This window comes from Methylorubrum sp. POS3 (genome assembly GCF_043352485.1).
In the GTDB taxonomy this organism is placed as follows: domain Bacteria; phylum Pseudomonadota; class Alphaproteobacteria; order Rhizobiales; family Beijerinckiaceae; genus Methylobacterium; species Methylobacterium suomiense.
The window spans coordinates 111493-168190 of sequence record NZ_JAPRBT010000001.1 but is presented as its reverse complement, the minus strand read 5'-3'; the positions used below and the strand labels follow the sequence as shown (position 1 = coordinate 168190).

53 protein-coding genes (2 of these 53 running past the window's edge) are annotated in these 56698 nt (G+C 67.8%); 28 read left to right on the top strand and 25 right to left on the bottom strand.

The genetic code is table 11. From position 1 onward, the window contains the following. The 5 genes from lpdA to OWC43_RS00810 all read left to right on the top strand — a co-directional run. Positions 1-552, top strand: partial view of a dihydrolipoyl dehydrogenase gene (lpdA, locus tag OWC43_RS00830; RefSeq protein WP_393955348.1) — the end only. 888 nt of this gene lie to the left of the window's left edge; the window shows 552 of its 1440 coding nt (coding positions 889-1440); its start codon lies off the left edge, out of view; its stop codon occupies positions 550-552. A 215-nt stretch (positions 553-767) separates the two neighbouring features. Beyond that, the gene (locus OWC43_RS00825) at positions 768-1316 is read left to right on the top strand and encodes a fasciclin domain-containing protein (RefSeq protein WP_137827396.1); all 549 of its coding nucleotides are present in this window, start codon (positions 768-770) and stop codon (positions 1314-1316) included. Positions 1317-1521: 205 nt separating this feature from the next. Beyond that, on the top strand, positions 1522-1884 hold the full coding sequence (locus OWC43_RS00820) for a hypothetical protein (protein ID WP_393955347.1): 363 nt from the start codon (positions 1522-1524) through the stop codon (positions 1882-1884). 156 nt (positions 1885-2040) lie between these two features. After that, a complete protein-coding gene (locus tag OWC43_RS00815) occupies positions 2041-2250 on the top strand; it encodes a hypothetical protein (protein WP_137827429.1) in 210 nt (69 codons plus the stop codon). A gap of 80 nt (positions 2251-2330) precedes the next feature. Continuing rightward, positions 2331-2978, top strand: coding sequence for a L,D-transpeptidase (locus OWC43_RS00810; protein ID WP_393955346.1), 648 nt, complete (start codon positions 2331-2333; stop codon positions 2976-2978). 101 nt (positions 2979-3079) lie between these two features. Here OWC43_RS00810 and OWC43_RS00805 read toward each other — a convergent pair whose 3' ends face one another. Together OWC43_RS00805 and OWC43_RS00800 are read right to left on the bottom strand one after the other, a co-directional pair. Further along, a complete protein-coding gene (locus tag OWC43_RS00805; protein WP_393955345.1) occupies positions 3080-4426 on the bottom strand; it encodes a PQQ-dependent sugar dehydrogenase in 1347 nt (448 codons plus the stop codon). An 8-nt stretch (positions 4427-4434) separates the two neighbouring features. Then, positions 4435-4668 carry a hypothetical protein gene (locus OWC43_RS00800; protein WP_393955344.1) on the bottom strand — a complete coding sequence of 78 codons (234 nt, stop codon included), beginning with the start codon at positions 4666-4668 and terminating at the stop codon, positions 4435-4437. A 222-nt stretch (positions 4669-4890) separates the two neighbouring features. Between OWC43_RS00800 and OWC43_RS00795 the strand changes: the two genes are divergently transcribed. The 4 genes from OWC43_RS00795 (at position 4891) to putA (ending at position 10485) form a co-directional block, all read left to right on the top strand. Then, complete coding sequence (locus tag OWC43_RS00795; RefSeq protein WP_393955343.1) at positions 4891-5613, top strand: cell wall hydrolase; 723 nt, start codon at positions 4891-4893, stop codon at positions 5611-5613. 204 nt (positions 5614-5817) lie between these two features. Next, positions 5818-6816: a lipoyl synthase gene (lipA, locus tag OWC43_RS00790; protein ID WP_393955342.1), complete on the top strand. Its 999-nt coding sequence runs from the start codon at positions 5818-5820 to the stop codon at positions 6814-6816. Positions 6817-6822: 6 nt separating this feature from the next. Further along, positions 6823-7281: a type II toxin-antitoxin system RatA family toxin gene (locus OWC43_RS00785; protein ID WP_393955341.1), complete on the top strand. Its 459-nt coding sequence runs from the start codon at positions 6823-6825 to the stop codon at positions 7279-7281. Between the two features lie 126 nt (positions 7282-7407). Then, entirely contained in the window at positions 7408-10485 is a 3078-nt protein-coding gene (gene putA, locus OWC43_RS00780; protein WP_393955340.1) for a bifunctional proline dehydrogenase/L-glutamate gamma-semialdehyde dehydrogenase PutA, read from the top strand. Between the two features lie 13 nt (positions 10486-10498). Here the strand turns inward: putA and OWC43_RS00775 are convergent, their stop codons facing one another. Together OWC43_RS00775 and OWC43_RS00770 are read right to left on the bottom strand one after the other, a co-directional pair. Then, positions 10499-10741 carry a DUF2188 domain-containing protein gene (locus tag OWC43_RS00775; protein ID WP_137827387.1) on the bottom strand — a complete coding sequence of 81 codons (243 nt, stop codon included), beginning with the start codon at positions 10739-10741 and terminating at the stop codon, positions 10499-10501. Positions 10742-10857: 116 nt separating this feature from the next. Next, a complete protein-coding gene (locus OWC43_RS00770) occupies positions 10858-11085 on the bottom strand; it encodes a hypothetical protein (RefSeq protein ID WP_393955339.1) in 228 nt (75 codons plus the stop codon). A 114-nt stretch (positions 11086-11199) separates the two neighbouring features. Between OWC43_RS00770 and OWC43_RS00765 the strand changes: the two genes are divergently transcribed. After that, the gene (locus OWC43_RS00765) at positions 11200-11421 is read left to right on the top strand and encodes a hypothetical protein (RefSeq protein WP_393955338.1); all 222 of its coding nucleotides are present in this window, start codon (positions 11200-11202) and stop codon (positions 11419-11421) included. Here the strand turns inward: OWC43_RS00765 and OWC43_RS00760 are convergent, their stop codons facing one another. Both OWC43_RS00760 and OWC43_RS00755 read right to left on the bottom strand, forming a co-directional pair. Next, positions 11422-11973: a glutathione peroxidase gene (locus OWC43_RS00760; RefSeq protein WP_137827384.1), complete on the bottom strand. Its 552-nt coding sequence runs from the start codon at positions 11971-11973 to the stop codon at positions 11422-11424. It lies immediately after the preceding gene. Between the two features lie 89 nt (positions 11974-12062). Continuing rightward, positions 12063-12515, bottom strand: a complete 453-nt coding sequence (locus OWC43_RS00755) for a histidine kinase (protein WP_393955337.1) — start codon at positions 12513-12515, stop codon at positions 12063-12065. Positions 12516-12746: 231 nt separating this feature from the next. On the opposite strand from OWC43_RS00755, the gene argJ reads away from it, so the two are divergent. Genes argJ through OWC43_RS00735 form a run of 4 tightly spaced genes read left to right on the top strand, consistent with a single transcriptional unit; the run spans position 12747 to position 16650 of the window. Then, positions 12747-13991: a bifunctional glutamate N-acetyltransferase/amino-acid acetyltransferase ArgJ gene (gene argJ, locus OWC43_RS00750; RefSeq protein WP_393955336.1), complete on the top strand. Its 1245-nt coding sequence runs from the start codon at positions 12747-12749 to the stop codon at positions 13989-13991. Positions 13992-14014: 23 nt separating this feature from the next. Then, positions 14015-14695: an SIMPL domain-containing protein gene (locus tag OWC43_RS00745; RefSeq protein WP_393958460.1), complete on the top strand. Its 681-nt coding sequence runs from the start codon at positions 14015-14017 to the stop codon at positions 14693-14695. After that, the gene (locus OWC43_RS00740) at positions 14692-15111 is read left to right on the top strand and encodes a (deoxy)nucleoside triphosphate pyrophosphohydrolase (protein ID WP_393955335.1); all 420 of its coding nucleotides are present in this window, start codon (positions 14692-14694) and stop codon (positions 15109-15111) included. Before OWC43_RS00745 ends, OWC43_RS00740 begins: the two co-directional genes overlap by 4 nt. A 21-nt stretch (positions 15112-15132) precedes the next feature. After that, the gene (locus OWC43_RS00735) at positions 15133-16650 is read left to right on the top strand and encodes a DUF6880 family protein (protein ID WP_393955334.1); all 1518 of its coding nucleotides are present in this window, start codon (positions 15133-15135) and stop codon (positions 16648-16650) included. A 20-nt stretch (positions 16651-16670) separates the two neighbouring features. Here OWC43_RS00735 and OWC43_RS00730 read toward each other — a convergent pair whose 3' ends face one another. Together OWC43_RS00730 and OWC43_RS00725 are read right to left on the bottom strand one after the other, a co-directional pair. Further along, on the bottom strand, positions 16671-17015 hold the full coding sequence (locus OWC43_RS00730) for a DUF427 domain-containing protein (RefSeq protein ID WP_393955333.1): 345 nt from the start codon (positions 17013-17015) through the stop codon (positions 16671-16673). Continuing rightward, entirely contained in the window at positions 17012-17908 is an 897-nt protein-coding gene (locus tag OWC43_RS00725; protein ID WP_393955332.1) for a methyltransferase domain-containing protein, read from the bottom strand. Before OWC43_RS00725 ends, OWC43_RS00730 begins: the two co-directional genes overlap by 4 nt. 152 nt (positions 17909-18060) lie before the next feature. On the opposite strand from OWC43_RS00725, the gene OWC43_RS00720 reads away from it, so the two are divergent. After that, positions 18061-18291: a hypothetical protein gene (locus OWC43_RS00720; RefSeq protein ID WP_393955331.1), complete on the top strand. Its 231-nt coding sequence runs from the start codon at positions 18061-18063 to the stop codon at positions 18289-18291. Positions 18292-18308: 17 nt separating this feature from the next. Next, positions 18309-19076 carry a ComF family protein gene (locus OWC43_RS00715; protein WP_393955330.1) on the top strand — a complete coding sequence of 256 codons (768 nt, stop codon included), beginning with the start codon at positions 18309-18311 and terminating at the stop codon, positions 19074-19076. Between the two features lie 54 nt (positions 19077-19130). Here OWC43_RS00715 and OWC43_RS00710 read toward each other — a convergent pair whose 3' ends face one another. The 4 genes from OWC43_RS00710 to OWC43_RS00695 form a co-directional block, all read right to left on the bottom strand. Next, the gene (locus OWC43_RS00710; protein WP_393955329.1) at positions 19131-20390 is read right to left on the bottom strand and encodes a nitrate/nitrite transporter; all 1260 of its coding nucleotides are present in this window, start codon (positions 20388-20390) and stop codon (positions 19131-19133) included. A gap of 264 nt (positions 20391-20654) precedes the next feature. Then, positions 20655-24401, bottom strand: coding sequence for an AAA family ATPase (locus OWC43_RS00705; RefSeq protein WP_393955328.1), 3747 nt, complete (start codon positions 24399-24401; stop codon positions 20655-20657). Between the two features lie 10 nt (positions 24402-24411). Further along, positions 24412-25656 (bottom strand): exonuclease SbcCD subunit D, encoded by a 1245-nt coding sequence (locus OWC43_RS00700; RefSeq protein ID WP_393955327.1) that lies wholly within the window; start codon positions 25654-25656, stop codon positions 24412-24414. Positions 25657-25794: 138 nt separating this feature from the next. Next, positions 25795-26049 carry a hypothetical protein gene (locus OWC43_RS00695; RefSeq protein WP_137827373.1) on the bottom strand — a complete coding sequence of 85 codons (255 nt, stop codon included), beginning with the start codon at positions 26047-26049 and terminating at the stop codon, positions 25795-25797. Between the two features lie 355 nt (positions 26050-26404). On the opposite strand from OWC43_RS00695, the gene OWC43_RS00690 reads away from it, so the two are divergent. Both OWC43_RS00690 and OWC43_RS00685 read left to right on the top strand, forming a co-directional pair. Then, complete coding sequence (locus OWC43_RS00690) at positions 26405-27364, top strand: L,D-transpeptidase (protein ID WP_393955326.1); 960 nt, start codon at positions 26405-26407, stop codon at positions 27362-27364. Between the two features lie 51 nt (positions 27365-27415). Beyond that, on the top strand, positions 27416-29296 hold the full coding sequence (locus tag OWC43_RS00685) for a S9 family peptidase (RefSeq protein WP_393955325.1): 1881 nt from the start codon (positions 27416-27418) through the stop codon (positions 29294-29296). A 73-nt stretch (positions 29297-29369) separates the two neighbouring features. Here OWC43_RS00685 and OWC43_RS00680 read toward each other — a convergent pair whose 3' ends face one another. The 3 genes from OWC43_RS00680 to argH form a co-directional block, all read right to left on the bottom strand. Beyond that, on the bottom strand, positions 29370-30095 hold the full coding sequence (locus OWC43_RS00680) for an invasion associated locus b family protein (protein ID WP_393955324.1): 726 nt from the start codon (positions 30093-30095) through the stop codon (positions 29370-29372). Positions 30096-30222: 127 nt separating this feature from the next. Next, positions 30223-30510, bottom strand: a complete 288-nt coding sequence (locus OWC43_RS00675) for a hypothetical protein (protein WP_137827370.1) — start codon at positions 30508-30510, stop codon at positions 30223-30225. A gap of 97 nt (positions 30511-30607) precedes the next feature. Next, positions 30608-31999: an argininosuccinate lyase gene (gene argH, locus OWC43_RS00670; RefSeq protein ID WP_393955323.1), complete on the bottom strand. Its 1392-nt coding sequence runs from the start codon at positions 31997-31999 to the stop codon at positions 30608-30610. A gap of 42 nt (positions 32000-32041) precedes the next feature. On the opposite strand from argH, the gene OWC43_RS00665 reads away from it, so the two are divergent. The 3 genes from OWC43_RS00665 (at position 32042) to OWC43_RS00655 (ending at position 35803) form a co-directional block, all read left to right on the top strand. After that, the gene (locus tag OWC43_RS00665; RefSeq protein WP_393955322.1) at positions 32042-32689 is read left to right on the top strand and encodes a TlpA family protein disulfide reductase; all 648 of its coding nucleotides are present in this window, start codon (positions 32042-32044) and stop codon (positions 32687-32689) included. 52 nt (positions 32690-32741) lie between these two features. Then, a complete protein-coding gene (nhaA, locus tag OWC43_RS00660; protein WP_137827367.1) occupies positions 32742-33938 on the top strand; it encodes a Na+/H+ antiporter NhaA in 1197 nt (398 codons plus the stop codon). Between the two features lie 95 nt (positions 33939-34033). Next, a complete protein-coding gene (locus tag OWC43_RS00655; RefSeq protein ID WP_393955321.1) occupies positions 34034-35803 on the top strand; it encodes a carbamoyltransferase in 1770 nt (589 codons plus the stop codon). 60 nt (positions 35804-35863) lie between these two features. Here OWC43_RS00655 and OWC43_RS00650 read toward each other — a convergent pair whose 3' ends face one another. The 4 genes from OWC43_RS00650 to OWC43_RS00635 form a co-directional block, all read right to left on the bottom strand. Further along, positions 35864-36208, bottom strand: coding sequence for a hypothetical protein (locus tag OWC43_RS00650; RefSeq protein ID WP_137827365.1), 345 nt, complete (start codon positions 36206-36208; stop codon positions 35864-35866). An 81-nt stretch (positions 36209-36289) separates the two neighbouring features. Then, a complete protein-coding gene (locus tag OWC43_RS00645; RefSeq protein WP_393955320.1) occupies positions 36290-36964 on the bottom strand; it encodes a haloacid dehalogenase type II in 675 nt (224 codons plus the stop codon). Positions 36965-36995: 31 nt separating this feature from the next. Then, positions 36996-38525, bottom strand: coding sequence for a murein biosynthesis integral membrane protein MurJ (gene murJ, locus OWC43_RS00640; protein WP_393955319.1), 1530 nt, complete (start codon positions 38523-38525; stop codon positions 36996-36998). A gap of 353 nt (positions 38526-38878) precedes the next feature. After that, the gene (locus tag OWC43_RS00635) at positions 38879-39478 is read right to left on the bottom strand and encodes a superoxide dismutase (RefSeq protein ID WP_137827362.1); all 600 of its coding nucleotides are present in this window, start codon (positions 39476-39478) and stop codon (positions 38879-38881) included. 274 nt (positions 39479-39752) lie between these two features. Here OWC43_RS00635 and OWC43_RS00630 point away from each other — a divergent pair, with 274 nt between their 5' ends. Then, complete coding sequence (locus OWC43_RS00630; RefSeq protein WP_393955318.1) at positions 39753-40649, top strand: hypothetical protein; 897 nt, start codon at positions 39753-39755, stop codon at positions 40647-40649. A 132-nt stretch (positions 40650-40781) separates the two neighbouring features. On the opposite strand, the gene OWC43_RS00625 is transcribed toward OWC43_RS00630, so the two are convergent. From OWC43_RS00625 to OWC43_RS00615, 3 genes are all read right to left on the bottom strand, one after another. Beyond that, the gene (locus OWC43_RS00625) at positions 40782-42515 is read right to left on the bottom strand and encodes an HWE histidine kinase domain-containing protein (RefSeq protein WP_393955317.1); all 1734 of its coding nucleotides are present in this window, start codon (positions 42513-42515) and stop codon (positions 40782-40784) included. An 85-nt stretch (positions 42516-42600) separates the two neighbouring features. Then, on the bottom strand, positions 42601-43545 hold the full coding sequence (locus OWC43_RS00620; RefSeq protein WP_393955316.1) for a glycosyltransferase family 2 protein: 945 nt from the start codon (positions 43543-43545) through the stop codon (positions 42601-42603). Further along, positions 43542-44459 carry a rhamnosyltransferase gene (locus OWC43_RS00615; RefSeq protein WP_393955315.1) on the bottom strand — a complete coding sequence of 306 codons (918 nt, stop codon included), beginning with the start codon at positions 44457-44459 and terminating at the stop codon, positions 43542-43544. The genes OWC43_RS00620 and OWC43_RS00615 overlap by 4 nt, the downstream gene beginning before the upstream one ends. A 327-nt stretch (positions 44460-44786) precedes the next feature. On the opposite strand from OWC43_RS00615, the gene OWC43_RS00610 reads away from it, so the two are divergent. Then, on the top strand, positions 44787-46265 hold the full coding sequence (locus tag OWC43_RS00610; RefSeq protein WP_393955314.1) for a PAS domain S-box protein: 1479 nt from the start codon (positions 44787-44789) through the stop codon (positions 46263-46265). A 298-nt stretch (positions 46266-46563) separates the two neighbouring features. On the opposite strand, the gene OWC43_RS00605 is transcribed toward OWC43_RS00610, so the two are convergent. Together OWC43_RS00605 and OWC43_RS00600 are read right to left on the bottom strand one after the other, a co-directional pair. Beyond that, entirely contained in the window at positions 46564-47988 is a 1425-nt protein-coding gene (locus tag OWC43_RS00605) for a M48 family metalloprotease (RefSeq protein ID WP_393958459.1), read from the bottom strand. 92 nt (positions 47989-48080) lie between these two features. Then, entirely contained in the window at positions 48081-48896 is an 816-nt protein-coding gene (locus OWC43_RS00600) for a DNA-binding protein (protein ID WP_393955313.1), read from the bottom strand. A gap of 318 nt (positions 48897-49214) precedes the next feature. Between OWC43_RS00600 and OWC43_RS00595 the strand changes: the two genes are divergently transcribed. Further along, on the top strand, positions 49215-49781 hold the full coding sequence (locus OWC43_RS00595) for an AprI/Inh family metalloprotease inhibitor (RefSeq protein WP_393955312.1): 567 nt from the start codon (positions 49215-49217) through the stop codon (positions 49779-49781). Positions 49782-49915: 134 nt separating this feature from the next. On the opposite strand, the gene OWC43_RS00590 is transcribed toward OWC43_RS00595, so the two are convergent. Next, positions 49916-51817, bottom strand: a complete 1902-nt coding sequence (locus tag OWC43_RS00590; protein WP_393955311.1) for an outer membrane beta-barrel protein — start codon at positions 51815-51817, stop codon at positions 49916-49918. 245 nt (positions 51818-52062) lie between these two features. On the opposite strand from OWC43_RS00590, the gene OWC43_RS00585 reads away from it, so the two are divergent. The 4 genes from OWC43_RS00585 to OWC43_RS00570 all read left to right on the top strand — a co-directional run. Beyond that, positions 52063-53082 carry an SIS domain-containing protein gene (locus OWC43_RS00585; protein ID WP_393955310.1) on the top strand — a complete coding sequence of 340 codons (1020 nt, stop codon included), beginning with the start codon at positions 52063-52065 and terminating at the stop codon, positions 53080-53082. A gap of 350 nt (positions 53083-53432) precedes the next feature. After that, positions 53433-55706: a catalase/peroxidase HPI gene (gene katG / locus OWC43_RS00580; RefSeq protein ID WP_393955309.1), complete on the top strand. Its 2274-nt coding sequence runs from the start codon at positions 53433-53435 to the stop codon at positions 55704-55706. A gap of 133 nt (positions 55707-55839) precedes the next feature. After that, entirely contained in the window at positions 55840-56601 is a 762-nt protein-coding gene (locus tag OWC43_RS00575) for an enoyl-CoA hydratase-related protein (protein WP_393955308.1), read from the top strand. Beyond that, positions 56598-56698 carry the 5' end (the start) of an SDR family NAD(P)-dependent oxidoreductase gene (locus tag OWC43_RS00570; protein WP_393955307.1) on the top strand. 745 nt of this gene lie beyond the right edge of the window, so only the first 101 of its 846 coding nucleotides appear in the window; its start codon is at positions 56598-56600; the stop codon falls past the right edge of the window. The genes OWC43_RS00575 and OWC43_RS00570 overlap by 4 nt, the downstream gene beginning before the upstream one ends.

The following is a 56698-nucleotide window of genomic DNA, read 5'->3' as shown; positions in this document are numbered from 1 at the left end:
AAGCTCGGGGTGAAGATCGAGCGCGGCATCGTCGTCACCGACGGGCTCGGGCGCACCAACGTGCCCGGCGTCTACGCCATCGGTGATGTCGCCGGCCCGCCGATGCTCGCCCACAAGGCCGAGCACGAAGGCGTCCTCTGCATCGAGACCATCAAGGGGCTTCACACGCACCCGATGGACAAGGGCAAGATCCCCGGCTGCACCTATTGCCAGCCGCAGATCGCCAGCGTGGGCCTCACCGAGGCGAAGGCGAAGGATCTCGGCTTCCAGATCAAGGTCGGCCGCTTCCCCTTCGCGGGCAATGGCAAGGCCATCGCCCTCGGCGAGCCCGACGGCCTGATCAAGACGATCTTCGATGCCAAAACCGGCCAGTTGCTCGGCGCCCACATGGTCGGGGCCGAGGTGACCGAGCTGATCCAGGGATATGTCGTGGCGATGACGCTGGAGACGACCGAGGAGGAGCTGATGCACACGGTGTTCCCGCATCCGACACTCTCCGAGATGATGCACGAGAGCGTGCTCGACGCGTATGGTCGGGTGATCCACACCTGAGCCGGTGACGCCGGGGTCGATCGCCAATCGCCGCTGTTCGGAACGTCAGATCGAACAGCGGACGCGGCCCGGCTCGCTCCGGGAACACCCTCGCCGTTTGTCACGATTTCGGTGTTTCGGCGCGTGAACAGCACAAGTGCCTGAAACTTTTCGACCTCCCATCTCCGTAGAGACCGCGACGCCCCTTCGAAGGGGTGCGTATCCAGGGAGATAGCATGTCGAAGAACCTCATCCGCCTCACGCTCGGCCTCGCGCTCGTCGCGGCCTCGGCTCCGGCGCTCGCCAAGAACCCGATGGTCGGCGGTGCGCCGATGTATGCCAGCAAGACGATCGTCGAGAACGCGGTCAATTCGAAGGATCACACCACGCTGGTCGCCGCCGTGAAGGCTGCCGGTCTCGTCGATACCCTGTCGGGCCCCGGTCCCTTCACCGTGTTCGCTCCGACCAACGCCGCCTTCGCGAAGCTGCCGCCGGGCACGGTCGAGTCGCTGGTGCAGCCGCAGAACAAGGCGACCCTCACCGGCATTCTCACCTATCACGTCGTCCCCGGCACCTACACGGCCAAGGACCTCGCGGCCCTCGCCAAGCAGGGCGGCGGGCAGGCGATCCTGAAGACCGTCAATGGCGGCGCGCTCTCGGTGGAGACAAAGGGGAAGAAGGTCTACGTCACCGATGCCAAGGGCAACACGGCCACCGTCACCATCGCCAACGTGATGCAGTCGAATGGCGTGATCCACGTCATCAACGGCGTGCTGATGCCCTGATACCCTCGACGCATTCCGACATACGCGGAATGCATCTCGCGGCACCTTGAGCAGTTTGCCAGAACCGCAAGAGGGGTGCAGTTCTATGGGCCGTGAACGTCTCGGCTTCACGGCCCATTTTCGCAGACTGAAGCCTCAAAAACAACGCGGGCTCCGGGCGCCTGGGCCCGTTCGACGTGACGCCCGTATCGCCGATCCCGGCGGATTGGGCTCTGCCATTAGCGGTGCAGTGGGCGCAGCATTTGCCGATGAAACCACACGGACCGATGGGCTGACCAATCCCGGCGGCCTCAGTTTCGGCGGGGGCGGCGGCTCATTCGGCCTCGTCACCATTCCCGGCACCAGCCTCACGACCGATGTCGAGACCGGTCTCACGACAGGGGCGATCGGCTTCACGGGAGCGGGGATCGGCACGGGCAGCAACGCTCCGGGTCTATCCCGCCTTGAATCACCGGGCATCGGGATAACCGGAGGCGGAGGCGGCGCACCGACGGGAGCCGGGATAGCGGGAGCGCCGGGGTTGATCGATGCAGACACCGATCCGTTCGACGGGCGCGGGATGCGTTGAGGTCAGCCGCAAGGATCATCCACAAGCCCGACGGATCGCGGTAAGGTCTCGTTAACCGTTCTCGGATGTTCTATCTTCGTTCTCAATTCGAGTCGGAGATTGACTATGCCCGAGCCCGTGAGACCGAATGCCGAGCGTCACCCCACCGAGCGCATGATGCTGGAGGAGCCCATCGCTGCCGGGGCTGCATGTCCGGTCGAGACGATCGCGCAGGCCTATCTCGATACATCCCATGGGGACGCGGACATCGCGCTGCGCTGCGCCATCACCGATGCGTTGTCCGACCTGCTGGAGGCGGAGCGCCGGGCCCGTGAGAACAGCCGTCTGATCTCCCGTGGCTATGTCCGCAGCGCCGCCGAGAGGTGAGGATTACCGACGGGTGGTTGAAGCGGAGAAACGGTGCTGCATCTTTCTCCAAAGTCTTATCAAACGGGAGTTTTCGAGCGATGCGCCTGCGCCCGGCCACCCTTTTCGCAGGTCTCGCCCTGCTCGCCTCCGCCTCGGCGGCTCGCGCCGAACTGCTCATCAGTGTCGATAAGGACGCGCAACGGATGAGCGTGGCGGTGGACGGACAGACCCGCCACACATGGCCCGTTTCGACCGGGCTCGCAGCGTACGACACGCCCAACGGAAGCTACCGGCCATTCCGAATGGAGGCGAAGCATTTCTCGCGGGAGTGGGACAACGCGCCCATGCCGCACGCGATCTTCTTCACCGAGGTCGGCCACGCCATCCACGGAACCACCCATACGCGGCGCTTGGGGCGTGCCGCCTCGCATGGCTGCGTGCGCCTGTCCCAGCGCAACGCCGCGACGTTGTTCACGCTCGTGAAGCAGCAGAAGATGGCCAACACCCGTGTGGTGATCGAGGGCAGTGTCGGCGACCGGCTGGTTGCCGAGTTGGACCGACCCTCGCCTCGTCCCTCGGTTCGACGCATGTCCGCGCGCGGTTACGGCCCGCGGGAGGGCGTCCCGCTGCGCTACCGTGGCAGCCTGTCGAACGAGGACCTCTATGCACCGGTCGCGCGTCCGTCCCGCGATCCGTTCGGCGATCCCTACCGGGCGGCACCGGTCGGTTACGGCTACTTGTACTGAGGCCGATGGCGATCCCACCCTGTTCGACCCGGTATCGAGGGGATCGCCAATTGCGCATCGGCACGGCGACGTTCTGTTGATGCGCAGGAGGGGAGTCGGCCTCAATTCGAGGCCGTCGCCCCGCTGACCCGCCAGACCGCGTTCCCGACATCGTCGGTGATCAGCAGAGCCCCGGATTTGTCGAGGGCGACGCCGACGGGCCGGCCTTGAGCCTTCTCATCGTCATTCAAGAAGCCGGTGAGAACGTCGACCGGCGCACCGGCCGGTTTCCCGTCCTTGAATGGTATATAGATCACCTTGTAACCGCTCTTGGGTCGCCGGTTCCACGAACCGTGCTGGGCGACGAACAATCCGTTCTTCCAGGCTTCCGGCAGCGTCGAATCGAACGAGAAGGCGATGCCGAGCGAAGCGGTGTGGGTGCCGACCGCGTAATCTGGCGTGATCGCCTTGGCCACGAGATCCGGTCGCGGAGGCTGAACCCGCGCATCGGCATGCTGCCCCCAGTAGCTCCAGGGCCAGCCGTAGAAGCCCCCGTCCTGCACATGGGTCACGTAATCGGGCACGAGATCGCTGCCGATCTCGTCGCGCTCATTCACGGCCGTCCAGAGGGCACCGGTCTTCGGCTCGAAGGCGAGACCGTTGGGGTTGCGCAGGCCGGTCGCGTATTCGCGCATCGCCTTCGTGGCGATGGTGTATTCCCAGATCGCTGCCCGACCCTTCTCGATATCGAGACCATTCTCGCCGACATTGCTGTTCGACCCGACCGTGACGAACAGCTTCTGGCGGTCCGGACTCGCGATGACGTTCTTGGTCCAGTGATGGTTGATACCGGACGGCAGGTCCGCGACCTTTTCCGGTGTCGCATCGATCGTCGTCTGTCCCTCCCGGTAGGGCACCCGGACCAGAGCGTCGGCATTGGCGATGTAGAGGTCGGATCCGACCAGCGCCATGCCGAAGGGCGAGGTAAGGCCACCCAGCAGGATGTGGCGCTCCTCGGCGATCCCATCGCCGTCCTTGTCGCGCAAAAGGACGATACGATTCGGGCTGTCGACACCCGCACCCGCGAAGCTCTTAACCCTGTCGGCGACCCAGTCCGTGACTCCGGTGCTCTTATCGCCGGATTTCGGTGCGTTGCTCTCAGCCACCAACACATCGCCATTGGGCAGAGTATAGGGCCAGCGCGGATGGTTGAGGCCGGTGGCGAAGGCCGCGACGGTGAGGCCCTGCGCGGCTTTGGGTGTCGCGCCCTGCATCCACGGAGCGATGCGGGCAATGTTCACCGTGGGCATCAAAGTGAGATTCGGTGCAGGCAGCGTCGGATTCGGTCCGGTGCCTGCGGCGAAATCGAGTGTCGCGCTCTCGGGATACAGCACGAAGCGGGTGAACGCCGCTCCGCCCGCGAGAGCGAGGACGAGGGCGGCGAGGCCGACCTTGGCAGCTTTGCGCATCGAGAGCCTCAGAGCGCCGCAGTAACGGTGGCGGCATCGTTCGCGCCGGGATGCCTGCGTGTGGAGTAGTAGAGGCCGATCGCGTTCCAGAAGGCATCGCGCTGCTCGGTCGTGAACCGTTGGAGCGCCGTATCGAGGGCTGCCCGCCCGGCCGCAGCGGCTTCTTCGCGCATCCGCTCGTCGAATGCCCCTGCATGCGCGCTGGTGACGTTCGATTTGTCCGTATTCGCGGCCCTGTCCATGGCTGATCCTTCCCGAACGAGCTCAATCGAGCATAACGCTCAAGCTGGCTGACCGTTCATTTGAGGTCGTTCCGCGGACCGTTCCGCTCCGTGTGCCAAAAGACACACTGATCCGCATTCTGTGCGGAGGCTTAACCGTTCCTTTGCACCTTCCCGTCATTTCGATCAGCTTGAGCGTACGAGCCGTCCTCCATGCCCTCTGCCCAGCCCTGGGAAGTCTGAATGCGAAACGACCGTCACCTTCGCCTCGCCTGCCTCGCGACCCTGGCGGTCGCCGGTTCGAGCCTTGGAGGGTGCGGCTTGTTCCGCCCGCAGCAGGAATTGACCACCGGCTCGATCGTGGCGAATGCCAAGATCGTCCAGACGCCGACCGCCGCCGACAAGGAATGCCTCGCCCGAGCGATGTATTTCGAGTCCAACCGCTCGGACGAGGATGGCCTGCTCGCCGTCGGCACGGTGGTGATGAACCGTCTTGACGCACCGGCCTATCCTGGCCGCATCTGCGAGGTGGTCGGACAGAAGCGCCAATTCGCCAACGGCGTGCTGACGAAGCCCGTTCGCGAGCAGGATCGTCCCCGGCTGGAAAAGGTCGCCGACCTGCTGCTCTCCGGCAAACGCCATGACGGGGTAGGCCAAGCGCTGCATTTCCACACCGCCGGCTACAGCTTCCCGTACAAGAACATGCACTACGTCGTCGCGGCGGGCGGCAACGTGTTCTACGAGAAGAGCGACCGCGAAGGGTATCTGCCCGCGCTTCGCCCCCACGCCGTGGTACAGGTGGCCTCGGGTCGCGTGTTGCCGCTCCAGGTCGCCGCCGCCCAATCCGGCATGATCGGCCTTCCGATCACCGGTCAGATCCAGCCGACGCTGACCGCCGAGTACACCGTGCCGGATCTGCGCCTGGCCGGACCGGCGCGCTACGCTTCGATGCCCAACCGTCCCTGATGTGATCGGCCCCCGATCAGGAAGCGTAAGGACCGCGCCGGCTGTCCGCGCGTCAGAAGCGCGATGGTGCCCAGCATAAGCCGCGTAGGCGGTTACGCACGCGGCGGGTTGTCGCCACACCCCTTTGCGGGAGCCCGCCCCAGGGCTTAAGTCAGAGTTGCGCCCGGGCCGCCGCCGGGTTTCCGGACGCCTCTCCGACATCCCATGGCCGTCGTCCTCGATCTTCTCTCCAACGACACTCGGCCGAAACTGGCCGCGCGTCCGCGCCATCCCGAGAAGGCGCATCGTCCGGATACCGCGATCCAGCGCAAACCGGACTGGATCCGGGTCAAAGCCCCCGGTTCGAAGCTCTGGGCCGAAACCAAGGACATCGTCCGCGCCAACGGTCTCGTCACCGTCTGCGAGGAGGCTGGCTGCCCCAATATCGGTGAGTGCTGGGAGAAGCGGCACGCCACCTTCATGATCATGGGTGATACCTGCACCCGTGCCTGCGCGTTCTGCAACGTGCGCACGGGCCTGCCGGAGGCGCTCGATGCGGGCGAACCGCAGAAGGTTGCGGAGGCCGTGGCCAAACTCGGTTTGCACCACGTCGTCGTCACCTCGGTCGACCGCGACGATCTGAAGGACGGTGGCGCCGAACACTTTTCCCGGACCATCGCGGCGATCCGGCAGGCGAGCCCCGACACGACGATCGAGATCCTGACCCCCGACTTCCTCAGGAAGCCCGGAGCGCTGGACGTCGTCGTCGCGGCCCGACCGGACGTGTTCAACCACAATCTCGAGACCGTGCCGGGCAAGTACGTCACCGTGCGGCCGGGTGCGCGCTACTTCCACTCGGTGCGCTTGCTACAGCGGGTGAAGGAACTCGATCCGACGATCTTCACCAAGTCCGGCATCATGGTCGGGCTGGGGGAAGAGCGGAACGAGGTTCTGCAACTCATGGACGACCTGCGGTCGGCCGATGTCGACTTCCTGACCATCGGTCAGTACCTGCAGCCGACGCGCAAGCATCACGAAGTCGTGCGCTTCGTCCCGCCGGATGAGTTCAAGGCGTACGAAACCACGGCCTATTCCAAGGGTTTCCTGCTGGTCTCGGCCACCCCCCTGACGCGCTCCTCCCATCATGCGGGTGAGGATTTCGCCCGCTTGAAGGCCGCACGCCTCGCCAAGCTCGGGCCGGTCCCGCTCCCCGCCACCGCCTGAGTCGCCATGCCCTCCTTCCGCATCACGAGGAACCTGCGCCACACGGCGACGCAGATGTACGACCTCGTGGCCGATATCGAGCGGTATCCCGAGTTTCTGCCGCTCTGCGAATCGCTTCGTGTCCTGCGCGACGCGGACGGGCCGAACGGCTCGACGATCCGGGTCGCCGAGATGGGCGTGGGCTATAAGGCGATCCGCGAGCGCTTCACGACGCGCGTCACCTTGGACCCGCAGAACCGCAAGATCACCGCCGAGTATATCGACGGACCGTTCCGGCATCTCGAGAACCGGTGGACGTTCCGCGACGACGGCAAGGGCGGCTGCGACGTCGATTTCTTCATCACCTATGAGTTCAAGAGCCGCACGCTCGGCCTGGTGATGGGTTCGATGTTCGACCGGGCCTTCCGCAAATTCACCGACGCCTTCGAAGGGCGGGCACGGGCGATCTACGGCGCGCCGGCCTAACCGGACGCCCCGGCTCGATTTCGGGTCAGGTTAGGAGGCGACGGAGCCGCTGCGACACCCACATCGCCTGCCCGTGAGAGGCCGGTTGGGTTAGGATGCGTCGTCCGACCGCCAACAGGCTAACCCATGGACGCCCCGTCCAATCTCCGCTTCCGTGCTCCCTACGCACCGGATGACGGCGCGCTGGCCGAGATGCTCCTGCGCGAGGCCGCCATGCCCGCAGCGGCCGAGGCGGGGATCGACGCGCTCGCCGCCGATCTGATCGCCGCGATCCGGCGCGAGGCCGGACACGGCGCGATCGAGACGCTCCTGCAGGAATATGCCCTCACCACGCGCGAGGGGCTGGCGCTGATGAGCTTGGCGGAGGCGCTGCTGCGCGTGCCCGATGCCGCCACCGCCGATCGCCTCATCGCCGATAAGCTGCGCGAGGGAGACTTCGCTCACCACGAGGTCCGCAGCGAGGCCGGATTGGCGCAGGCCGCCGCCTGGGCACTAGGGCTGGGTGCCCGCCTCGTCTCCGCCGACGAGACGCCGGAAGCGACGCTCACCGTCCTCGTGCGGCGACTCGGAAGACCGGCCGTGCGCGCGGCGGCCCAGCGGGCGATGCGGATCATGGGCGGCCAATTCGTGCTCGCCGAGGATATCGGTGCCGCGTTGCGTCGGGCGAAAGCTGGTCCGGCTGGTCTGCGCTACTCGTACGATATGCTGGGGGAGGGGGCCCGCACCGCGGCCGATGCCGAAGCCTATCGGGACGCCTATGCCGAGGCGATCGAGCGGATCGGCCGCGAGGCCGGGTCGGCGGCCCTGCCTGCGCGGCCAGGGATCTCCGTCAAGCTCTCGGCGCTCCATCCCCGCTACACGCCGATGCAGGCGCCGCGAGTGAGAGCCGAGTTGGTGCCGGTGGTTCTCGACTTGACCCGCGCAGCCCGAACCTACGACCTCAACGTCACAATCGATGCCGAGGAGGCTGAGCGGCTCGAACTCTCCCTCGACGTGTTCGGTGCGGTGCTGGCCGATCCGTCGCTCGCCGGCTGGGACGGATTCGGCCTTGCGGTTCAGGCTTATTCGAAGCGCTGCCTTCCGGTGATTGACCATGTCGCCGCGCTCGCCGCGCACCATGATCGGCGGCTGATGGTGCGTCTCGTGAAGGGCGCCTATTGGGACGGCGAGGTGAAGATCGCCCAGGTCCAGGGACTGGCCGATTTCCCCGTCTTCACCCGCAAGGCAATGACGGATCTCAGCTACATCGCCGCGGCCCGTCGCCTGCTGGCCTATCGACCACGGCTGTTTCCGCAATTCGCCACCCACAATGCGCTGACGGTCGCGAGCGTCATGGCGCTGGCCGGTGACGAGCGGGGATTCGAATTCCAGCGCTTGCACGGAATGGGCGAGGCCCTGTTCGCGCGGCTCGGGGAGCGGGTGCCCGATCTCGGTTGCCGCATCTACGCACCGGTCGGGGGGCATCGTGAATTGCTGGCGTATCTCGTCCGGCGCCTTCTGGAGAACGGGGCGAATGCCTCGTTTGTCGCCCACGCCGCCGATCCGACCGTGCCGCTCGCGCGTTTGCTGGCGCGTCCCCACGCCTTGATCGAAACGCCGCAACGGGCGCGCCATCCCGGCATCGCGCTGCCGCGCGATCTGTTCGCACCGGAACGGCGCAACAGCCCGGGGCTTGCCTTCGGCGATGGCGTCGCCGTCGGAGGCCTGATCGCGGCGTTGGCTCAGGTCGCCGGCCCATTCACTGCGGCGCCGATCATCGATGGACGAGAGGAGCCGGGGCGGACCCGTTCCGTGGCGAGCCCCATCGACGGGGCGCATCTCGGCCACGTGACGGAGGCCGAGACCGCTTCGGCCACGCGGGCGATGGATGCGGCTGCCGGCGGCTTTGCCGGATGGTCGGCGACACCGGCCGAGACGCGCGCCGCCTGTCTCGACCGCGCCGCCGATGCCGTCGAAGAACAGCGCGAGACGCTGTTGCACCTGCTTCAGGCGGAGGCAGGCAAGACGCTCGACGATGCGCTGGCCGAATGGCGCGAGACGATCGACTTCCTGCGCTACTACGCGGCGGAGGGCCGGAGGTTATTTTCAGAACCTCTGAGCTTGCCCGGTCCCGCCGGTGAAACGAACAGCCTCACCTTGCGCGGAAGAGGTATCTTTGCCGCCATCTCCCCGTGGAATTTTCCGCTCGCGATCTTCACGGGCCAAGTCGCGGCGGCGCTGATGGCCGGCAACACCGTCGTCGCCAAACCCGCCCCACAAACCCCCCTCATCGCGGCACACGCCGTCCGCCTGTTGCAGCAAGCCGGGGTTCCGAACGATGCGCTGCATCTGGTTCCAGGGGGGCCGGAGGTCGGTGCCGCGCTGATCGCTCATCCGGCACTGGCGGGCGTCGTCTTCACCGGCTCGACCGCGACGGCGCGCACCATCAACCAGGCCCTCGCCGCTCGGGCGGGCGCGATCCTCCCGCTGATTGCCGAGACCGGTGGAATCAATGCGATGATCGTGGATGCCACGGCCCTGCCCGAGCAGGTCGCCGACGACGTCGTCACATCCGCCTTCCGCTCCGCCGGCCAACGCTGCTCGGCTCTGCGCCTGCTGCTCGTGCAGGAGGACGTGGCGGATACGATGATCGCGGCCATCGTCGGCGCCGCTGCCGAGCTACGAGTCGGCGATCCTCGCGATCTCGCGACCGATCTCGGCCCGGTCATCGATGCCGCGGCCAAGGCGCGCCTCGATCATTACATCGCGCAGATCAGCCCCCAAGCCCGCCTACATCTGGCCGGGACAGCGCCGTTGGGCCATTACGTCATGCCCCACATCATCGAGATCGGCCGCGCCGACGACCTGCGGGAAGAGGTATTCGGGCCTGTCCTCCATGTCGCCCGGTACAAGGCGGGCAGCCTGACCGATGCTCTGCAAGAGATTCGTCGGGGAGGGTATGGGCTGACCCTCGGCATACACTCGCGGATCGAAGCCCTCGCCGTCGAGGTCGCGGCGGCCCTGCCGCACGGCAATGTCTACGTGAATCGCAATATGATCGGGGCGGTGGTGGGCAGTCAGCCTTTCGGCGGCAGCGGCCTATCGGGCACCGGCCCCAAAGCCGGTGGGCCCCATTATCTCGCTCGCTTCGCCATCGAGCGAACGCTCACGATCAACACCGCCGCAGCGGGCGGCACGATCGGCCTCATCACCCTCGAGGGATGATGAGACCGGTCGCTCAATCTTCCACCACCTTCGCGACCGGACGGTCGCTGCCGCTCGCGGTCTCGTCGTGCCACTGGCCGCTTCCATCCTGATAACGGATCCCCTCGGTCGAGCCGGGAACCTGCTGCTCGGCGGCCGCGGCCTGTGCGGCTTCCAAAGCCTCTTGGCGGCTCGGGAAGGTTTCGGAGAAGACGTCGCCGACCTTGTAGGCGAAGCCGCCGTCATGCTCGACGATATGATAGGTGACTTCAGTCATCGAAACCTGTCTCGCTCGATCCGCAACATGCGTTGCCGCAACACAACTACCGTCGCGAACCGATGGCCGGGCGGGTGGTTCCAATCGTTTGCGTTCTCTCCTGCGGGGATCGGCTTTCAGTGACGGGTCGGCGGTTGCTTCGGCAGCCGTTCCACCGCAGCACGGCAACCGGCAATGAGCGAGCCGCGCACGTCCTCCGGGTCGAAACCTGGGCCCTCCGGGAAAGCCAGGAGATGCGCGTCCGCCGCCCCCTCCGGTCGGATGCGGGCAAGCCATCCCTCGGGCGTTCGCTCGAACCGAACCTCGTAGAGGATTCCATCCTGCTCGAAGTGATGCGGATCCATGCGCTTGTCCTCCCGAGGTTGGGCGATCGACCACCGCCCGTCGCCATTCTGCTGCCATGTAGGAAGCTTCTCGCTGTCCGCGCGAGTCCTGCTCCTTCGCCACTGCGAGTCTTCATGCGCCCGACCGTCGTCCTGCTCGCGATGAGTGCCGGTTTTGCCGCCTCACCCGGTTGGGCACAGGGGGCGCCGCCCAACCCGTTCGCGTCGAACTATCCGTCGGCACCGCCGCGCGTCGAGCGCCCGGAGCGCGATCGCGCCGGGCCGAGCCGGCGGCGCCTTCCGCCGCGGACGGTCGAGAAAGGCCGGCTGCCGCCGGCAGAGATCCCCAATCGCTGATCAGGCGGCGCCCAGTTCGGCGACGATCGCGCTGACGATGCGCGGATCGTTCGGATCGACCTGCGTGGCGAAAGCGGCGCGCAGATCCCCGTCGCGGCCGACGAGGTATTTGTGGAAGTTCCATTGCGGCGTCTGGCCCGGCTTGCGCTCCGCCGCCCAGCGGTAGAACGGGTGTGCGGACGGACCTTTCACGTGGGTCTTCTGCACGACCGGAAACGTGACCCCGTGGTTCTTTCGCGCCGCCTCGGCGATCGCCACCCCGTCGAGCGGCTCCTGATTGCCGAAATCGGGGGAGGGCACAGCGATGACCGCGAGGCCGCGGGACCCGAACCGCGTCCATAACCCTTCGAGACCGACGAATTGCGGGGCGTAGCCGCAGGCGGTGGCCGTATTGACGACGAGGATCGGCTTACCGCTGTACTCGGCCAGCGGTACGGTGCCGCCGCCGGGCTTTTCGAACGAAAAGGTCTCGGCTTTGACCTCGTTCGCGCGAGCGCTGCCTGCGGCGGCAACGGCCAGCATGGCGAGACAATCACGGCGACGAATCAACATGGTCGGCCTCCTCGGACGCGGCATTTGCCCGGAGGCTGCCATAGAGGGCGCCTGACGCAATACGGTCCCGATCGTCGCGGGGACTTGGCTCAGGATGCGCAGACGGCCAGAGCCTCACGGACCGTACGGGCGAGGTCGTTCCTCTCGTTGCCCTCCGCCATCACGATACAATCCGGAGGCAGCGGGGCACGTTCTTCGCCCCCATTCATGTCACTCGCCAGCACGATCCCGAGATTGGGACGCATCAAACGCGCTTCGGCAGCGAGCTGAGAGCAGCACAGGGCGCCTTGCAGGTCGGCATCGGTTACGAGGACATCGACAGGCAGACCGAGGGCCAAAACGGTCAAGGCGTCGACCGCTGAATCGACCATGATGGCATTGAAGCCCGCGCGACGGACCTGGGCGCTGACGTCGTCCCGCCAATGCTTGCGGCGGCCGGCAACGAGGACCTGTATGCCGTAGCAACTTCGCTGCGCGTCGCCGGGCAGGCGAGCAGCACGCCGAAAACTCCCTGACGCAGCAATGTCCTGGTTGCTTCGCATTAGGATAGATTAACAGACGGACTTCGCTGTTCAAGCGGCTTCCTGGTGCGTTGCAACATTTCTGTGGCCAGCGACGCCGAAGGCGGCGGCGTGTTGACGGGAGCCGCCGACGGCGCAACACAACGCGCCGCCCCGGTGCACCGCGAGCGGATCTTCACGCGCCTGTCGCGTCCGCATGCGAGGGCGCCGCTTTTCGGGTCCCCGCCGGGGCCAGACCGGAGCCGTCACATCATGTCGTCCACGTCCATCTCGCCGCTCGCGCCCAAGACGGCGCCATCGCTGCCGGAGATCGCGGGTGTGCGGCTCGCCACGGCTCAGGCCGGCATCCGCTACCAGGGGCGCACCGATGTGCTGTTCGTGGGCCTCGATGCCGGTACGCAGGTCGCGGGCGTATTTACCCGGTCCCGCTGCCCCTCCGCGCCGGTGGATTGGTGCCGTGCCGCGCTTCAGACCGGGGTCGGCGCCCGGGCGCTCGTGGTTAATTCCGGCAACGCCAACGCTTTCACCGGCCTCAAGGGCCGCGACGCCGTGACATTGACCGCGGAGATCGCCGGGCGCGCCGCCGGCTGCACGCCGGACGCCGTGATGATCGCCTCGACCGGCGTCATCGGCGAACCCCTCGATGCCACCAAATTCGACGGCGTGCTGGCCGATTGCGTCGCCCGCGCCGAGCCCGGGGCACAGGCCTGGGAACAGGCCGCCAAGGCCATCATGACCACGGATACCTTCCCGAAGCTCGCCACCCGTAGCGCCGAGATCGCCGGCAAGACCGTGACGATCAACGGCATCGCCAAGGGCGCCGGCATGATCGCCCCCGACATGGCGACGATGCTGTCCTTCGTCTTCACCGATGCCACCTTGCCGCAGACGGTGCTGCAAGAGCTTCTGAGCGCGGGCACGAAGACTTCGTTCAACTGCGTGACGGTCGATGGCGACACCTCGACCTCGGATACGCTCCTGCTCTTCGCCACCGGGGCTGCAGGCAACGCCTCGATCGATCGGGCCGACGACCCGCGCCTCGACGGGTTCCGGGCGGCGCTGGACGATCTCCTGATCGAACTCGCCCAACTCGTCGCTCGCGACGGGGAGGGCGCGCGCAAGCTCGTCACCGTCCGGGTCGAGGGTGCCGAGAGCGATGCCTCCGCCCATCGCATCGCCCTCTCGATCGCGAACTCGCCGCTGGTGAAGACCGCCGTGGCCGGCGAAGACGCCAATTGGGGCCGGGTCGTCATGGCGGTGGGCAAGGCCGGCGAACCCGCCGACCGTGACCGTCTCGCCATCTGGTTCGGCGACGTACGCGTGGCGGTGCAGGGCGCCCGCGATCCCGGCTACAGCGAGGAGGCTGCCAGCGCGGTGATGCGCGAGCCCGAGATCACCGTGCGGGTCGATCTGGGCCTCGGGCAGGGTACCGCGCGGGTCTGGACCTGCGACCTCACCAAGGCCTACGTCGAGATCAACGGAGATTACCGCTCGTGAGACCCCTCCTCGCCGCCGCGCTGATGCTGACCCTCGCCGTCCCCGCACTGGCGGATGAAGAGGGCCGTATCCGCGTCGTCGGCCGGGCGCAGAGCGAGAGCAGTCCCGATTTCGCCTCCGTCGAAGTCGGTGTCGAGGGTCAGGGAGCGACACCGGCAGTGGCACTGGACGCCGTGAGCCGCGCCGCCAGGGGCGTGATCGCGGCGGCGAAAGAGATGGGCGTCCCGGACGCCGATATCGGCACGACCGCGCTGACGCTCCAAGCTCGCACCAAGGCGGTGCCACAGCCCGACGGCACCGTCCGCGAACAGGCCGACGGCTACAGCGCGGGCAATCTCGTGCGGGTGCGCTTGGCCGATATGGGCAAGTTGGGCGAATGGCTGCGCCGTGCGCTCGATTCCGGCGCCAATCGGATCGATGCCATCGCCTTCGGCCTGCGCGATCCGGGTGCCGCGGAGGCCGCCGTGCAGAGCGCCGCCATGAAGGATGCCCGCGCCCAGGCCGAGCGGCTCGCCGAGGCCGCGGGGGTGCGTCTGGGTCCGGCCCTCTCGATCACCGCGCCGCCGCGCGGCGACGCGTCTCGGCCGGCACCCTACGCGATGGCGAAGGCTGCAGCACCGCGAGGGCGTACGGCGGTACCGATCGAGGCGGGACGCATCGAAACCGTTGCCGAGGTCGAAGCCGTGTTCGCGATCGCCCGATGAGCGCGCTTTCGATCCGCCTCGTTCTCGTCGTGGCCGCCGCGCTCGTCGATGCCGATGGGCGCGTGCTGATGGCCCAACGGCCGGAGGGCAAGACCCTCGCGGGTCTCTGGGAGTTTCCCGGCGGCAAGGTCGAGCCGGGTGAGCGCCCGGAGGACACCTTGATCCGCGAACTCGCGGAGGAGCTCAGCATCACGGTACGCGAACCGTGCCTCGCGCCGCTGACCTTCGCGAGCCATGCCTATCCGGATTTCCACCTCCTGATGCCGCTCTACATCTGCCGACGCTGGGAGGGGATTCCTCAGTCGCGCGAGGGCCAGAGCCTGCGCTGGCAGCGCCCCGGCGCGCTTCGCGAGTTGCCGATGCCGCCGGCCGATCTGCCGCTGATCCCCTTCCTGATCGATCTGCTCGGTCCCTGACCGACTGGCGAAGGACGGATCATGGCGAAGCGTACGAAGGCAGCGGCTGACACATCGAAGCCGGTTGCCGCCAAGCCTCGGAAATCGCGCAGTACTGTGCCTTCGCCGGAGACCCTGGCGGCACTCAGCTCGGAGCGATTGATCGCCCTGGTTCTCGAAGAAGTCGGCCAGAGCCCGGCCTTCAAGAAACGCGTCACGGCGGCCCTCGCCGCGCTTCAGGGGCCCGATACGGTCGCGGCGATGATCGACCGGCGCCTCGCGGCCCTGGAGAAGGCTCGCGGGTTCATCGATTGGCAGAAGCGCCGGGCCTTCGCCGCCGATCTCGACGCCACGGTCACCACGATGCTGGCCGATCTGCGCCCGCTCGATGCCGGGATGGCCCTCGACCGGCTGATGCGCTTCCTCGCGACGGCGGACGGGACCCTGGAACGGGTCGATGATTCGAGCGGGCAGATCCACGGGGTCTACGAGGCCGCCGCCGAAGCCGCCACGGGGATCGCCGCCGCGCTGCCGCCGGAAACGGCAGAAGCGTTCGCGACGCGCGCGGTCGGACATCTCGACCGCGACAGCTACGCGTTCGTCGGCAGCATGCTCGAAGCGCTCGTGTCGAAGCTCCAGAAAGAGGGGCTCGACACCTTCGACGCGGCCCTCGAGGCCGCATTGGAGGCCATGCCGAAACCGCCGGGGAAGCCCGGCCGCGCGACCTCCGCGACGGGGGAGGGCGCGTGGGAACGGCGCTATCACCGGCAGCGGCTCGCCAAGCTTCGGCAGGCCGTGGCCGATGCCCGGGGCGACGTGGATGCCTTCATCGCCCTCGAGACCGCGACCTCACCGGATCGGCCGGACGTCCTGGCGGTGGCGGAGCGATTGCTGGCCGCTGGCCGTGCAGACGAAGCGCTCGACTGGGTCAGCCGCAAAGCCGGTCCTGCCGCGCTGACGCGCAGCGACGTGATCGGTGGCGTCGCCCCCGACGCATCTGCGCCGGACCGGACGATCCTGGAAGTGCAAATCCTCGATGCTCTCGGGCGCAGGGACGAGGCCCAGCGGCTGCGATGGGCGCGGTTCGAACGTTGCCTCGATCCGCAAATGCTGCGGGACTACCTCGCCAAGCTGCCGGATTTCGAGGACGAGGAGGCGCTGGAACGCGCTTTCGAATTGGCGGCCGCGCGCAAGGACCCGCATTTCGGGCTCTACTTCCTGATCGGTTGGCCGAATCTCGATCGTGCGGCTCGGCTCGTGATGGATCGGCGCAAGGAGTGGTCGGGCCGAAACTGGGAAGTCCTCGCCCCTGCCGCCGACACCCTGGCGCCGGATCATCCGCTCGCCGCCAGCCTGCTCTACCGCCTGCTCATCGACGATATTCTGGAACGCGCCCGCGCCAACGCCTACGGTCACGCGGCCCGCGATCTTGCGAAGCTGGCCGCCTTGGCCGACGAGATCGAACCGGGGCGGTTGACACCCGACCATGCGGCCTATGTGGCAGGCCTTCGCAAGTCGCATGGGCGGAAATACGGTTTCTGGGGGCTGCTGAACCGGTAGGTCTGCGTCGGCAGCCTATCCTATGCCTCAATGGCCTCGACCCGGTCCGGATAGAAGGCGAGGTGACGGCGGATACGGGCGACCGCCGGGAAAGGATTCTCGTAGGACCAAGCCGCCGCCGATCCCCCGGCGACATCGAAGTAGGAGGCTTCGCCCTTGTAAGGGCAATGCGTGCGTCGCGCATTCGGCTGCAACGCGTCGGCGGCGATGTATTCCCGGGGAATGTACAGCACCGGGGAATAATCCGCCTCGCGCAAAACGAGCGCGCGCGCCGTCTCGGCGACGATGCGTCCGCCCGCCCGGACCCGTACCACGCCCTCATGCGGCGTGATGGTGATGGGATGGTGGGGTCCCGGTTCCTTCATGGTGTGTCTCCCGTATCCGGCGCCAGCCGATGCTCGGCGGTGCCCAGTGCCTCGGCGAGCCGGGTTTGGGCGGTTCCCGGGCGGAGCGGCTTCTGCTGGCTCTCGTGCGGCACCCAACCGGACAACCAGAGGATTTCGAAGGTGGCCCGAACACGCCCATCGGCATCGGCGAACCGCTCGGCGTAGATCGCGGCAGCCCGCAGCAGGGTGGAACGGCGCAGGGGCGTGCGGCGGCGGTCGGTCAGTGCGTTGGTCAGCCCCATCGCCCGCAGGTCTCGCATCAGAGCGAACGGGTTGGCGTAGCGCACGCGAATCGTATCGGCATCGACCACCGGCAGGGCGAAGCCCGCCCGCTGCAACAGCCCGCCCAAATCGCGCAGTTCCGCGAAAGGCGCCACCCGAGGGCTCGCGCCGCCTTCGGTCTCGCTCTCCGCCTGAAGAAAGGATTGGCGTAGCTCCGTCAGCGTCGCGCCGCCGAGGAGGCAACCGAGGAAGAGGCCGTCGGGCTTGAGCGACCGGCGCAGCTGCACCAGCACGCCCGGCAAGTCGTTGACGTGTTGGAGCGCCAGCGCCGACACCGCGAGGTCGAAACCTGCGCCGGAACCGAAGGGCAAGGTCTCCGCATCCCCGACGCAATCGGCGCCCGCCTCGCGGACCGGGCTCATCCGCACCAGCCGACCGACCCGCCCGGATTCACACAGGCGGTCGCGCAGAATCGGAACGGGAGAGCCGAGATCGAGGGCGAGGGGGAACGACCGCGTCACCGCCGCGAGCCGATCCTCCGTGTCGTCGATAATGCGCTCCACCAGAAAACCGGCATAGCCGGCCGTCCGAGCGCGAACGAGGCGGCGGCGAATGAGGGCGGTGTCGAACAGGGGCGTCGGGTGGTTCATCTCTGAGCAGATGGGGCTGTGGTGGAGTGACGGCCAGACGGGTTCGCAAAACCGACGCCTCCCGGATTGATCCGCCGGAAGCTGATGCGGCAAAACGAATGGGAACCGAACCGGAACGCAGCCGTTTTCGGGCGTCGATCAAGGAGGTTCACATGACACGGATTGTACTCCGCGCCGCGCTGATCCTGGCTGCGGTCGCGCTGGCCGGGACCGCTGAGGCGAAAGGCTGCCTCAAGGGTGCGGCGGTCGGCGGGCTCGCCGGTCACGCGGTCGGTCACGGCATCGCCGGTGCTGCCGCAGGTTGCGCCATCGGACGCCACGAGGCGAACAAGCAGGACAAGACCAAGGTGCAGAACGGCGGCGACCAGCCCGCAACCCGCTGAGACGCGGCCCCGCCATCGTGCGAGCGGCGGCGGGCCCCGCCCTCCGGCAGGCCCTTCGCCGCGCCGTGGCGGCGGGACTGGGTCTCGTCTATCCGCCCACCTGTCCCGGCTGCGGCGCGGCGACCGCCGAACCGCATGCCCTCTGCGCCACCTGCTGGAGCGGGCTGCATCTGATCGAACGACCGTTCTGCGAGCGCCTGGGCACGCCCTTCGCGCTCGATCTCGGGACCGGGTCGCTGATTCCGCCCAGGGCTATCGCCGACCCGCCCGTGTTCGAGCGTGCCCGCGCGGTCGCGCTCTACGACGGCACGGTCCGCGATCTCGTGCATCGGCTGAAATACGGCGACCGCCTGGACCTGGGCCATACCATGGCGCGGATGATGACCGCCGCCGGGCGCGATCTCCTCACCGATACCGACTTGGTCGTGCCGGTCCCGCTGCACGTCCTGCGCCTCTGGCGCCGCCGCTTCAATCAGGCGGCCTTGCTGGCCCGAGCCATCGCGCGACAATCCGGGAAACCTTGCGATGTCCGAGCCCTGAACCGCGTGCGTGCGACGCGTCCCCAGGTCGGGCTGACGCGCCATCAGCGATCGCTCAATCTCCAGGGCGCGTTCCGGGTGTCGGAGGCGGCGCGAATGCGCATCGCCGGACGGCGCATCCTCCTCGTCGATGACGTGACGACGACTGGAGCGACCGGCAATGCCGCCGCGCGTGCTCTCCTGCGCGCTGGGGCCACGGGGGTCGATCTTCTGACCTTCGCGACGGTGACGGGCGAACCGCTCTGACACAACGAAACGAGGCCCCTTTCGGAGCCTCGTTGCCATTCGAACGCTGATTCCTCAGACCGTTGCCGGTTCCAGGCGACCGGAGGCGGCGGCCTGGGCTTCGGTCGGACGGTCGAGAACGCGCCCACGGGGCCCGACCCACTGGCCGACCCACTTGCGCTGCCACAGGAACAGGCAGCCGAGGACCACCGCAGCAAACACGGCATAGGCGACGAAGCCGGGCGCGAACCCACCGGTATACTGCTTCGAGAGGCCCATGACGTTCGGCAGGATCGCCCCGCCGAGCGCCCCGACCTCGCCGATCATGGAGCCCGCCACCGCCGTGTTGGTGGGCCAGCGCAGTGGCACGAGCTGGAACAGCGCACCGTTGCCGGCCCCCAGGGCGGCGAAGCAGAGCATGAACAGGATGGTGGTGGCCGCCAGGGACGGCGTCGCCGTCAGCGCCAGGAACGAGCCGATCGCGGCGAGCAGCACGATGGACAGCACCATGATGCCACCCATCCGGTCGGCGAAGTAGCCGCCGAGGATGCGGATGCCGGACCCCATCAGCGCGGCCAGCATGGTAAGGCGCCCGGCCTCGACCTTGGTGACGGCGAACTGCTCGTAGAAGAAGGTCGGCAGGAAGTTCGACAGGCCAATGAAGCCGCCGAAGGTGATGACGTAGATCAGCGAGAAGGCCCAGCCGTCCTTGGTGAACAGGCAGGAGACATGCTCCTTAAAGGTCTGGCCGTGGCAATCCGGCGGCTCCTTGGCGAGCAGGATCATCACGACGATCGGAACGATCATCACGATCCCGGCAAAGCCGTAGACCGCCTGCCAGCCATAGGCTTGGGCGAGCGGCGGAGCGAACAGCACGGCGAGCACGGTGCCCGAATTGCCGGCGCCCGCGATGCCCATGGCCAGCCCCTTATGCTCCGGGGGGAACCAGCCCGAGCCGAGCGAGAGGGCCACGCCGAAGGACGCGCCGGCGATGCCGAGCAGCACGCCCATGGCCAGCACGTCGTTATACGACGAGACGAAGAAGAAGCCGTAGGCCATCGCCAGGACGATGACGCCCATCTCGGTCAGCGCCGCGTTCTTGCGCCCGATATACTGGGCCAGCACGCCCAGAGGAAAACGCATGATCGCGCCGGCCAGAATCGGCAACGAGATCATGAAGCCGGTCTGGGCGGGAGTCAGCTTGTAGGTCTCGGTGATGAACGGGCCCATGGCCCCGTTGAGCACCCAGATCGCGAAACAGAAATCGAAGTAGAGGAACGCGGCAAACAGGGTCGGGGGGTGGCCCGACTTCATCACGGTCTTGAAGGAAGCCATCGGCGTGCTCGTTGTCTGGCGACCGCACCGGACGTTCAAGTCAAGGGCGACCGCACAAGCGGGAGAGGTTGCCGGACCAGCGTCGTCCGGACCGCGAGGCGCCGTTGCCCCGCTGCCGCTCGTCGGCGGCCGAAGAACACTATGCAGCCGCCATGCCAAGACGGGGATGAAGCGAAGAGCCCGATCGTGCCGCCTCGGGCGGAAGGGTATTGCCGCGCGCCCATGCAGCAAATGCCCAGGATACAGGCAAACGCCCAGGCTGCCTCAAAAGACAGCGCCGCCGCGATCCACTACGCGAACGATGCTACGTCCGCTGCCGCGCTTCTCCACGCGGATCTGTACGGCAATACGCTCCATCATCCCGGCGACATGGGTGATGACGCCGACCTTCCGGCCGCGACCCTGAAGCGTTTCGAGAGCGTCCACGGCCAAGTCGAGCGTCTCGGCGTCGAGCGAGCCGAACCCCTCGTCGATGAACAGCGTATCGACGAAGGATTGGCGGCCTTCAAGCCCCGATAGGGCGAGCGCCAAAGCGAGCGAGACGAGGAAGCGCTCGCCCCCCGAGAGGCTGCGAGTGGCACGGCGCTCCTCGCCCATGTCGCGATCGACCACGTGCAGGGCCAGATCCGCCGCCGGACTGCGGGCGAGGCGGTAACGGGGGCTCAGGGCTCGCAATTGCTCGTTGGCGAGATGCACCAGATGATCGAGCGTGATCCCTTGGGCGAAGCGTCGAAAGCGATCCCCGCCCGCCGAGCCGACCGCTTCCTCGACCCGTGCCCAGATCGCCAGATCGGCCTTCGCAGAGGTCATCTCCGTTTCAAGGTCGACGGCGCGTGCCCGTGCCTCGTCGTCGCGCTTCAATTCGGCGTCGATGGCCCCCAAGCGTTGCTGTGCCGCAGCCTCGGCGGCAGCGAGGGCCGCGACCTCCTCCTGCACCGCGGCGGCGTCGAACTCGACCTGTTGGGTCATTACTTCGAGATCGGCGCGACGGGTCGCACAAGCGGTCTCGGCTTCCGCGGCCTCGCGCAGCAGCCGATCGACAGCGATGCGCAACGCCGCCCGCTCGGCGGTCGGAACCGCGAGAAGAGCCAGTACGATCGCGCGGGGGCGCTCGCCGCAGGCTTCCAGGAAGGCCGCTTCCGCCGCCGCGTGGCGAACTGCGATCCGCTCTCGATGGCTCGCCGCACCCGCGGCTTCCGAAATCTGAATTGCCAGAGCGCGGGCCGCCTCGGCTGCACGTCCCTGCACTCGCTTCAGCTGCTCTTGGGCCGCCAAGCGTTCGGCATTGATGCGGGTACGGTGGACCCCCGTCGCCTCGCCACCGAGCAATTCGCTCCGGCTCGTGCGCTCCTTGCTCAAGTGCGCCGCACGGATCGCAGCGTCGGTCGCCGCAGCGCGCGCGGCCTCGTCCCGCTCGGCCTGGATCGTGAGCGCGGTGGCCCGCTCGGGTGCGAGAGCCGCCAACTCGGCCAACCGTGCTGTGTGCCGCTCGCGAAGGGCGGCGTAGGCCGCGCCAAGGGATTCGACCCGCAGCGCGGCGGCCTCCGCATCGCGATCCACGTCGGTTGTGGCGAGATCGGCCGCACGGAGCGCCGACGATAGATCGTGCGAAAGATCGCTGATACGGCCCGAAAGCGCCTCGGCTTCCGCCTCCGCGCGGCCGGCGGCCAACGCCGCTGCCTGTCGCTTCTGGCGCCAAGTCTCGTGCGCGCGGCTGGCCTCGGTGCTCTGCCGTTCCGCCTCGTCCCTGTCGCGGATCAGAGTGTCGATCTCGCCGCGCAAGGATCGGGCGGTATCGAGCGTGCCGACGATCCGTTCGCGCTCGGCACGGGCGGCGAGGCCCGCCGCCGCCAGGGATTGGGAATCCGGGGCTTGGGGCAGGGCGGCGGCTAGCCCTGCCAAAGTTAGGGCTTCGACGAGCCGAGGCAGCGACGCTCGATAGGGATCGAGGGTCTCGCGCGACGTGACCATGGCCGCGACGGCCCGCCGTTCGGCCTCGACCTTGCGCCCCTCGGCGGCGGCGGCCCTGCTGCGCGCGTCGTCACGCCGCCGGCCCTGCTCGACGATCTCGCCGTCGAGGGCGGTACGGCGGGCGCGCAGTTCCTCGGCCAGCCGGCCGAGGGCGTCATTGGACGCATGGGCGTGCGGATGTTCACAGCCGCCGCAAACCGGGCAGGCTTCACCGGCGACGAGGAGACTTCGCAGCCGAGCCGCCTCGCGGGAAACGCTCTCCGACGCGAGCTCGGCGAGCGGCAGAACCTCGGCTCGGCGCAACTCGGCTGCCTGCAAAGCGACTTGTGCCCGTGCCAGATCGTCGGAGGCCGTCGCATATTCAGCGGCGGCTGCCTGCGTCTCGCGCTGGGCCGCCTCCGCGTCGACGACGGCACCGCCATGCCGGTTCGCGACGGCGTACGCCTCGCGAAGAGCATCGAGCAGGGTTTCGATGTGCCCAGCACGGGTCAGGGCCGCCGGCTCGTCGAGGGCAGCGAGCGCCGCCTCACGCTCGGCCCGCGCGGCGGCCAGCGCATCGCGGCGGGTTTGGATGCCGTCGATATGACGGGCACTCGCTGCCGCCGCTTCATCGCAGCGAGCGATTTCGGCCTGATGGGAGATCGCCGACGCAGAAGCGCCCGCCGCGTCCCTGCGCAATTGGCCCCATTCGCGGAGGCGCCGTGCGATCTCGCCGTGACGGTCGGCTAGGATCGCCTGGTCGCCGTCCGCATCTAGTTGCCGAGCCTCCGCCGCCGCCGCCTCGGAAAGCACAGCGGAAAGCCGATCGAGTTCGGCAAGGTGCGCGCGTGCCGTGTCCGCAGCGATCGCGGCCGCTTCGGCACGTTTAGCGGCCGCCTCGGCTTCCTGGTCGGCATGGACGACGGCGCTGTCGAGTTGAGCGGCCCGGTCCCACAGCGGACCGAAGCCCTTGAACACGCTCTCGGCAGCTTCATCCGCCGCCGCGGCGAGGACCCGCTCGGCTTCCGCCGCTTCCGTCTCGGCTTGGGCCGAAGCGACCCGTTCGGCGCAAGCCAGCACCTGGGCCTCCGCCGCGGCGAGATCGCGGGCGGCCTCGTCCATCGATTCCGCGCGCCCGCGCAAGGGTTCGACGGCATCGAACGCGGCAAGCCTGTCCTTGTCGGGCTCGGCGGCGGCCAGCGCCGCCCGCGCCGCGTCCCTTTTCAGTTCGGCAGCGCCCAGGGCATCATGGGCCGTCGCACGTCGTCGAGCCTGCTCCTGGCTCTCACGCAGGGCGGCCAGCCGCTCACGCCGCACAGCCGCCTCGGCTTCGATCGCCGAACGCCCATCGTGACAGGCTTGGCGCGCTTCGGCGTCGAGCAGGCCGATCTCGGAGCGGCGGGCTTCCAGGGTCTCGACCGTGCGCCGGTGCGTCTCGTAGCCGGCATGCACCCGCTTCGAGATCTCGGAATAGATCTCCGTGCCGGTGATCTTCTCGAGCAGTTCGGCGCGCTCGCCCTCCGCCGCCAAGAGGAATGCGTCGAATTCGCCCTGAGCCAGCAGCACCGTACGGCGGAATTGATCGAAGTTGAGATCGGTCAGGCGCTCGACCGCTGCGAGGACGCCGGTCTTGCCGGAGGCGACCGCGCTGCCGTCGTCGAGCCGGTGAAGGCGGCGGCGCTCGTTCTGCAGCCGCCCATCGACGCGATTGCGGGCGCGGAAGACCTCCCAGCCGACGCTATAGGCCACCCCATCCTGCCCGATGAAATCGATCTCGGCGAAGCCTGCAGCGGCGCCGCGTCTCAGGATTGCGCGACCATCACCGGCGCTGAGAGCTTCGCCGCTCGGGTCCGGCACGTCCTCACGACGGCTGACGGCGACACGGGGATAGCGTCCGTAGAGGGCGAGGCAGAGGGCGTCGAGGATGGTCGACTTGCCCGCTCCGGTCTCGCCGGTGATCGCGAACAATCCGGTCGCGCCGAGCGGCCCGGCGGAGAGGTCGATCTCGAATCGCGCGGCGAGGCTCGCGAGGTTCTCACCCCGGATCGCGAGGATGCGCATGGCGTTTCGCTCAGGCTTCCGCCCGGGCGCGGTGGAACACGTCGAGATGGGGCGGTCCCGGCTCCTCGTCCCAGCGGGCGCGATAGGCGAGACGGAACAGCTCCTCGGGATCGCGCTCCGACAGGCGCGGCGGGGGCGCCTCGAATTCCTCGACCTCGGCGGCAACGCGCGCCGGCACGGCGACGCGCACATCGACGATGCGCACCGGGAAACTATCGGCGATGCGGTCGACCTCGGCGCGGTAGCCCGGCAGCAACCCGTTGCGGGCCAGCCTGACCTGGATGTACGGCCGGGCTTCCGGCAGCAGATCCGGATCGAGCGAGAGCGCGGCGAGGTGATCGCCGAGTTCGTCGAGCGTCATGTCACCGGACGTCGGAAGCCTCAAGAACGGCACCGGGCGCTCGATCTCGATATGCTCGATCTCCGCCGGCCCGGAGCCCAAAGTCACGAGCGTCACGCCGTGACGATAGGGCTGCTCCGCCGCCGATAGCGGAATTAGCGAGCCGCAATAGCGCACATGCCCGCGACCGAGCCCCTGCGCGCGATGGAGATGGCCGAGCGCCACGTAGCGCGCTTCGTCCGGGAACACGTCGGAGGGAACGGCATGCTCCCCTCCGACGAGGATGCGCCGCTCGGCACCCTCCGATTCGAGTCCGCCCGCCACGTGGAGATGGCCGGTGACGAGCAGCGGCAGGCCGGCGAGGCGCGGGCGAGCCGCCTCGAACAGCTGGCCGTAGAGATCGCGCACGCCGCGCACGATCGGCGATGGATCGCCCCCCGCGCCTTTCCCGAGGGAGGAGAGCGGCGGCAGGCAGGCCGCGGTAGGGTAGGAGACGGCGAGCACCTGCGCCGCGACCTCGCCCGAGGCGTCACGGACCGGGACGAGATGATGGCCCGGATCGATCGCTCCATCCCGGCGACGGACATTGCCGATCACCCGGACGCCGATCGCTTCGAGAAGGGGACGAGGCGCCTCCAGTCGGCCGGCAGCGTCGTGATTGCCGGCGGTGATCACGATGGTCATCGATGGGCGGGCAGCATGGAGCCGCGCCATCAGCGTGTAGAACCGCGCCTGCGACTCGCCCGACGGATTCTGGCAATCGAACACGTCGCCCGCCACCACCAGGGCATCGACTTCGCGCTCGGCCACGATGGCTTCGAGCCGGGCGAAGACGGCCGCGTGCTCGCACTCCCGCGCGTATCCGCGCAGCGTTTGCCCGATATGCCAATCGCCCGTGTGGAGGACGCGTATCACCGGAGGCTTCCCGCCCGACCGTCGACACCGCAGGAAAGGGTGCGGCGGCGGGGTTGTAGCGGGTTGCGCCGCCCGCTTCGAGTCGTCAGCCGCGCAGGCGTCCGATCTCCTGTGGTGAACAGGCCTGAGCCGGCAGGCTCAGCGGCAGACGCTGACCGTCTTGACGATCCAGCCTTCGCTCTCCTGCCACAGCTTGCGCCGCGCCTGGGAGCAATGCGCGGGCTCGGCAGCAGTCCATGTGGTGCCGGGCTTCTCGGCGGGGGCGACGGGCGCCGCAGCCTCGACAGGAGGCTTGGCCGTGGCCTTGGCTTTGCGTGCGGCCAGAGCCTCGGGGGGGCAGCTCAGCGCGAGGCAAAGCGATCCGAGCAGGATGCGGAAAATCGAGGCGCGCACGATGTAAGGAGTCCGTCATCGGAGGCTAACGGTCACGCTTCATCTAATGGCCGACCGCGCGGATGCAATCGTCGTCCACCACGATTTCGCCGTCTTCGGCACGATTTTTTCAAATTCGTTAATGGCCGCATACCCGCCCAACGCGGGATCGGTTGTTGGATGCGGGTGTAACCATACGGACACAATGTTCGCACAGTCGTCGTGCTAGCCCACCGTTCAATGAGAGCAGGCAGCGTGACGTGAGGCCAGCTCCTTGTTACATCCAAGCGGGGCAGTTCAGCCGACCCGGACAAACGTGAGCGTCATCCGCTCTCGAGATCCGGTTCCGGCCCGGCGCACTACTTTCGAGCGATCCATGTCCATGCAGAACCGCCGTACCCTTCTTCTCGGGGCCGCGACGAGCCTTGCGCTCGTCGCGTTGCCCAATCTCGCCGCAGCTCAGGGCTTCGGCGGTTTCGACGACGACCGGCTTTATCAGGATGGTGCCGGCCAGCTCTACCGCAAGCGCGGCGGCGAGTACGTTCCCTATAACGGCCGGGTCAGCAACGGCCGCCCGGTGCCAGAGACGGGGGCCGACCTCGACGCCCAGGCCTATGCCCGCCGTCGGGCCGAGCGCTACGGCGAGCCGCCGCCCGAGACCCCCGGTCAGGCGTTCAACCAGACGCCGGCCAACGGCCCGATCCAGACGCCGCGCCCGGCCGGTCCCGGTCAGGCCGGGTGGCAGCTGCCGCCGCAGCAGCCGGACAACGGCCCGATCGACTATGCCCGCGCTTATGGGCCGGTCACCGGCGAGCCGTTCCCCGTCGCCGCCATCCCCTACAAGAAGTTCAATCAGACCTACCTGCGGCAGGAGGTTGATTTCCGCACCACCGAGCCGCCGGGCACCATCGTCATCGATCCTCGCGCCCGCTTCCTCTACCTCGTCCTCCCGGGTGGACGGGCCCGCCGCTACGGCGTCGGCGTCGGCAAGCAGGGTTTCGCGTGGTCCGGCACCGCGACCATCAACTCGAAGCAGGCGTGGCCCGACTGGTATCCGCCGAAGGAGATGATCGCCCGTCGTCCGGACCTCGCCGAACAGGTGGACAAGCTGCAGAGCGGCCTCGGGGTGGCCGGCGGTTCGCGCAACCCCCTCGGTGCCCGGGCCATGTATCTGTGGCAGAACAACAAGGACACCTTGTTCCGCATCCACGGCACGCTGGAGCCGCACTCGATCGGCCAGAGCGTGTCATCGGGCTGCATCCGCATGATCAATCAGGATGCCATCGACCTGTTCAACCGCGTCGAGGTCGGCACCCGGGTGGTGGTCCTCGGCTGAAGCGGCGTTACGTTTCCCCGCGGGGCGGCATAAGCCCCGCGAGGAGACGCCATGGTCGATCTGATTCCGCGCCAGCACCTGTTCGGCAACCCGACGCGGTACGGCCATCAGATTAGCCCGGACGGGAAGCGCCTCGCCTGGGTCGCACCCCTCGACGGGGTGCTCAACATCTGGTCGGCGCCGCTCGACGATCTCGACGCCGCTGCACCGGTGACGCGCGACCGGCGCCGGGCCGTCGATACCTTCGGCTTCGCCTATGATGGTCGCCACCTGCTCTACGTTCAGGATGCCGACGGCGACGAGAACTATCACGTCTTCGCCGCCGACCTCGAATCCGGCGCGCATCGGGACCTGACCCCCTATCCCGGCATCGCCGCCGGCATTGTCGGCATGAGCCGCATCGTCCGCGACCGGGTCTTGCTCGCCCTCAACGATCGCGACGCGCGCTTCCACGACCTGCACAGCGTCGATCTGGCGACGGGCGAGCGCCAGCTCGTCGTCCAGAATCCGGGCTTCGTCGGCTTTCTGATCGACGAGACCTACGCCGTTCGGTTCGCCGCGGAGAATCGCCGGGACGGGTCGAGCAATCTTCTGATCCGGGAGGGCGAGACCTGGAAGCGCTGGCTGACATTCTCCGCCGAAGATGCCCGCGGCTCGGGCGCCGAGAATCTCAACACGGCGGGCAACCTCCTCTTCTGCCGCGACAGCCGTGGTCGCGACACCGCGGCGCTGACCCAGATCGATCTCGAGAGCGGCGCGCTGCGCACCATCGCCGCCCATGACGAGGCCGATATCGGCACGGTGCTGCTCGATATCGAAACCCGCGAGCCGATCGCCTACTCGGTCACCCATGCCCGTCGCTCCTGGCACGTGCTGGACGAGCGCTTCCGCGAGGATTTCAGCTTCCTCGAAGGCCAGGGACTCGGCGACTATTATCCGTCGAGCCGGAGCGAGGACGACAAATTCTGGATCGTCGTCACCTTCTCCGACACGCGGATCGGGGAAGCCCTACTCTACGACCGAACGACGAAGACGCTGCGGCCCCTCGGCAGCGCCCGCCCGGAACTCGACGGCGCGCCGCTCGCGCCGATGCAGCCCTCTGTGATCCGCTCCCGCGACGGGCTCGACCTCGTCTCCTATCTGACTCGCCCCCTCGGTGCGGACGGACCGTGGCCGATGGTCCTCCTCGTCCATGGCGGGCCATGGGCGCGCGACGGATTCGGCTTCGACCCGATGCATCAATGGCTGGCCAATCGCGGCTACGCGGCCTTGAGCGTCAATTTCCGGTCCTCGTCCGGCTTCGGAAAGACGTTCCTCAATGCCGGCGACGGCGAGTGGGGCCGGGCCATGGACGACGACCTCCTCGACGCCGTCGCCTGGGCGGTGGCGGAGGGTGTGGCCGATCCGAAACGCGTGGCGATCATGGGCGGCAGCTATGGCGGCTATGCCACGCTGATGGGCCTTGCGCGCAATCCCGATACCTATGCCTGCGGCATCGATCTGGTCGGACCGTCCAATCTCGAAACCCTCGTGCGGACGATCCCGCCCTATTGGGAGGCGATGCGGGCACAGCTTCACCGCGCCATCGGCGATCCCGACACCGAAGCCGGAATGACGCTGATCCGCGAACGGTCGCCAGTCTACTTCGCCGACCGGATCCGCGCGCCGCTGATGATCGTGCAGGGCGCGAACGATCCGCGGGTCAAGCAGGCCGAGTCCGATCAGATGATCGCGGCCCTCGAACGGAGCGGCATCCCGGTCACCTACCTGCTGTACCCGGATGAGGGCCACGGCCTCGTCCGCCCGGCAAATCGCCTCGCCTTCTTCGCCCGCGCCGAAGCCTTCCTGGCCCGCCATCTCGGCGGGATGTGCGAGCCGATCCAGGAGAGCGAGGCGACGGGGTCCTCGGTTCAGGTTCTCCGGGAGGGATAGGAATTCGCCCCGACGACTGCCCTCGCGGCCGGGCAACCGGACACCCGAAAGCGGCCGGAGCTGCCCCCCGCCGCTACTTGCACTCCTCCCGTGCCCGCTTGAGCGCCTCGGCGAAACCGCCGAGGGCGTACTCGTCCTGGGTCGGGTTGCCTCGCTGCGAGGTCGTGCGCACCGTCGCGGTCTGGGTACGACTCATCTCGGCGACGATCCGTGGCTCCTCCGCCTGGTTCTGGATCCAGGCGTTCTCGTCCTTGACGACGAGGCCGTAGCGATTCGCGCCGACGGTGAGATAGGGGTCGCTCGGCGCGGCCGCCGCACCGGGTTTGGCCTGCGCGGCCGCAGGTCTCGGCTTGAAACCGAGCATCACCGCGATCTCGCTCTGCGCACCGCCCTTGGCGAGGGAGACGAACAGGTAACCCGTATCACGGGCCAGGGATTTGGGGCTCCGCGCCGTCGGTTGCGCGATGGCGTAGCAGAGCTTGTCGCGGGATTGGCCGCCGTTCGTGAACACGTTCCAATCGCCGAAGACGGCAAGCGGGACCGCCTGTTGCATGCCGGGGGGCAGCGCGCTGTTCTTGGGACTGGCTTTCGGCTGCCGCCGCGCACGGCGTCCGCGGCGGCCTTCCTCCGGGGCGGCCTCGGCGGCGGGGGCTTCGCCCGCAGCCTGAGCGAAGGCCCGCTCGACCGGCGCCGGAACGAGCATCGCACCGGCGGCGATCATCCAGGGCGCCAGGAGGACCGGCAGGGCGGGCAGGCACCGACCCGAGACGGGCAGGAAAGGGAGGATCGGCCGCGTCATCTCACTCAGGGTTCCGGACGAACGGGCGGTTCCGGTCGCCTTCTCTCGCGGCAGCATGATGGCGACGGGCGGTACAGGGAAGTCCCGCCGGAGGCGATCAACGCAAAAACCGCCGCGCCCGGTGCGATCAGACCGCCCGAATTTCCGCCGACAGCGCGGCTGAGGCCAGGGCCGCAGCCGGCAGATCCACCTCGGGGAGGTGCAACTCGACCGTCGGAACGGGTTCGACGGGCTTGGGTGCCGCAGGCTTCTTCACCGGGTCGTTGTAGGGGGTGTTGTACGCCTTGCGGATCGATGCCCAGAACGCATCACGTTCAGTGTCGGAGAGCCGGGCGAGGCGGGCGTCGATCGCCTCCCTCGCTGCCTGCGCCAGCACAGGGGTTTCCTCGACCGTGATCCAGCTCTCAACGTTCATCGACGGGGCTCCGCGGGTACGAGCGGCCGGATAGCCAAGCTTACCTAGCCGTTTCATGAACGCGGCATTTTCCGTGCCCGTTCCCGCCGAGCCGGAGCTACTTCTCCACAGTTTGCAATTTCCCGAGCCACGCCTGTGCCTGCGCCCGGACGTTGTCCGGTGCCGTGCCGCCGTAGCTCGTCCGGCTCGCCACGGAGTTGTCGACACCGAGCACGGCGAAGACGGCGTCCGTGATCTGCGGCTCGATGGCCTGCATCTCGGCGAGCGGCAGTTCCTCCAGTCCGACGCCGCGCTCGGCTGCAGCGGCCACGACGCGACCGGTGACGTGGTGGGCCTGTCGGAACGGCATGCCGAGTTCCCGCACCAACCAATCGGCCAGATCGGTGGCGGTGGCGTAGCCGGAGCCCGCCGCGCGCTTCAGCGTCTCGGTGACCGGTTCGAGGTCGCGGACCATGCCGGTCATCGCGGCCAAGCACAGCGAAAGCGACTGAAGCGCATCGAACGTGCCCTCCTTGTCCTCCTGCATGTCCTTGGAATAGGCGAGCGGCAGCCCCTTCATGACGATGAGCAGACCGGTCATCGCGCCGATGATCCGGCCGGCCTTGGCCCGGACCAACTCGGCCGCGTCCGGATTGCGCTTCTGCGGCATGATCGACGAGCCGGTGGTGAAGCGGTCCGACAGCTTCACGAAGCCGAACTGCGCCGAGGTCCACACCACCAGCTCTTCGGCGAAGCGCGAGAGGTGGACCGCGCAGATCGAGGCGGCGGCGAGCGATTCCAGCGCGAAGTCGCGATCGGCCACCGAATCGAGGGAGTTCGCGGTCGGCCGATCGAAGCCGAGCGCCGCGGCCGTGGCGTGCCGGTCGATCGGGAAGGAGGTTCCGGCAAGCGCAGCGGCACCGAGGGGGCACTCGTTCAGGCGGGTGCGGGCATCGCGGAACCGGCCCCGGTCACGGGCCAGCATCTCGACATAGGCGAGGCAGTGATGGCCGAACGTGACCGGCTGGGCCGATTGCAGGTGGGTGAAGCCCGGCATCACCGTGCCGGCGAAGCGCAACGCGCTCTCCGCCAGGACAAGCTGCAACTCGGCGACCTGGGCGTCGAGCGCGTCGAGGGTGTCGCGCACCCACAGACGCATGTCGGTGGCGACCTGGTCGTTGCGCGAGCGGGCGGTGTGAAGGCGCCCCGCCGACGGTCCGACGATCTCGGTCAGGCGGCTCTCCACCGCCATATGAATGTCCTCGAGGTCGCGGCGATAGGCGAATTCGCCACGCGCGATCTCGGCCTCGACGGACTTGAGCCCGTCGGAAATCGCGGCCACATCGGCGGCCGGCAGGATGCCCTGCGCTCCCAGCATCGCGACATGCGCCAGCGAACCGCGGATGTCCTGGGGCGCGAGGCGCCGGTCGAACCCGATGGAGGCGTTGATCTCCTCCATGATCTCGGCGGGGCCGCTCGCGAAGCGCCCGCCCCACATCCGGTTGCTCATGGCCCGTTCCACCTTCTCGACTGCGCGCACGGGAGATTGCCGGTGAGGGCAAACCCGAAATTCCTGATCGCCGGCGGCCTCGCCGCCGCGCTCCTCGGCGGCCTCGCCCTATACGGGACGGGCTCGAACCTCGGCAACCTCGTGGGCGTCGCTCCGTCCGGTCCCTGTGCGCAGGCCGCGCCGGTCGCGGCCCGCATCGCCCCCCATGCCCGCGGTTCGGTCGCCGCCTTCGAGGCGTGGCCGACCCCGCGTCCGGCTCCGGCGCTGAGCTTCAAGGGCCCGGACGGCGCTCCGAGCGACCTCTCCGCCCTCGGATCGAAACTGTTGCTGGTCAATCTCTGGGCAACGTGGTGTGCCCCCTGCAAGGCGGAGATGCCGGCCCTCGATCGGCTTCAGGCCGAGTTGGGCGGTGACCGGTTCCAGGTAGTGGCGATCAATGTCGAGACGCGCAACCTCGACAAGCCGCCCGCTTGGTTCAAGGCCAACGCCATCGCCCACCTGACCTATTTTGGCGATCCGGAGGGCAAGGTCCTGCCCGCCCTGCAATCCGCCGCCGGCTCGACAGGCCTCCCCACCACGATGCTGATCGACCCGAAAGGCTGCGTGCTCGGCGTCATGAAGGGCCCGGCCGAATGGTCGGGCGAGGAGGGCAAGGGCCTGATCCGCGCCGCGCTCGGTCAGGGCGCCTGATCTTGATCCGCGTTGGGTTGCGGCGCCGGCCGGGGACGGGCATCGAGGCGACATGAACGATCCGTCTTCCGCCCTGCGCCCGCGGTCGCGTCCGCTCTCGGCAATCCGAACGATCCTGACGAACGACGCCGCGGGCGGGATCGTGCTGATGGCCGCCGCCGCGGCGGCGCTCGCCGTCGCCAATTCGCCCCTGGCCGAGGGCTATCACCACGCCCTGCATCTCCACCTGGGGCCTTTGAGCCTGCTCCACTGGATCAATGATGGCCTGATGGTCGTGTTCTTCCTGATGGTCGGATTGGAGATCAAGCGGGAGGCCCTGGACGGACGCTTGCGCACCTGGCCCGACCGGGTGTTGCCGGGGCTGGCCGCCGCCGCCGGCATGATCGCACCCGCTCTCGTCTACCTCGCCTTCAATGCCGGTGGCGCGACGGCTCGTGGCTGGGCCATTCCCGCCGCCACCGACATCGCCTTCGCCCTCGGCGTGCTCGCCCTGCTCGGCCCGCGCGTGCCGATCTCGCTCAAGGTCTTCCTGTCGGCGGTCGCCATCGTCGACGATCTCGGCGCGGTGATCATCATCGCCCTGTTCTACACGGGCAGCCTCGACATCACGATGCTCGCCGCCGCTGCGGGCGTGCTGGCGCTCCTCTTCGCCCTCAATCGCCTCGGCGTCCGAACCCTCCTGCCGTATCTGGCGGCCGGGCTGGCGTTGTGGTTCTTCGTGCTGCGCTCTGGCGTCCACGCCACTGTGGCCGGCGTCCTGCTCGCCCTGTTCATCCCGATCCGTCCGAGCCCCGGCCGGCCGGAGGACACGACCTCGCCGCTCCATCGGCTGGAGCATGGCCTGAGCCCCTGGGTCTCGTTCCTGATCGTCCCCGTTTTCGGTTTCGCCAATGCCGGCGTGACGCTTCTTGGCCTACCCGCGCGCGCGCTCCTCGATCCGGTGACGCTCGGTGTCGCGCTCGGATTGTTCCTCGGCAAGCAGGCCGGCATCTTCGCCGCCGTGCGTCTCGCCGTCGCGACCGGCCTCGCGACCCGTCCGTCGGGTGCGAGCTGGCCGCAAATCTACGGCGTGGCGCTCCTCTGCGGCATCGGCTTCACCATGAGCCTGTTCATCGGCGGGCTCGCCTTCACCGATGGCCTGCACGAGACCGAGACCAAGCTCGGGGTGCTCGGCGGGTCGCTGCTGTCCGGAATCGTCGGGGCAGGGGTGCTTCTTCTTGCGCGAAGGACGGCGCGCGAGCGCGTTTAACCCCTGACAAGACGCGTTGCGCCTGCGAGCCTGCACCGTCGAGCAGGCTATTCGCGGCGTTGCAGCGCATCTCGGCGGGGTGTAGCCCGGCCTTCATGCGCTACTACCTCGGCCTCGCGACGACCTTCCACGATCCGGCGCTCGCCCTGATCGGGCCGGACGGCACGGTCTTGTTCGCTGAAGCCGCCGAGCGTTACCTGCAATACAAGCGCGCGCCGAATTGCGAGCCTGATCCCGGCACGCGCATGGCCGGACTTCTCAAGCGTTACGTGCCGGAAGGCGCCGAACTCGTCATCGCCTCGTCCTGGGGCGAACAATTTTCCGAGTTCCTGAAGGGCCAAGCGGCCTCCGGCGCCTTCGATCTCACGGCCCTGGCGGCTCACCCCTCGACCCTCAACCGCTCCTTCGTGCCGGAGCGCGCCGAACGCGTCTTCATCGCCGATCTCCACGCCATGCAGGCGCGGGCCGGCAACGGCACGATGCTGGCGCTCGACAACGAGACCCGCGGCTTCGGCGGCAGGCCCCGGGCGACGATCGCTGGACAGCGGCGCTACGCGCACCATCGGGCCCATGCCGCCTACGCCCTGTGGGGGAGCCCGTTCGCGGAGGCGACCGCCCTCGTGGTCGACGGCATGGGCGAGACCGGCGCGGCGGCGATCTATCGCTTGAAGGACGGCCGCATCGAGGAGGTTCGGCGCCATCGTGGGCGCGGCTCGGTCGGGTTCCTCTACGGCCTCATCACGGATCTGGCCGGCTTCGACCAGATCAAGGGCGAGGAATGGAAGATCATGGGGCTCGCCCCCTATGGACGCACCGATCCGGCCCTCATGGACCTGCTGCGTCGTCTCTTCACGATCGAGGAGGGCCGCATCCGATTCGCCGATGCCGAGACCGTGCAGGCCGTCGCCGCAGCGGTGCTGGCGCGTCGGCCGGCCGATCTCGATGAGCAGGGCTGGGCCGATCTCGCCCGGTGCGGCCAGGACATCTTCTCCGAGTTGATGGATGCACTCGTCGCGGAGGCCTGGGCGCTGGCCCCATCCGAAAACCTCGTGATCGCCGGCGGCTGCGGACTCAACTCGTCCTATAACGGCCGCGTGCTCGCACGCTCGGGCTTCGAGCGCCTGCACGTGCCCTCGGCCCCCGCCGATGACGGCAACGCCGTCGGCGCCGCTTGGTTGGCCCTGGCCGAGGACGATCCCGATTGGATGGGCCCAAAGGCGCAGATGCGCCCGCTCACGCCCTATCTCGGCTCCACCGTCTCGACCGAGCCGTTGGAGCGTATGGCCGAAGGGGAACCCCGCGCCCGCCGCCTCGGGCATGAGGGGGTGACCCGGGAAGCGGCCCGGATCCTGGCGGCGGGCGGTCTCGTCGGGTGGGTGCAGGGGCGGGCTGAATTCGGGCCGCGAGCGCTCGGCAACCGCTCGATCCTGGCCGACCCGCGACCGGCCCATGCCAAAGAGTCCTTGAACGCCAAGGTGAAGTACCGAGAGGGGTTTCGCCCCTTCGCGCCGTCGATCCTGGCCGAGGCCGGCCCGGACTGGTTCGAGAATTATGCCGACAGCCCGTATATGGAACGCACCCTGGTCTGGCGCGACGCCGTGCGGGCGCGCGTGCCGGCGGTGGTGCATGAAGATGGCACCGGCCGGCTTCAGAGCGTCACGGCCGAGCGCAACCCGCTCTACGCCTCGCTGATCTCCACTTTCGCGGAATTGACCGGCGTCCCGATCCTGCTCAACACGAGCTTCAACATCATGGGGAAGCCGATCCTCCACACGGCGGAGGACGCGATTCTGATGTTCTACACGACCGGTCTCGACGCCGTCGTGGTCGAGGACTGGATCCTGACGAAAAAGGCGCCCGCCTAGAAGCGGACGCCCATTCAAACTCTCTCCGGTCCGCCTTCCGGCATCCCGGTCCGGCTAGCGTCACTCGCAGACTTCGACCTTCTTGTAGGTGTACTCGTCTTCGTTGAGCCACTGCTTGCGCCGCTCGTAGTGGCAGATCGGGCCCCGGCGCGGCGGCGGGGCGACATAGATGGGCTCTTCCTCGACATAGACCGGGCGCGGAGCCGGACGGGGGGGCGGGGGAGGCGCGCCGTTCAGAAGGGCACCGAGGGCAAGGCCGCCGACGACACCGGCAGCGGCACCACCGATGAGGGCGCCGTTGCGGCCATCGCGGGCCGAAGCGGGGGCGGTGGAAACGAGGGCGGCGGCGAGGAGCGCCGCGTAAGCGCCCTTCCGGGCGAGGACGGAGACGGACGACGCGGGCACGGGAACATACCTCCGGGAAACGTGCCGCCACGCTAGCTTGACCGTGCTTAAGGAATGGCGAACGCGCCCTTCTGCTGCCGTTCAGATAACGTCATCGAGAGCTGACACCACCGCCCGCGGGGGCAGGTCCGGATACTCGTCCGGCTGGCCCTTCCGGTTGACCCAGACCGCATCGAACCCAAAGGCCGTCGCTCCGGCGATATCCCAGCAATTCGACGAAAAGAACAGCACGTCCTCCCGCGCGGCTCCAAACCGGTCGAGCACCATTTGGTAGGCGGCCGGTGCCGTCTTGAAGGTCAAAACCGGATCGACCGACAGCACCGCGTCGAGCTGATCGCCGAGTTCGGCCGAGGCGACCGCTCTCTCGAGCATCGCCGCATTGCCATTGGAGAACAGGGCGGTCTTCAGCCCGGCATCGCGCAGCCGCGTCAGCGTGTCGGGCACCTCGCCATAGGCATCGAGGTCGCGATAGGCGTCGAGCAAGGTTTCGCGAAGGGCCGGATCGACGTCGGGATATGTGGCGAGGGCGAAGTCGAGCGCTCGCTCGGTCAGAGTCCAGAACGGCGTGTAGCGTCCCATCAGACCGATCACCCAGCTGTATTCGAGCTGCTTGGTGCGCCACAGCTCGGACAGGGGCTGCGCCCGAGGGCCGATGGCCCCTGCGTGACGGGAGACCGCCGAATGCACGTCGAACAACGTGCCGTAGGCGTCGAAAACGGCGTGGGTCTTGCCGGCGAGGAGTTCGGTTTGGGCCATGCCGCACATCTGTGGTGACGGTGAGGGATGGCTACCTGCGGCGCAAACGCACGCCGAAGAGACGCAGGGCGACCAGCAGGACACCGGCATAGGCGAGCGCTCCGGCCATCCCGACCAGCGCGAGCACCGCGACCCCACGGAAATGGGGAAGCTCCGGCACGATCCGCTCGGCGAAGGGGAAACCGTAGATCGCCAGCAGGCCGAGGCCGACGCTCGCACCGGCGACCACCCCGACGGTGACCAGCAGCGTGCGTCCGGGCGCGGTCCAGCCCCGCCGGAGGGCCAGGGTATAGAGGAGGCCCAGGTTGATCCACGCGCCGATGGCGGTCGCCAGAGCGAGACCGGCAACCCCGTAAGGACCGGTCAGCACGACTTTCAGCCCGACATTGACGGCGATGCCGGTCAGTGAGGCGTAGAGCGGCGTCTTCGTGTCCTGCCGGGCGTAGAAGCTCGCCACGATCGAGCGCAGCAGCACCACGGCCGGAAGGGCCAGCCCATAGGCCGCGAGCACGGCCGCGGCGCGCGCCGCATCCTCGGCGGTGAAGGCCCCACGCTGGAACAGGGCGGCCATGATCGGCCCCGGCAGGGTCAGGAAGGCGACGGCGAAGGGGGCCGAGAGCGCGAGCGAGAAGCCCGCCGCCCGGTTCTGGGCCGCGTGGGCCCCGACGGCATCGCCTGCCGCGAGCCGGCGGCTCATCTCTGGCAGAAGTACGGTGCCCGCGGCGATGGCGATGACGCCGAAGGGAAGCTGATACAGGCGATCCGCGTAATAGAGCGCCGAGACCGCACCGACCGGCATGAAGCTCGCGATGATGGTGTCGGCGAACGACGCGATCTGAAACCCGGCCGATCCGATCACGGCCGGACCGAGCACCTTGAAAAAGCGGACCATGTCCGGATCGCGCAGGGTCGGACGCACCAGCCGGGGGGCATAGGCCGCGCGCCGCGCATCCCACCACACCAGACCGAATTGCAGCACGCCCGACACCGACACGCCCCAGGCGGCGGCGTAGGCCGCGTTCGGAAACAGGAAGGCCAGCGCCAGGGCCACGAGCATGGCGAGGTTGAGCAGCACCGGCGCGCCGGCGGCGGCGGCGAAGCGGCGATGGGCGTTGAGGATGCCGGAGAACAACGTCACCAGCGTCATGAACAGCAGGTAGGGGAAGGTGATGCGCGTGAGATCGACGGCCAGCGCGAAGCGTCCGGCATCGTCCGCAAATCCCGGGGCCAGCGCCCGCACGATCCAGGGCATCGCCGGCAAGGCCACCGCCAGCAGCGCCACCTGGACCAGCAGCATCAGCGTGAAGACGCGATCGGCGAACCTCCTGGCCGCGCCCGCCGCGCCCGCCTCTTCCAGCCGCGCATAGGCGGGCACGAAGGCGGTGTTGAATGCGCCCTCACCGAAGATCGCCCGGAAATGGTTCGGCAGGCGGAAGGCGACGACGAAGGCATCGGCGATCGGCCCCGCACCCATCACCGCGGCCGTGACCACGTCACGGGCGAAGCCGGTGACCCGCGAGATGAGCGTCCAGCCACCGACGGAGAGGATCGAGCGGATCATGCGTTTGGGTGTCGATCCTGTGCGAGCCGTCGAAGATCGCTTGAATGATTGGCGGCCGGATCGGCAGCGCCAATCCAATCATCCCCCCTCAACCTGAGGTGCCGCAGCGAAGCGAAGGCCTCGAAGGAGGGCTCCAGATCACGCGCGATCTCTGGAGCCCTCCTTCGAGGCTGCTTCGCGGCACCTCAGGATGAGGGAGATAGTTAGATTGACCGATCCCGAAGCGGCGCCTGCTGTGGGCAGTAAGGCGTCCTGCCAACCCGGGGCAATGACAACCGCGCCACGCCGCGCACGAAAAGGGCCGCCCCATCGCGGATGGGACGACCCGGGAAAGATAGTTCAGACGGAGACGATCAGGCCTTCGCCTCGCCGTACAGCTTCTCGACATACTCCCAGTTCACGAGGTTCTCGATGAACGCCTTGAGGTAGTCGGGACGGCGGTTGCGGTAATCGATGTAGTAGGAATGCTCCCACACGTCGACGCCGAGGATCGGGGTCGCGCCATGGACCAGCGGGTTCTCGCCGTTGGGGGTCTTCTGGATGACGAGCTTGCCGTCCTTGACCGCGAGCCAGGCCCAGCCGGAGCCGAACTGACCGACGCCAGCCTGGATGAAATCGGCCTTGAACTTCTCGTATCCGCCGAGATCCTCGTCGATCTTCGAAGCGAGGGCCGCCGGGGGCTGGCCGCCGCCATTGGGCTTCATCCAATTCCAGAAATGGAGGTGGTTGAAGTGCTGGCCAGCATTGTTGAACAGCGCTTGGTTCGTGCCGTAGCTCGCCTTGACGATCTCCTCGACGCTCTTGCCGGCGAGGTCCGTGCCTTCCAGCAGCTTGTTGCCGGTGTCGACATAGGCCTTGTGGTGCTTGTCGTGGTGAAACTCGAGGGTTTCCTTCGACATGTAGGGCCCCAGCGCGTCGTACGCGTAGGGCAGCTCCGGCAGGGTGAACGTCATGCGGGTCTCCTGGGTTATCCGGGCCTCACGGGCGTGGGTCGAAGGGCGTACCGGGGGACGGGCCCGGTGCGCGGCCGGCGAGGCGACGCCGGGTAGGTAAGTCGATCCCTCGGGATCGGCAACGACCGGTGGCGCCGCGAACTGTGGGAGAATAGGGGCGAAGCCGCGGAAACGCCCGATTTGGCCGTGCAACGTCCGCCGCGAATTTTGCAATGCGGGTTCCGGGGGTTATCCTATCGCTCCCTGCCGCCCGCGACAGTCATTCGAGAGTACCATGGTCGTCGCGCTGCTCGCGCTCAGTCTCGTCATGATTCTCGGCGGCGTGGCCGCCGTGGTTCAGGGCTTTCCCTACGTGCGCCTGGAGAGCGGCCTCGCCATGGTGATCGGTGGATCGACCGCGGCATCGGCCGGGGTCATCCTGCTCGGCCTTTCGGCGGTAGTCGATCGGCTGCGCCGGGTGCAGCGGGCGATCATCGGCCTGCGCGAGGAAGGCTTTCAGCAGCCGAGCGCCGGGCCGAGCATGACCGAAGCCCCGTCCTGGCTCGCCGCCCCCGACGATCCCCCTCTCGCCACGCCGTCCGTCGGGTCTTCGGCTGCTCCCGCAGGGCCGATGGCCGGCGCGGCCGGGCTGGCAGGCCTCGGCGCTCTGAGTGCCACCCGGTCCGGTGGACGGGGCAGCGAGCCCGTCTTCGAGGATCCCGAGCCGGCTGCCGCGGCTTCGAGGGAGGTCGAGCCGCTGTTGCCCGATCTCCTGCCGGAGCCTGAGGCTCCCCAGCGTGTCCAGCCAGACGACGAAGTTTACGCCGTGGAGAAAGTCTCCACGCCGAACACCAAGCCGGAACCGAGCCTGCCCACCGCCGAGGGCCTGGGCCTGCGTCCGGCGCTCGATCTGCCGGCGGAGGAAGCTTCGTCCCCCGTGGCACAGCAGCCCGAAACCAAGGTTGACGACGGGAAGTCGACAGAGGCGACGGCGGAAGGCGTTCACACTTCTGACGGAGAGTCCGAACGCCACGCGGTGGGCAGCTATTCGTCGGGCGCCAACACCTACGTGATGTTCTCAGACGGGTCGATCGAGGCGGACACGCCGCGGGGCCGATTCACCTTCGGCTCGCTCGATGAACTCAAGAGCTTCGTCAATGCGGGCGGCGAAGAGGCCCGCGGGGCAGCCTGAGCACTTCGTGACTTGTAGCCCGCCGCGGCTCAAGCCGTTGCAGGGTCAAGGTCTGGGTTCGGTTGCCGCGATCGACTCGATGGACCAAACGTCTCAACGAACACGACAGCGCCGCTCGCGTCTCACGCCCCATCACGCCAGCGGATTGAGCGCCGGGTTTCGCTCCGGAAGGGGCGCGGCGAGCGTCAGGTGGAAGCCCTCCGGCGCATAATCCGTGGTGATCTTCGCCTGGACCTGCGTCGTCAGAACTCGTTGCAGGAGGCGTGAACCAAAGCCCTGGCGGGTCGGCGGCGCGACGGCGGGGCCGCCGCTCTCGCGCCAGTCGAGATGCAGCATGCCCGCCTCGACGCTCCACGTGATGGCGACGCGTCCGCGCCCGGTGGAAAGGGCGCCGTACTTCGCCGCATTGGTCGTCAGCTCATGGATCGCCATGCCGATCGGCACCGCGATGTCGGAGGGCAGATCGACCGGGGGACCGTCCAGGGCGATGCGCAGATCCGGAGAAGTCTCCGTCTCGCTCTCGGTGTAGGGCATCAGCTCGGAGGCGAGCAGGTCGCGCAGATTCGCGGTCTGCCACGTCGCCTCGGTCAGCACGCTGTGAGTATGCGCGAGGGACTTGATGCGGCCGACGAAGGCTTCGTGGAAGTTGTCGATGCTGGTCGCGGTGCGCGCGGTCGAGCCCACGATCGCTTGAACCGTGGCCAGCGTGTTCTTCACCCGATGATGCAATTCGCGGATGAGCAGGCTCCGCCGCTCCTCGGATTGATAATGATCGGTCACGTCGGCAACGACGCCGATCAGACGCCGGGGCAAGGAGCCGGGGCGGCTCCGCTCGAACCGGCCCGCCATATCGATGGTGCGCCACGTGCCGTCGTCGTGGCGGCGGATGCGTCCGGTGGCGTGCAGGATCGTGTCGTCCCGCAACGCCCGCACGATCGCCTGACGGAACATCGAGCGATCGTCGGGGTGCAGGATCTCCTTCAGAAAGGTCGCCTTGCCGATGCTGCCCTCTTCCGGCCGCCGGCCGAATAGGGCGAACATCCGATCGTTTTCCCAGGTCGCCCGATCATCGAGGACGTGCCATTCGAAGATGCCGAGATTGGCGACCGTGGTGGCGACCCGCAGCCGCTCCTCGCGCTCGGCCAAAGCGGCGCGCGCTTCGACCCGTGTGGTGATGTCCTGAACCACACCGACGATGCGGATCGGCGCACCGTCCGGAGACAGGAGCGCCTCTCCGCGGGCCCCGATCCAGATCTCGGAATCGTCCGTAGCGCGACGAAAGCGCGTCTGAAACTCGTAAGGGCGCCGTTCCGCGATCGCTTCGGCGACGGTGATTCCGATGCGCTCCGCCTCGTCCGGGTCGATCCGCTCGCGCATCGCCGCCCACGTCACGGAGCGACCCGGCGCGTAGCCGAGGATCTGTGCCGCCCTGCGTGAGAAGGCCATCTCGCCGGTCTCAAGGTCCCAGCGCCATTCGCCGAGGCCGGCTGCGGTCAAGGCATCGCGATTCTGCTCGGCCCGGACCAGCTCATCGGCATCGACCGGCTCGGCCACCGCCACCGTCTCGCCACCCGCCCCCTCCGAGAGGGACAGGCGCAGATCGATACCGGTGCCATCGGCGCGCCGCCAGCGGTGGATTCCGGCTTCGACGGCGAGCGCGCCGTCCAGCACGGACGTCGCTGACTGACCGTCGAGGCTACCGAGTTCGAGCCCGAGCCAGCGACAGAGACGCGGATTGGCCGCCCGGATGGTCCGGCGATCGGGCGAGAGAATCGCGAGTCCAACCGGCGCAGCCTCGAAGGCAGCCCGGTAGAGGCCGGGCGACACATCCGGCGATCGAGAACCCTGGTCCGCCCGTTCGAGCAATCCGTTCCCCGTTCAGCAGCCCCGGCCGCTTCCACCAGCATGGCCGAGGGCACGGCGACCGGCAAGGCCACGGGGGAGGCAAGCCCTAACTTGGCCGCCGGGTCAACAGCTTGGGCAGGCTGAGTGCCAACATCCGCCCGGCCCTGAAGACGGCGCCCGCGTCACCGGAACCACCCCGGAGCAGGGCGCGTGCAAACCGAACCGGCAGGTTCACGACGAAAGCCGCTGCGAGAACGCCGAACGAAACGACCCGTCCATAATGCTTCTCGGCATAGAGCGCCTGGGCGCGCAGAAAGTAGAACAGGCGCCGATCCTTCACGGCGTCGGTGGTCCCCTGGCCGCGGTGGCGGATTACGGCCTGTGCGGCATGGCACACGTGAAAGCCCGCCGCATTCGTCCGGGTGCAGAGATCGGCATCCTCCCAATAGACGAAGAAGCGCTCATCGAAGCCGCCGAGCCGCGCGAAGAGCGAGCGGCGGATCATCAGGAAAGCCCCCATCACCGCATCGACGGGCCGCGTGTCGGCATGGTCCCAGTCGAGCCGGAAATGCGACGCGACGAGTCTCGGAAAGAGGCGGTCGAGAAACAGGGTGTGTGCGACGAGGCTGGCGGCGGTGGGCGTGCGCGCGCAGGTGCGATGCGTCTCCCCGGCCTCGTCGACGAGCCGTGCGCCGACGATCCCCGTGCGGCTCTGCGCGTCCAGCACCGCACGGGCCTGCGCGATCCCATCACGGCTCACCTCCGTATCGGGATTGAGGAACAGGATCGCGTCGGCGGAGCCGAGGGCGGCACCCTGATTGCAGGCCCGGGCAAAGCCGAGATTGTCGGCGTTCCGCAGCACAGTCACGGCAAGGCCGCGCCGTTCGAGGTCCGGTAGCGCCAGCGCGTCCACCGAGCCGTCGGACGAGGAATTGTCGACGACGACCACGCGCAACGATGCAGGATCTTGGCAGTCCGCCAGGCTCGCAAGACAGGCCGCCAATTGCGACCCGGCGTTCCAGTTGACGATGACGATGTCGAGAGGCGTCACGGCGGCGCGTCCGCAGGTCGACCGAGCCGCCCGAGCAATCCCGCCGCCCCGGCCTTCAGGAGGCGGACCAACAGGCGCGGATCGAAGCCGTGATGGCCCCAGTAGAGCCCGACCTGCGCGGGGAGGTAACCCATCTGCTTGAGCTTCCAGCGGGTCGGCACGTGCGGCAGGCGCCAGCTATAGGTGGTGTTGCGCACGTAGACGGCCATGCGAAAGACCGGCTGATCCGGCATCGCCAAAGGCAGGAAGCGGGAACGGATCGTACCGCGCCCGACGCTGTGCGGGATCGCGGTGGCCGGATCCATCCAGCAGGCAAAGCCCCGCGCCCAGGCGCGGAAGCACCATTCGAGATCGACCGCATCGATGAAGAAGTCTTCGCGGAAGGGCCCGATCACGTCGAAGGCCGCAAGGTCGAGCAGCGAGCCGGAGGTCGCCAGAAACTCCACCGGCAGCAGGGCACCGACGGGGGGCGTGCGCGGTCTCAACGGATAGCGCGGTGCCTTGTGGCCGGGATTGGGCGCGGCGGCCGGACCGATGAGGGCGGGAACGAGCGCTTGGCCCTTCATCGCACCGGCCAGACGGTCCAGGGCGAAGCCCAGCGCGCTGGCCGTATCCGGGGAGGCATCGGCGTCCTGATCGAGCAGGAACAGGCGGCGGAAACCGGCTGCGGCGGCGGCCTCGGCCAGCCGGTTGAGCGCGGCTCCGATGCCAAGATTACGGCCCTCGCCCAATCGCACCACACCGGGCGTCGTGCCGAGCTGCGACAGGGCATCGGGCAGGATGCCACCGTTGTCGAAGACGAAGATCGGCATCCGCCCGCCGAAGCGCTCCGCGACCCGTACGACCTGCGCCGTCGAGGGGCGAAAGAAGACAACCGCGACGGCGGTGCTGGAGAGGGAATCAGAGGACGACACAGCGCCCCCATTGCGACGGTCCGTCCGGCGAGACAAGAGTTGTGGGCACGGGGCTGACCGTCAAGCTTCGCAGCTCGATGGGCGCTAGCCCCCGGTTATCGGAACACCAACCGAGAATCGTTCGTCAGCCGAACTCTCAAGCCGAGGGGCGGCACCCTCCCTGGGGGGATATCGTTCGCATCACCCCCATGGCACGCGACCCTCCTTTAAAAGCATGGTGCATGACCGCTTAAGGGAAGAGAAATTTCACGCGTCGGGAAATTTATCAAATGTTATAAAAAATCAGCGTAACTGAGCACGCGATGTTTCAGCCCGAGACGGATCATCATGATTCGACGCTTCCACGACGATGTCCGCGCCAAGTACGACGCGCTCAATCTCTCGCAAGCCATGATCGAGTTTTCTCTCGACGGAATTATCGTTACTGCCAACGCGAATTTTCTCGCGGCCGTAGGCTATGATCTCAGTGAAGTGAGAGGCTTACATCACAGCCTTTTTCTCGAGCCGTCCTATGCCGGCAGCGATGACTATAAAAAATTCTGGGCCGCGCTGTGTCGTGGGGCCAATCGATCTGCCGAATTCAAGCGCATCGGCAAGAATGGCCGCGAGATCTGGATGCAGGCGAGCTACAATCCCGTGCGGGATCGATCTGGCAATGTCGTAAAGATCATCAAAATTGCGACCGATATCACCCAACAAAAGCGCCAGAATCTCGATGTCGCCGGTCAGATCGCGGCACTAAACCGGTCGCAAGCCATCATCGCCTTCACCCCCGACGGCACGATCCTGGAAGCCAATGACAATTTCCTCGCTGCGGTAGGCTACCGCGCAGAGGAGATCCAGGGTCGTCATCACAACCTGTTCGTCGATCCGGCCGAGCAGGCCGGGGAAACCTATCGATCCTTCTGGACGTCACTCGCGCAGGGGTCGTATCACTCGGCCGAGTTCCGCCGTATCGCGAAGGGCGGGCGGGACATCTACATCCAGGGAAGCTACAATCCGATCACGGATGCGAACGGACGTGTCGTCAAGGTGGTGAAATTCGCCACCGACGTCACCGCCCAGGTGCGCGAGCGCCAGCTTCGAGCCGAGGCACAGCGCGCGATCAGCACCGATCTCGACGCCATCGGATCGGCCGTGGTGGACGTGTCCCAACAAACCGGCGAGGCGGCCCGCACGATCGGTCGGGTGTCCGACGAGATCCAAGCGGTCGCGGCTGGCACGGAAGAGCTTTCGGCCTCGGTCGGCGAAATCAGCCAGCAGGTCAGTTCCGCGGCCCAGATGGCGCAGGATGCGGTCCAGCGGGCCGAACATGCGGGGACCATCATCGGGAGCCTGAGTGATCAAACGGCGCAGATCGGCGCCGTTGTTCTCATGATTCAGGGTATCGCAGCGCAGACCAACCTGTTGGCACTCAATGCCAGCATCGAGGCAGCCCGGGCCGGCGAGGCGGGCCGGGGATTCGCCGTGGTCGCTTCCGAGGTGAAGACTCTGGCCGAGCAGACCGCGCGGGCGACGGACCAGATTCGAGCGCAAATCACGGCAACGCAACAGGCGGCGAAAGACGCGGTTTCCGCGATCGATTCCATTCAGAAGATGATTCGAACTTTGAACGACGTCTCGGCGACCATCGCCTCCGCGGTCGAAGAACAATCGGCCATCACCTGCCAGATCTCGAGCAGTATGCAGACGGCCTCGCGCGAAGCGGTCAGCATCGCCGGTGCGGTCGAATTGATTGCCGGTGCAACCCGCAACGTCGATGCGGCCACGGGTCAGGTGCGGGAAGTCGCGCGCAAGATCGCGTGACGCACCGCCCCCTAGGCGCGGCGAAGATAGTCAGATGGGCCGAGCGCCCCCTGCCATCGCGTCGCGCAGCACAATTCTGATCAAGTTCTCGGTGGGAGAGGACGCCGTTCGGTGCGTCCTCGGCGGGTGTCGTGTTCCGTCACCTCTGACAAGTTCGACCGGACCGGGAGTGTAGATGAGTCGATGAATGAGTGGCGTTGCCGCCCCATATCCATTCTTCATCTGTGATTGGGATGTGGACGTAAGCGGGTAGGTTCGCTCCATTCATTCCCGCCGCCACAGGGGGCGTCGAGGAAACTTACTCGACGATCAGCTTGTAGCTCTGTCCCGGCTTCACACTCGCGCCCCGTTCCAGGCCGTTGAGGACGAGGAACCGGTCCGTGGCGCGGTCCGGCGCCACCATGCGGCGGGCAAAGCTCTCCACCGTGTCGCCGGGTGCCGCGGTGAGGATACGCAGATGGGCGGGCTTGAGGCTCGCTGCCTCCTCCGGCTCGATCGGGCGCAGGCTCTCGACCCATCGGCGGAAGGCCGGATCGGGGTCGGTCGCGCCCTTGGCCGCCATGATCATACGGTAGGTCGTCTCGCCGACGCGGATCGCCGCGAGGCGGAAAGTCCAGTCCTTGCCCTTCGACAGAGCGGTCACGGTCGGATGCCCGCCGATGATACGGTTCTCGACGGAAGTCGAATCGATGGCGTCGTTCCAGGTGGCGCGCAGCACCTCTTCGAGACCGCGATCGGCGCTGGCCTCGACCTGATCGAACAACAGGCGGCGGCTGCCCTCGGGGGTCGTGCCGAGCACGGCGTTGCGGGTGTTCTCGATGGCGAAGGCATCGGGCACCTCGAAGGCGATGCGCAGGCCCGGATGCAGGAAGCGGCGGCCCCGCACCATGCCGTCGCCGGGATTGTCGCCGTAGGCGAGCCCGTCGATGGCCGCGAGGTAGCGGGCGCGCTCGTCCACCCCGAGACCGGGGGCGCCGATGCGACGCGCCGCGCGGGTCACGAGGGCGATGCGCTCGGTCGTGGCCGGGTGGGTCGCGAGCATGTCCGGTTCGGCCGCGTTGCCGTTGCCGGTCTTGAGGGCCATGGTGCGGTTGAGTGCCTCCAGGAAGCGGCTCGCACCGAACGGGTCGTAGCCGGCCTGGGCCAGCACGCGTACGCCGCTCGTATCGGCCTCGAATTCCTGCTCGCGGGAGAACCGGGCCAGGGTGAACTTGGACTGGTTTTCGAGCTGCGCGCCGGTCACCGGATCGTTCAGAACGTCGGCCACGACGCGGCTGACGAGTTGCGAGCGCAACGCCATCTCGCTGCGGGCCGTGGCATGGCGCAGCGTCACGTGGGCAATCTCGTGCGCCAGCACCGCCGCCACCTCCGACGTGTCGGTCGCGAGCGCGAGCAGCCCGCGGGTGACGTAGAGGCGGCCGCTTGGGAGGGCGAAGGCGTTGACGACGGGCGAATCGAGCAGGGTGACCGCGTAGGCTTCGTCCGGTCGCTCGCTGGCGCGCACCAGCCGCTCGGTGACCTCGGTGAGGAGCTTGTGGGCGGCCGGCGCCCTGTACTCACCGCCGAAGGAGGCGACGAGCTTGGAATGGTCCGCATCGTCGCCGATGCGAACGCGGCCTGTGGTCTTGGGGGCCTGCTCCGGTACCCTAATCGTGGCGGGCGTCAGAACGCTTCCCGTCTGATCGGCGGCGCAGGCCGAGAGGAAGGCCACGAGCCCGATCATGAAGGCATGCGCGGAGAACCGGCCCGCCACGAGCCGATCCTCACGGCGTGCTTGCCGCATCGATCCGTTGTGCCGATCCCCCGTCATGCCGTTCAGCGCCGCAGCGCCTGCTCCCCCTCGACCACCTCGATCGCGTCCCGGCCCGTCAGGTCGATGACCGGCCCCCGACCCATCTCGACCATACCGCGGATTCGCACGAAGCGTCCCTTCAGCGTGGCCGCAGACAAACCATGATCGGCCAACCGGCGCCAAGTGCGTTTCTGCACGGTCACGGTGAGGCCCTGCGCTCCCCGGAGCGCGAAGTCGAGATAGGTCCGGGCGCTGCGTTCACCGACATGGAGGATCCGTCCCACCACGACGGTGAAGCGTCCAGCTCGCGCCGTGAGCGCCGCCGCATCTTCGGCCTCGATCGGGCCCCCCGTCCATATCCCGAGTCCGGCCGCGCGCGGTGCCGCTTCGAGGCTCCGCAGGCCAGGACGGCAGAGAAGATCCGCCTCGCCGGGATCGGCGTAAGCGAGGCCCGCCGCGATCAGCCCTCCCGCAAGATCCTCCGGCTCGCCGCCATCGCTGACCGCATCGACTCGGTGGCGGCCCCAGCGGTCGGCGCTGCCGCGCTCGGTCAGGATGAGCGGCTTCTCGCGAAAGTTGAGCAGCCAAGTGCGCGCGCTGGCCTCGACCGCGGGGTCATCGGTCCAGCGCGCATCCGACAGCACCGCCCGTTGTCCGGATGCGAAGATCAACTCGCCGCGGGGCCCGAGGCCGGCGAGCCGATCCACCCACGCCGGCCCGGCTCGACAGGATTCGTCCGCCGCAACCACCCCCGAGGGCGACGCAGCGCAGAAGGCGGCCAGCAGAAAGAGGCTGCTGCGCCCGCACGGAGGGGCGCTGTCGATCCGGCCGGACGTCATCCGGGGCATCGGGGCGGGCAGGCAGTTCACAGCGCGCGTCTCTGTTATGCCTCGTTGCGGTTGGGCGCCATGATCGTGACGGATCCCGCCCGGAACGGGGCAGGATCGGGTCGCTTCGCTTCTTTCGCTACCACTGCTGCGGACCGGCCACAGCGCATCGCGGTAGCCCAGAATCCTGGGTGAGGCGGAGGCGCCACACCAGTTTGAATTCCGGCAACGGCCACGCTTTTCCCGCGTCGGGTGATCGTCGCGCCTTGTGAGCATCGCAATTGGCAGCAACGGGAGCCCGCAGGTTTTGCGGGAATGTAAGGGGTCTCGATGCCGCGCGGGTTTCTGTCGACCACTGCCTGTGTTGCGCTTGTCATGAGCCTCGGTGCTTGCGGCACGACGCGCTTCGACGCCCCGCGCGACCGTCCGCGACCGCAGGCTGCCCTGGAACCTGCCACACCGGCGCTGCCAGCCGGAACCGTGACGAGTGAACCGCTGGCGCCGCCGCCCGGCGCGAGCGCGGCTCCCGTCGAACCGCCGCCGCCCAGCGTCGCCGCCGCGTCCTCTCCCGCACTCGCTCCGGAGCCGCCCCCGCCCGCTCCGGCTCCCGTCGTCGCGACGGGCCGCTCCTCGGTGGTGGGCTCGTGGAACGCTACCGATGTCAGCGGTTCCTGCCGGGTCTCGCTCTCGAGCGCACCGGCCCTCGACCTCTACAAGGCCTCGACCTCGGGCTGCGCCAATAAGGATCTGGCCAAGGTTTCGGCCTGGGATTTCCGCGACGGTGAGGTCTACCTGTACCAGCCCGGCGGCACCGTCACGGCCCGTCTGCGCCAAGCCGGCGGCAGTTTGGACGGCGCCCTGTCGAAATCCGGCGCGCAGCTGTCGCTGGCCCGCTGACGGGACGCTCCCTCTCGACCGAGAGAGCGAGCCGACATGATGTCGGTGAACGGCCCAGCCGATCTGGGACGCATTACGCGCCCCGGCCACTCCGGAACTGCCCGCGCCGTGCGGGGGCTCCCGCCGAAGCGCCGTCAGGGGTTCACCCGCACGCCGAGCAGCACGGCATGCCCTTCGTAGCTTGAATTTGCGCCGGTGCTGGTGAGCGTCGACCAGATATAGCTTCCGCGGAACGTCAGCCACCGATTGAAGCGGTAATCGAGGCGGGCGAAAGCCGAATAGCCGCGTTCACGGATCCGCACACCCTCGTAGGTATTGGCGAGATAGGTGGCGCCGAGATTGATCGAGAGGTTTCGGAACAGGTCGTGCTGTACCTCGAGGCTGGCGACGTCGGTAAAGGCGCCGCTCGAGCCGGGCACCGACGTCTCGATGACGCCGGTCTGCTGGTTGAAGCGAACGGTGGTCAGCGGTGAGACCGCCCAGACAAGAGCGGTGTTGACGAGGGGCGCATCGATCAGCCGAAGGGCGCGGTCGACGTAGGAGCGATGCTGCAATCCTGCCGAGATCTCCGCGGTGAGGGCGCGATTGATTTCGATGCTGGCTCCAGCCGTGAAGGCGATGCCGTCGGAATCGCGGCGCAGCCCGGCTTGGTCGACCGGCGTGTCGTAGATGCGGGTATCGATCAGCGTCTCGACGAACGGCGTGAAGACCGGCGAGACCTCGTAGCCGGCGCGCAGCCGCAACCCGTACTGATTGGCGTCACGGTCGCTCTGGCGGATCACCGCGCCGTTGGACAGCCGCGCATCTTCGAACACCTGCCGATCGATCGAGCCGCGCAGGGAGAGTTGGAGACGGTTGAAGTTCTGCTGCACGCCGACCGTCGCACCGTAGCTGGCAAAGAGCGGGCGCGTGGCGGTGGCGGCGTTCAGATCGGGCGAACCGGTGCGCTGAGTGTCGACGAGGAAGCGCGTCTCGACATCGATACGGGTGTCGCGATTGGCATCGACGCGCAGCCGCGAAACGCCGACGGCATTGGGGCGGCTGGCATCCGGATTGTCTGGATATTCGAGATAGCTGCCGCGCATCTCGCTGGTGAACTCGGCCTGAGACCAGTCGCTGCGGACCGACAATTCCGCCTCGCTGCGCAGGACCAGGGACGGTTGCGCGGCGCGGGCAACGGTCTGGTTCGGGTTCGTGTCGTAGCCGAGGCTCTGCGTGAAGGCGGGCAGGATCGTGAAGGTGCCGAGGCGGTAGCCGAGCGGCGCGTAGGCCGGATCGACGGCGTTGGGCCCGGCACGAAAAGCGTTCCCGAAGCCGAGGCCGAGACCCAGACCAAGGATGCCGGCCGGGTTGACGAGGCCGAGCGGTGCAATCGAGGTCGGCAAGGGGATGCCCGAGACCGGGCTCTGGATCACCGGCGATAGTCGCAGATCCGTCGTGCTCTGCTGCGTGCGGATTTGCGTGACCTGCTTGGTTGGCGAGCCGAGTCGCCGCGCCGGCGCCGCCCGCTGGCGCAGGAGGGAAGGCCGCACGCCGTTGACGCTAGCACCGCCGGTCGTGGGAGACCCCGTGCGGAATCGCGGCAGGCGCGCCACGCTGTCGTCCTCGGTGGCGGCCGGAGAAGGAGGCTCGCTCGTCGAGAAGGCGGGATTGCGCGGACCGAACGCGGCCGAACCAAAACCATTCGCACCGGCACCCGATCCACTGCCGCTCGTCGCGCCCGGCGTCGTTTGGGTGAAGACCGAAGAGCCGAGCGCCGAGCCGCCAGGAGCGGAAGCTCCGCTGCCGCCGCGGAGGCTTGAGCCGGCGTCGCTGGCCGAACCACCGGAACGGGGACGAGTGGGCTGGGCGCCCGAATCGGCCCCCTCCGCCGGAGCGATCACCGCGGGATCGACGTCCTGGCCGTAGGTCGGGCCCGCGCTCGGCGCCAGCAGCAGCGCCGCGGCGAGCAGCGGCGCGAAGCCCCGCGGCCGAGCGATGGCGCCCGCCCCGGCGCGGCATCCGCGCTGTCCCGTGATCGGCCGATCGCGTGTCACCGGCAGCGCTCTTTCCCTCGATGCGGCCGGTGGGCCCGCCGCCGACACCCTCGGATCGAGGCCGGTCCACCATGGTTAATGGAGCTATACCGGACAGGGTTAACGGGGGGTTTCGGGCTGTGCAGGCGGCTGGGCACCCGCGTCCAGCTCACGCCTTCGTTGCAGGCTACCCTCCAGACCCCCTTGCGACCGCATTTCGGGCTCAGTACGCGAGCGAGACTTCAACGAACGGACGCGACTCATTCATGGCCCTAGCCCAGCGAATCGAGGAAATGGACGTGGCCGGCGTGGCCCGCTTGCCGGCCATTGCCTCGGCTTTGCGCACCATCGAGACCGAGCGCGACGGACTCGCCTGTTTGATGGCGGCGATCGACAACGGGATGGGTGCGGCCTTCGCCCACGCCGTCGCGCGGATCGGCGCCGGGCGGGGCCGGGTGATCTGCACCGGTATGGGCAAGTCCGGACATGTCGCTCGCAAGATCGCCGCGACCATGGCCTCGACCGGCACGCCCGCCCTCTATGTCCATCCGGCCGAGGCGAGCCATGGCGATCTCGGCATGGTGCAACCCGAGGACGTGGTGCTCGCACTCTCGTGGTCGGGCGAGACCACGGAACTCGCCGACATCATCGGCTACACCCGCCGCTACGGTGTCGCGCTGGTGGCGATCACCGCCAATGCCGCCTCGACGCTCGGACGGGAAGCGGACATCTGCCTCACTTTGCCCAAAGCCAAGGAAGCCTGCCCGAACGGGCTGGCGCCGACGACCTCGACGGCCATGCAATTGGCGCTCGGCGACGCGCTCGCCGTAGCGCTCCTCGAAGCGCGGGGCTTCTCGGCCCGCGACTTCTCGGTGTTCCATCCCGGCGGCAAGCTCGGCGCATCGCTCCGTCAGGTGCGGGAGGTCATGCATGACGGCGAGCAGTTGCCGATCGTGGCTTTGGGAACCCCCATGCGGGCGGCGGTCGCCGAGATCGAAGCCAAAGGGTTCGGCTCGGTGCTGGTCACGGATGCGGAAGGCCGGCTCGCCGGCATCCTCACCGACGGCGATGTGCGCCGGGCGATCTTCACGAAGAATGGCCTCGAAGAGCTGGCGGTCGACGCTGTGATGACCCGCAATCCCCGGACCATCACCCCGGAGACCCTGCTGGCCAAGGCCCTACAGATCCAAGAGGCAATGAAGATTACCGCGCTCGTGGTGGTCGAGGGTGAGCGCCCGGTCGGGCTCGTCCACTATCACGATCTGTTGCGCACTGGTGTCGCCTGATCGGCTCCCAAGCTCCCCGGTAGTTGTTCCACTCAAGCGTCCTAACGACCTACATAAATTGATAAATATCTGTCGCTTGGCTTGCCGAAATCGACCCACAGGACCCGTAATTTCCAAGAATATCGTCCTAATCATGCGCTAAAATGGCGCTGTCGTACCCGGGAACATCGTCGAGCGTGAGCGTTTGAGGCGTGTCGTTCCAGGGTCTCGGACCCCGACGGCATCTTTCGACGACAGGACGCTGCGGTGGCCAGCTCGATGCTGTGACCCGTCGCCCCGCGCCTGCACGGCCGGAGGGCCGGACATACGGCCCCCGTCGAGCGCGCGCGCAATGAGACAGGGGATGGACAATGGAAACCTACAAAGACGCCCTTTCGGGCAAATGTCCGTTCGGCGGTGATCGTATCGGTGGCTCGTTCGCGACGCCGCCGACCCTGGAAGAATGGTACCCCGACCGGCTGCGGGTCGAAACGCTGCATCAGAACGGGCCGCAGGCCGATCCGCTCGGCGCCGATTTCGATTACAAGGCTGCCTTCGAATCCATCGATTACGAGCAGCTCAAGGCCGACATCCGTTCGTTTCTGACGAGTTCGGTGCCGTGGTGGCCGTCCGATTACGGCAATTACGGTCCCCAGATGATCCGCATGGCCTGGCACTCGGCCGGCACCTACCGCATTGCCGATGGGCGCGGCGGCGCAGGGGAAGGTCTGCAGCGCTTCGCCCCGATCAGCAGCTGGTGGGACAACGGCAACACCGACAAGTCGCGCCGTCTGATCTGGCCGATTAAGCAGAAATACGGCAACGCCCTCTCCTGGGCCGATCTGATGGTGCTGACTGGCACCGTCGCCCTAGAGATCATGAATTTCCCGACCTACGGCTTTGCCGCCGGGCGGCGCGATGCTTGGGAGGCGGACAACGCCACCTATTGGGGACCCGAATTGTGGGACCCGAACAACGTCGCTTCCTTCGACGACATGGTGAACCGCGACAAGCGCTGGCGCGGGAAGAACGGCGATCCTGATTACGACCTCGAGAATCCCCTCGCGGCCTCGCATCAGGCGCTGATCTACGTGAACCCGGAAGGGCCCTATGCCAGTGGCGATCCGGCCGCGTCCGCACGCGACATCCGCATCACCTTCACCCGCATGGCGATGAACGACGAAGAGACCGTCGCGCTCATCGCGGGCGGTCACGCCTTCGGCAAGAGCCACGGCATGGTGAAGGCCGACCGCATCGGCCCGCCGCCGGAGATTGCGCCGATGGAGGCCATGGGACTCGGTTGGCACAACCCGGAGGGCTCGGGCGCTGCCGAGCACACCATGACGAACGGCATCGAAGGGTCCTGGGTGCCGAACCCGACGACGTGGGACAACGACTACCTGACGAACCTCTTCAAGTACGAGTGGAAGCAGACCAAGAGCCCGGCGGGCGCCCTGCAATGGCAGCCGATCGATCCGGACGCGCCGCGCACACCCGACGCCCACGTGCCCGGCGAGACCCACCCGCTGATGATGATGACCAGCGACATCGCCCTCAAGGTCGATCCAGTCTATCGCGAGATCTGCCAGAAATTTCTGAGCGATTTCGACTACTTTACGCTGCAATTCTCGAAGGCTTGGTACAAGCTGACTCACCGCGATATGGGCCCGAAGGAGCGGTATTTCGGTCCCGAAGCAAAGATCGAGGACGATCTGCTCTGGCAGGACCCGATCCCACCGGTCGATCACCCGCTGATCGAGGCCGCCGATGTCGAGGCCCTCAAGACGGAGATCCTGGCAAGCGGTCATTCCGTCTCGGATCTGGCCTTCACAGCCTTCTCCTCCGCTTCGACCTATCGCAAGAGCGACAAGCGCGGCGGCGCCAACGGAGCCCGTCTGGCCTTGGCCCCGCAATCCGGTTGGGCGGTCAACCGTCGTACCGTCGCGGTGATCGACAGCCTGCGCGGCATCATGGCGAGCTTCAACGGCAGAGCGTCGGGGGGCAAGAAAGTCTCGCTCGCCGATCTCATCGTGCTCGGCGGATGCGCGGCGGTGGAGAAGGCGGCCCAAGATGCCGGTGTCGACGTCACCGTTCCCTTCGCGCCGGGGCGGATGGACACGCGGCCGGACCTGACCGACACGGACAGCTTCGAGTGGTTGAAGCCGGTGGTCGACGGATTCCGCAATTACATCGACGACCGCTTCGCCGAGATCACGCAGGGCAAGGTCGCGCCCGAGCAGGTGTTCTTGGATCGGGCGAACCTGCTGGCGCTCACCGCCCCCGAATGGGTCGCGCTGACGGGGGGATTGCGGGCCCTGAACTTGAACCATGACAGCTCTCGTCACGGCATCTTCACCGACCGCGTCGGCGTCCTGACGAACGACTTCTTCACCGTGCTGACCAGCATGGATTACGAGTGGAAGAAGGCGGACGACTCGGGAATGACCTTCACACTCGACGACCGCGCCACCGGCGAGACGAAATTCACGGCCACCCGTTGTGACCTCGTCTTCGGGTCGAACGCACAGCTTCGAGCGGTGACGGAAGTCTATGCCGGCACCGATGGGCATGCGCGCTTCGTCCGGGACTTCGTGAAAGTCTGGGACAAGGTGATGAACCTCGACCGGTTCGACCTCAGGGTCTGATCCGCTCGCGGCGACCGGGCGACATTCGGATCGCACGGTCGCCGCGCCAGCTGCGCGTCAAAGCCCGCCCCTCGACAAGCACCGCCATCCGTCCGAAGGAAGGGAGGGGCAGGGCGCGGGGAGCGGGTCGCGCATGAGTGAGCATGTCACCATCGAGGACCGCCCGGACGGCGTACGCCTGATCCGGATGAACCGACCGGAAAAGAAGAACGCGCTGACCGGCGCGATGTACGACGCCCTGCGCGAGGCGCTGGCCGCGGCGGACACTTCCGACCATATCGGCGCCGTCGTGCTGGCGGGGCTGCCCGGCGCCTTCACCGCAGGCAACGACCTCGCCGACTTCGTCGCCACGGCCCGAGGTGGCTCTTTCCTCGACATGCCGGCCCTGCACTTCATTCGCCAGCTGGCCCGTACGCGCACGCCGCTGGTCGCGGCCGTGGACGGGCTCGCCGTCGGCATCGGCACGACGCTGACGCTCCATTGCGATCTCGTCTATGTCGGCCCCCAGGCGCGCTTCCGCATGCCCTTCGTCGAACTCGGCCTCGTGCCGGAGGCCGCCGCATCCCTGCTGCTGCCGCGCCGAGTCGGTACAGCGCGGGCCTCGGCGTTGCTGCTCCTGTCCGAAGCGTTCAACGCCGAAACCGCGTTGTCGCTCGGCCTCGCCACTGCCCTTCTGCCTTCGGACACGATCGAAGCGCATGCCCTGGAACAGGCCGCGCGCCTCGCCGCGCTGCCGCGCGCGGCCTTGGCCGCGACACGGCAGCTGATGCGGGGCGATCAAGCTTTGGTGGAGGCGGCGATCGAGACCGAGGCAGAGGCCTTCGCCGAGCGCCTCGCCTCGGCCGAGGCGCAGGAGGCCTTCAGCCGCTTCCTGTCGGGCGCGCGCAAGCCGTGACCTTGCCCCTGCGCGGGAAAATCTGTCTCGTAGCCGGAGCCTCCCGCGGCGTCGGGCGCGGCATCGCACGGGGCCTCGGCGAGGCGGGCGCCACGGT

Coding starts and splice junctions, on each gene's coding strand:
- OWC43_RS00720 (WP_393955331.1), top strand. CDS start 18,061: ATGACACGGATTGTACTCCGCGCCGCGCTGATCCTGGCTGCGGTCGCG.
- OWC43_RS00600 (WP_393955313.1), bottom strand. CDS start 48,896: ATGACGTCCGGCCGGATCGACAGCGCCCCTCCGTGCGGGCGCAGCAGC.
- OWC43_RS00635 (WP_137827362.1), bottom strand. CDS start 39,478: ATGACGTTCACCCTGCCGGAGCTGCCCTACGCGTACGACGCGCTGGGG.
- katG (WP_393955309.1), top strand. CDS start 53,433: ATGGAAACCTACAAAGACGCCCTTTCGGGCAAATGTCCGTTCGGCGGT.
- murJ (WP_393955319.1), bottom strand. CDS start 38,525: ATGATCCGCTCGATCCTCTCCGTCGGTGGCTGGACGCTCATCTCGCGG.
- OWC43_RS00765 (WP_393955338.1), top strand. CDS start 11,200: ATGCGCCCGACCGTCGTCCTGCTCGCGATGAGTGCCGGTTTTGCCGCC.
- OWC43_RS00825 (WP_137827396.1), top strand. CDS start 768: ATGTCGAAGAACCTCATCCGCCTCACGCTCGGCCTCGCGCTCGTCGCG.
- OWC43_RS00800 (WP_393955344.1), bottom strand. CDS start 4,668: ATGGACAGGGCCGCGAATACGGACAAATCGAACGTCACCAGCGCGCAT.
- OWC43_RS00795 (WP_393955343.1), top strand. CDS start 4,891: ATGCGAAACGACCGTCACCTTCGCCTCGCCTGCCTCGCGACCCTGGCG.
- nhaA (WP_137827367.1), top strand. CDS start 32,742: ATGAACGATCCGTCTTCCGCCCTGCGCCCGCGGTCGCGTCCGCTCTCG.
- OWC43_RS00675 (WP_137827370.1), bottom strand. CDS start 30,510: ATGAACGTTGAGAGCTGGATCACGGTCGAGGAAACCCCTGTGCTGGCG.
- OWC43_RS00575 (WP_393955308.1), top strand. CDS start 55,840: ATGAGTGAGCATGTCACCATCGAGGACCGCCCGGACGGCGTACGCCTG.
- OWC43_RS00735 (WP_393955334.1), top strand. CDS start 15,133: ATGGCGAAGCGTACGAAGGCAGCGGCTGACACATCGAAGCCGGTTGCC.
- OWC43_RS00815 (WP_137827429.1), top strand. CDS start 2,041: ATGCTGGAGGAGCCCATCGCTGCCGGGGCTGCATGTCCGGTCGAGACG.
- OWC43_RS00805 (WP_393955345.1), bottom strand. CDS start 4,426: ATGCGCAAAGCTGCCAAGGTCGGCCTCGCCGCCCTCGTCCTCGCTCTC.
- OWC43_RS00775 (WP_137827387.1), bottom strand. CDS start 10,741: ATGACTGAAGTCACCTATCATATCGTCGAGCATGACGGCGGCTTCGCC.
- OWC43_RS00605 (WP_393958459.1), bottom strand. CDS start 47,988: ATGATCGGGCTCGTGGCCTTCCTCTCGGCCTGCGCCGCCGATCAGACG.
- argH (WP_393955323.1), bottom strand. CDS start 31,999: ATGAGCAACCGGATGTGGGGCGGGCGCTTCGCGAGCGGCCCCGCCGAG.
- OWC43_RS00810 (WP_393955346.1), top strand. CDS start 2,331: ATGCGCCTGCGCCCGGCCACCCTTTTCGCAGGTCTCGCCCTGCTCGCC.
- OWC43_RS00730 (WP_393955333.1), bottom strand. CDS start 17,015: ATGAAGGAACCGGGACCCCACCATCCCATCACCATCACGCCGCATGAG.
- OWC43_RS00690 (WP_393955326.1), top strand. CDS start 26,405: ATGTCCATGCAGAACCGCCGTACCCTTCTTCTCGGGGCCGCGACGAGC.
- OWC43_RS00760 (WP_137827384.1), bottom strand. CDS start 11,973: ATGTTGATTCGTCGCCGTGATTGTCTCGCCATGCTGGCCGTTGCCGCC.
- lipA (WP_393955342.1), top strand. CDS start 5,818: ATGGCCGTCGTCCTCGATCTTCTCTCCAACGACACTCGGCCGAAACTG.
- OWC43_RS00740 (WP_393955335.1), top strand. CDS start 14,692: ATGAGCGCGCTTTCGATCCGCCTCGTTCTCGTCGTGGCCGCCGCGCTC.
- OWC43_RS00755 (WP_393955337.1), bottom strand. CDS start 12,515: ATGCGAAGCAACCAGGACATTGCTGCGTCAGGGAGTTTTCGGCGTGCT.
- OWC43_RS00645 (WP_393955320.1), bottom strand. CDS start 36,964: ATGGCCCAAACCGAACTCCTCGCCGGCAAGACCCACGCCGTTTTCGAC.
- argJ (WP_393955336.1), top strand. CDS start 12,747: ATGTCGTCCACGTCCATCTCGCCGCTCGCGCCCAAGACGGCGCCATCG.
- OWC43_RS00685 (WP_393955325.1), top strand. CDS start 27,416: ATGGTCGATCTGATTCCGCGCCAGCACCTGTTCGGCAACCCGACGCGG.
- OWC43_RS00630 (WP_393955318.1), top strand. CDS start 39,753: ATGGTCGTCGCGCTGCTCGCGCTCAGTCTCGTCATGATTCTCGGCGGC.
- OWC43_RS00680 (WP_393955324.1), bottom strand. CDS start 30,095: ATGACGCGGCCGATCCTCCCTTTCCTGCCCGTCTCGGGTCGGTGCCTG.
- OWC43_RS00770 (WP_393955339.1), bottom strand. CDS start 11,085: ATGGATCCGCATCACTTCGAGCAGGATGGAATCCTCTACGAGGTTCGG.
- OWC43_RS00745 (WP_393958460.1), top strand. CDS start 14,015: ATGCTGACCCTCGCCGTCCCCGCACTGGCGGATGAAGAGGGCCGTATC.
- OWC43_RS00725 (WP_393955332.1), bottom strand. CDS start 17,908: ATGAACCACCCGACGCCCCTGTTCGACACCGCCCTCATTCGCCGCCGC.
- OWC43_RS00785 (WP_393955341.1), top strand. CDS start 6,823: ATGCCCTCCTTCCGCATCACGAGGAACCTGCGCCACACGGCGACGCAG.
- OWC43_RS00585 (WP_393955310.1), top strand. CDS start 52,063: ATGGCCCTAGCCCAGCGAATCGAGGAAATGGACGTGGCCGGCGTGGCC.
- OWC43_RS00705 (WP_393955328.1), bottom strand. CDS start 24,401: ATGCGCATCCTCGCGATCCGGGGTGAGAACCTCGCGAGCCTCGCCGCG.
- OWC43_RS00655 (WP_393955321.1), top strand. CDS start 34,034: ATGCGCTACTACCTCGGCCTCGCGACGACCTTCCACGATCCGGCGCTC.
- OWC43_RS00595 (WP_393955312.1), top strand. CDS start 49,215: ATGCCGCGCGGGTTTCTGTCGACCACTGCCTGTGTTGCGCTTGTCATG.
- OWC43_RS00610 (WP_393955314.1), top strand. CDS start 44,787: ATGATTCGACGCTTCCACGACGATGTCCGCGCCAAGTACGACGCGCTC.
- putA (WP_393955340.1), top strand. CDS start 7,408: ATGGACGCCCCGTCCAATCTCCGCTTCCGTGCTCCCTACGCACCGGAT.
- OWC43_RS00710 (WP_393955329.1), bottom strand. CDS start 20,390: ATGGCTTCCTTCAAGACCGTGATGAAGTCGGGCCACCCCCCGACCCTG.